The sequence below is a fragment of the Pseudacidovorax sp. NFM-22 genome (assembly GCF_021401245.1).
GTDB lineage: Bacteria > Pseudomonadota > Gammaproteobacteria > Burkholderiales > Burkholderiaceae_C > Xenophilus.
Genome location: NZ_JACBFY010000002.1, coordinates 1 through 54,575, shown reverse-complemented (window position 1 = coordinate 54,575; position 54,575 = coordinate 1). Strand labels below are relative to the sequence as shown.

Below are 54,575 nucleotides of genomic sequence, written 5' to 3'. Positions count from 1 at the left end.
GGCGCCGCGCCGATGACGGCCTCCAGCGGCTGGCCGGCCAGGCTGCGCGCGCCGGCCGCGCCGAAGTAGCGCAGCGCGGCGCGGTTGGCGTCGACCACCATCGCCTGCGCGTCCACGGTGACCACGGCGTCGGCGATGTTGTCCTGGATGCCGCGCTGGCGCTGCAGCTGGCGCCGCCAGTCGGCCAGCAGGGCCGAGCGCTGCGCCTGGCGCGCCAGCCGGGCCTCCAGCAGGGCGTCGCTCAGCCCGAGATGCAGGCAGTCGTCCATGCCGGCCGCGAAGGCCTCGATGGCGCGCGCCTCGTCCGGCGCCTCCAGCAGCGACACGATGGGCAGCCACGGGTCCCCGGCACGCAGGCGGGCACAGGCCCGTTCGGGCTCCCACTCGCCCGGGCCCGGCAGCCACAGCAGCACGTCCGTGGGAACGCCCGAGCCCAGCCAGGCGACGGCCTCGCCCACGCCGGCTACGGGGCGCACGCGGTGGCCGGTGCGCCCGAGCCAGGCGCACAGGGCGGCGCGCGCGGCCCCGTCGGCGCCGACGACGAGGACGTGAAAGGTCGGGGAAGGGTTGGAAGGCATGGAGAAAGGTGTCCGGCTTGTCTCGTGGTTGTGCCGCTGTGCGTGACCGGCAGGTGACACAGGGTCAGGCAAAAGGTAACAAGCCGTTCTGTCCTGAATCTGAACATCCCACCGCGGCGCAGGGGCTCCGCGGGCGCACACCGGTCGCGGCGATGGGCGTTCTTCCCATGCTGCGAGCCCATTTGGGACGTGGAATTGACGCAAATCAAGAAAAGGCAGCCTGCCTTTTCCAGTCGGCAAAAGACACAGAGAAGAAACGATTTGTCACGTATTGTTAGCTCCAATCTGTTTCCACGACCTGTCCGGATCTTCCCGGGCAGCGCCGGACAGCCAAGGAACAGCGATGCGGATCAACCTGCCCATCACCACCCAGGAGCGCCAGTTGCCGGCCAACGGCTTCATGGTTTCGCGCACCGACCTCAAGGGCCGCATCACCTACGTGAACGGCACCTTCGTGGACATCAGCGGCTTCGCCGAATCGGAGCTGCTGGGCCGGGCGCACAACATCATTCGCCACCCCGACATGCCGCCGGAGGTCTTCGCCGACATGTGGGCCACGCTGGCGCAGGGCCTGCCGTGGACCGGCATCGTCAAGAACCGCTGCAAGAACGGCGACTTCTACTGGGTGCGGGCCAACGCCAGCCCCATCTGCGCCGATGGCCGCATCGAGGGCTACATGTCGGTGCGCAACAGGCCCTCGCCCGAGGATGTGCGCGCGGCCGAGCAGCTCTACGAGCGCCTGCGCAAGGGCGGCAGCCGGCTGCGCGTGCGCCAGGGCGAGCCGGTCGGCCCGGTCTGGGCCGATCCCATGGCCGCACTGCGCCGCCTGCCGCTGCGCCGGCGCATGGCCTGGGCCACCGGCACGCTGGCCGTGGCCAGCGCCGCGGTGGGTGCGTGGCTGGCCTGGAGCGGCGTGGCCGGGTCGGCGACCGGCCTGCTCGCCGGCCTGTCCGCCGCCTCGGCCCTGGCTTGGACGGTGCTGGGCCTGATGCTGGAGCGCACCGTGCTCGGCCCGCTGGATGCCGCGGTGCGCACCGCCCGCGCCATCGCCAGCGCCGATCCGCGCCGCTTCGTGCTGCGCCGCGGCGACGAGACGCGGGCGCTGGTCAGCGCCCTCAACCAGATGAGCGCCAACTTCGTCGCCGTGATCGCGGACGTGGGCAGCGGCGTGGCGGGCGTGAGCACCGCCTCGACCGAGATCGCGCAGGGCAACCTGAACCTGTCCTCGCGCACCGAGGAGCAGGCCAGTGCGCTGGAGGAGGCGGCCGCGTCGATGGAGGAGCTCACCAGCACCGTGGGCCAGAACGCCGAGAACGCGCGCCAGGCCAACGAGCTGGCGGTCTCCGCCTCGCAGGTGGCGGCCCGGGGCGGCGGCGTGGTGGCGCAGGTGGTGCAGACCATGGCCTCGATCCACGGCTCGTCCAAGCGGGTGGTGGAGATCATCGACGTGATCGACGGCATCGCCTTCCAGACCAACATCCTGGCCCTCAACGCCGCGGTGGAGGCCGCCCGGGCCGGCGAGCAGGGCCGCGGCTTCGCGGTGGTGGCGGCCGAGGTGCGCCAGCTGGCGCAGCGCTCGGCCCAGGCCGCGCGCGAGATCAAGGCGCTGATCGACGACGCCGTGGCCAAGGTGGACGCCGGCACGCGCCTGGTGGGCGAGGCCGGCAGCACCATGGGCGAGGTGGTCGACAGCGTCAGGCGCGTCACCGACTTCATCGGCGAGATCGCCGCGGCCAGCGCCGAGCAGACGGCCGGCATCCAGCAGATCAACCAGACCGTCATCCAGCTCGACCAGGTGACGCAGCAGAACGCCGCGCTGGTGGAGGAGGTGGCCGCCGCCTCTGCCGCGCTGGAGGAGAAGGCCCAGCACCTGGGCCAGGCGGTGAGCGTGTTCCGCGGCGCCGGTGCGGGCGGCCGGACGGCCCCCGCGGCCCAGGCCAGCGCCTTCGACGACGCCGGCGAGGAGGGCGCCGGCGCCTTCGCCGACGACCTGCCCCCGGCCTCCCGCCTGGCCCATGCCTGAGGCCTCATCCAAGGAGTCGCCATGAAGATCCTGATCGCCGACGACAGCCGCGCCATGCGGCAGGTCATCGCCCACATGCTGCGCGAGGCCGGCTTCCGCGGCCACCACATCGTCGAGGCCGCCGACGGCCAGCAGGCGCTGGCGGCCGCCCATGCCGAGTCGCCCGAACTGATCATCTCGGACTGGAACATGCCCGCGATGACCGGCATCGAGCTGCTCCAGGCCCTGCGCGCCGAGGCGTCGACGACGCCCTTCGGCTTCGTCACCACCGAGGTCAGCGCCGAGATGCAGCAGCAGGCCTTCGATGCCGGGGCGGCCTTCCTCATCGGCAAGCCCTTCAGCGCCGAGGACTTCCGCGTGGCGCTGGTGGACCTGCTCGAATGACGGCGGCCGCCATGATGCTGTCCCTGCCCACGGCGGCCCAGGTGGAGCGCTCGCTCGGCCTGCTGCTGCGGCGCGCCGTGGAGGCGTCGATGCAGCCGGCCGCCACCCGCTGCCGTTTCGCGGCCGCCGGTAGCTACCACGGCGGCGACCGCACGCCGCTGGCCTGGCTGGCGGCCGACCTGCCGCTGGCCGCGCACCTGGCGGCCGCGCTCTCGCTGGTGCCGGCCGACGCCGCCGACGACCGGGTGCGCGCCGGCGCCCTGGACGACACGCTGCGCGAGAACTTCGCCGAGGTGCTCAACGTGGGGGCACGGCTGATCGTGCGCGACGACGCCGGCCGGCTGACCCTGCTGCAGACCGCCTTCGGCGAGCCCGCCGTCGCCGCCCTGCTGCCGCCCGCCACCGCGCGTCTGCGCCGGGCCGTGTTCAAGGTCGAGGTGGACGGCTACGCCGAGGGGCTGCTGGGCCTGTGGGGCGCCGCATGAACGCGCCCCTGCCCGTCGACAGCTGCAGCCTGGCAGCGCAACTCGAGGCGGGCGCCCAGGAGCTGGCGCTGGCCGGCGCCATGCTGGCGCAGGCCATGGGCGACCTGCGCGCCGGCTTCGTGCAGGTGGCCGGCGCGCACGCCGATTCGGACGTCGCGGTCCGCACGGCCCTGCGGCAGGTGATGGTGGCCCTGCAGGCCGAAGACACGCTGGGCCAGCTGCTGCAGGCCGCCCAGCGCCGGCAGTCGCAGCTGGCCGGTGCCCTGCGCCATGCCGCCGCCGACACCGGCTCGGCCGACGCGGCCCGGCGATCGCCGGCCTGGCCGCCCGCGGCCGCCTGGGGCGATGCGCATGGCACCGCCTGCCCGAAGCCTGGCGCCCCCGGCGCGGGCACCCATGAATTCTTCTGACCCGAAAGCGTCCTCATGCGCCTGAACAACTTCAAGACCGGCAGCCGGCTCGCGGCCGCCTTCCTCCTCGTGCTGATCGTCACCGGCCTGGTGGCGGCCCTGGGCGTCTCGCGGCTGCGGATGCTGCGCGAGGCGCTGGACTACCAGGCGAACGTGATCCACGACCGCGAGGTGCTGGCCCAGCAGTGGGCGGCCGACATCCGGCTGAACATGGTGCGGTCGCTGGCCCTGCTGCACAGCCGCGACGGGGCCTATGTGCAGGCCCTCTCGCGCGAGACCCAGGCCACCTCGCAGCGCATCGGCGAGATGGCCAAGAGCGTCGCCGACTCGGCCGTCGACGACGAGGGCCGCCAGCACATCGCCCGCGTGGTGGCCGACCGCGCGGCCTACACCCGGCTGCGCGAGGAACTCTTCGCCGCCCAGTCGGCCGGCCGCGCCATGACGGCCGAGCAGGAACAGGCGCTGGTGGCGTATGCCGACACCTACCTGGCCGCCCTGGAGCGCGTGAGCGAGGACATCCGGGCCGACGGCAGCCGCCATCGCCAGCACACGATCGACACGCTGCGCAGCAGCGAATGGATGATCCTGGTCGGCGGCCTGGCGGCGGTGCTGCTGGGCGGGTTGTGCTCGGTGCTGGTCACGCGTTCGATCACCCGGCCCATCGCCGGCGCCTCCGGCGTGGCCGAATCGGTGGCGGCGGGCGACCTGACGGTGCGCGTGCATGCCGAGGGCCGCGACGAGACGGCCCGCCTGCTGCACAGCCTGGAGGCCATGCGCGGCAAGCTGGCTGCGGTGGTCAGCGAGGTGCGCCGCAATGCCGACGGCCTGGCCTCGGCCAGCCGCGAGATCGCCGCGGGCAGCAGCGACCTGTCGGCCCGCACCGAGCAGCAGGCCTCGGCGCTGGAGGAGACGGCCGCCTCGATGGAGCAGCTCAACACCACCGTGCGCCACAACTCCGAGCATGCGCAGAAGGCCAGCGAGCTGGCCACGCGCGCCTCGCAGGTGGCGGCCGAGGGCGGCGCCGTGGTGGCGCAGGTGGTGGAGACCATGCGCGGCATCGCCGACAGCGCCGGCCGCATCTCCGAGATCATTGGCGTGATCGACGGCATCGCCTTCCAGACCAACATCCTGGCGCTCAATGCCGCCGTGGAGGCCGCGCGCGCGGGCGAGCAGGGCCGCGGCTTCGCGGTGGTGGCCAGCGAGGTGCGGGCGCTCGCGCAGCGCAGTGCCGAGGCCGCCAAGGAGATCAAGTCGCTCATCACCGCCAGCGTGGAGACCGTGGCCCACGGCTCGGACCTGGCCGACCAGGCCGGCAGCACCATGGAGCAGGTGGTGGGCGCGATCCGCGGCGTGGCCCAGGTGGCCGGCGAGATCAGCGCCGCCAGCCGCGAGCAGAGCCTGGGCGTGGCCCAGGTGGGCCAGGCGGTGGTGCAGATGGACCAGGCCACGCAGCAGAACGCCGCGGTGGTGGAGGAGCTGTCGGCCGCCGCCGCCGTGCTCAAGGAGCAGGCCGAGCACCTGGTGCGCAGCGTGGCGGTCTTCCGCCTGGGTGCCGATGCCACGGTGGCCGCGGCGCCGCCCGCGCGCAAGCCCCGCGGCGCGACGGCCGCCGTGACCGCCACCGGCCCGGCCGGGCGCGCCAGGCCGGCACCGCGGCGCCTGTCGGCCCCCGCGCCCGTGCTGGCCGGTGCCGGGGCCGAAGCGGGCTGGGAATCCTTCTGACGCGCGGGGAGGAGCAAGCCATGAACAAGACCGTCATGACCGTGGACGATTCCCCCTCGATCCGCCAGATGGTGGCGATGACGCTGCGCATGGGCGGCTACGCCGTGGTCGAGGCCGCCGACGGGGCCGAGGCGCTGGACAAGCTGGCCGGCGGCGTGCACGTGGACGCCATCGTCACCGATCAGAACATGCCGCATGTGGACGGCCTGACCTTCACCCGTCGCCTGCGTGGCCAGGTGCAGCATGCGCGCACGCCCATCCTGATGCTGACCACCGAGTCCAGCGCCGAGATGAAGGCGGCCGGCCGCGCGGCGGGCCTGACGGGCTGGATGGTCAAGCCCTTCGACCCGAAGACGCTGATCGCGGTGATCGGCAAGGTGCTGGCGTGAGCGGCACTGCAGGAGCGCGGTCATGAAAGTGGACCTCAGCGAATTCGTCGGCATCTTCGTGGAGGAGGCCCGCGAGCACCTGGACGCGATGGAGTCGCTGCTGCTCGCCCTCAGCCCCAACCGGGTGGATGGCGAGATGCTGAACGCGCTGTTCCGGGCGGCGCATTCCATCAAGGGCGGGGCCGCCACCTTCGGCCTCGACGAGGTCGCCGGCCTCGCGCATGTGGCGGAGTCGCTGCTGGACCGGCTGCGCGACCAGCGGCTGGCGCTCAGCGCCGACATCGTCGATGCGCTGCTGGTGGCGACCGACGTGATGCGGGCGCAGATCGGCGCCTTCGAGGGCCAAGCCGCGGTGCCTGCGCCCCAGGTGGAGGCGGCGCGGGCCCAACTGTCGGCGCTGGCCGGTCCGGTGGCGGTGCCCGCTCCAGCGGCCTGGCCGGCCCCCGTGGCCGAGGCACCGCTGGCGACGCCGCCGTCCGCCGCGCTGCCCGCGCCTGTGGTTGGCGCCGGCGAAGCGGACGAAGCCGCCGGGCCCCTGGCCGGCGAGGGCGTGGCCTTCGGCTTCTTCGACGACGTGCCCGAGCCATTGGCCGAGGCCGAGCCGGTGCCGGGTTCAGGTGCAGGGGCTGGTGCTGGTGCTGGTGCTGGTGCTGGTGCTGGTGCTGGTGCTGGTGCGGTTGCCGACGTCTGTGCCGTGCCGCCGGCGTCGCCCGCCGTGGCCGCGTCCGCCGGCCTGCCTGCGCCGTCGACCGGGGCGGGCGCGGCGCATGCGGGCCACGAATCCAGCTCCATCCGCGTGAGCGTCGACAAGGTCGACCAGATCATCAACCTGGTGGGCGAGCTGGTGATCATCCAGTCCATGCTGGCCCAGCATGCGCTGGGCGACACGCCGCAGCAGGTCGAGCGGCTGCGCAGCGGCCTGGACCTGCTGGACCGCAACACCCGCGGCCTGCAGGAGGCCGCCATGGCCATCCGCATGATGCCGATCTCGGCCGTGTTCAGCCGCTTCCCGCGCCTGGCACGCGACCTGGCGCAGCGCCTGGGCAAGGAGGTGGAGATTCGCCTCGAAGGCGAGGGCACCGAGCTGGACAAGGGCCTGATCGAGCGCATCGTCGACCCGCTCACGCACCTGGTGCGCAACAGCCTGGACCATGGTCTGGAACTGCCCGCCGAGCGCGTGGCGTCCGGCAAGCCCGCCGCGGGCGCGATCACGCTGAGCGCCCGCCACGAAGGCGGCAGCATCGTCATCGAGGTGGCCGACGACGGCCGCGGGCTGGACCGCGAGCGCATCCTGGCCAAGGCGCGCGAGCGCGGCATGGCCGTGCCCGAGCAGCCCACCGACGCGCAGGTGTGGGCGCTGATCTTCGAGGCCGGCTTCTCCACCGCGGCCGCGGTCACCGACGTCTCGGGCCGTGGCGTGGGCATGGACGTGGTCCGCCGCAACATCCAGGCCCTGGGCGGCCGGGTGGACATCCACAGCGAGAAGGGCCGCGGCACGCGCATCGCGGTACGGCTGCCGCTCACGCTGGCCATCCTCGACGGCCTGTCGGTGGCCTGCGGCGGCGAGGTCTTCATCGTGCCGCTGGCCTTCATCGTCGAATCGCTGCGGGCCGAGGGCGACGCCGTGCGCAGCGTGGCAGGCGCGGGCCGCGTGCTGCGCATCCGTGGGCGCTACCTGCCGGTGGTGGCGTTGCACGAGGTGCTGGGCCTGCCAGGCGGCACGCCGCCCGGCGCGGACGGCATCTTCATCGTGCTGGAGACCGAGGGCCAGCGCATCGCGCTCTTCGTGGACGCGCTGCTGGGCCAGCACCAGGTCGTCATCAAGAGCCTGGAGGCCAACTACCGCAAGGTGGCGGGCATCTCGGGCGCCACCATCATGGGCGACGGCCGTGTCGCGCTGATCCTCGATGCGGCGGGACTGGGCCGGCAGGCGGCCTCGTCCGTCCGCCTGCCGTCGCCGCTGGAGAGCGCGGACGCTTTCCTTTCCACCGAACCCCTTCCTGCCTGAGGCCCCTCATGCGCGCTGCCGAACCCGCCATTCCCGCCGCCGAACTCGCCGCCCAGATGGCGCAGACCGGCATCCTCACCTTCCGGCTCGACACCGAGCACTACGGCATCGACATCCTCAAGGTGCAGGAGATCCGCAGCTACGAGCCGGTCACCCGCATCCCGCAGGCCGATCCGGCGGTGCGCGGCGTGATCAATCTGCGCGGCGCCATCGTGCCCATCGTGGACCTGCGGCTGCGCTTCGGCCTGCCGCAGGCCGACTGCGACCGCTTCACCGCCGTCATCATCGTCAACGTCGGGGCCAAGGTCATCGGCATGGTGGTGGACGGCGTCTCGGAGGTGGTCACGCTCGCGGCCGAGCAGGTGCAGCCCCGGCCCGATATGGCCGCGGTCGACCTGTCGTGCATCACCGGCCTGGCCACGCTGCAGGACCGCATGGTCATGCTGCTGGACCTGGAGGCGCTGCTGGCCCACGTGGCGCAGTGAGCAATTCCGCCGCCGCCATGCCTGCGCCGACCGTCTCCGCGCGCGAGTTCGACTACGGCCCGGCCGACTTCGAGCGCGTGCGCCGCCTGATCCACGCCCGTGCCGGCATCGCCCTGGCCGAGAGCAAGGAGGCGATGGTCTACAGCCGGCTGTCGCGGCGGCTGCGCAGCTGCGGCATCGGGCGCTTTCGCGACTACCTGGACGCGCTGGAAGGCGATGCCGCCCAGCCCGAGTGGGAGCAGTTCGTCAACGCGCTGACCACCAACCTCACGGCCTTCTTCCGCGAGCCGCACCACTTTCCGGTGCTGATGCGCCACCTGCGCGGCCTGCGGCGGCAGCGGGCGCTGCGCGTGTGGAGCTGCGCCGCCTCCACCGGCGAGGAGCCGTATTCCATCGCCATGGCCGCCGCGCAGGAGTGGGCCAGCCCCAGTCCGCCGCTGGAGATCCTGGCGACCGACCTGGACACCCGCGTGCTGGCGACGGCCGAGGCCGGCGTCTACGACCAGGAGCGGGTGGAGCGCCTGCCGCCCGAGCAGCTGCAGCGTCACTTCCTGCGCGGCACCGGCGCCAACGCGGGCCGGGTGCGCGTGCGGCCCGAGCTGCGGGCCCTGCTGGCCTTCCGGCCGCTGAACCTGCTGGCGCCCGACTGGCCTGCGCTGGCGCCCTTCGACGCCATCTTCTGCCGCAACGTCATGATCTATTTCGACAAGCCCACGCAATACCAGGTGCTGCGCAAGCTCGCCCGCCTGCTGGAGCCCGACGGGCTGCTCTTCGTCGGCCATTCGGAAAGCCTGCTGTTCGCCTCGGACCTGTTCCGGCTGCGGGCCCAGACCGTGTACGAGCGCGTGAAGGCAGGCCCATGAGACGCACAGCCGCCCGACACGCCGCCCGCAACGGAGCCCGCCCATGAGCCTGGACCTGCATCCGGCCGGCAGCGGCACGCTGCACTACGAGACCGTCTTCGGTCGCCGCGGCGTGCGCGTGCTGCCCGGCGAGTTCCATGCCACCGCCGAGGACCTGGTGCTCGTGACCGTGCTCGGCTCCTGCGTCGCGGCCTGCATCCGCGATGCCGAACGCGGCGTGGGCGGCATGAACCACTTCATGCTGCCCGACGCCGGCCCCGCCACCGGCCCGGCCGATTCGGCCCCGGCGCGCTACGGCAGCTATGCCATGGAGGTGCTGATCAACCAGCTGGTGAAGCTGGGCGCCCGCCGGAACCGGCTGGAGGCCAAGGTGTTCGGCGGCGCCAACGTGATCCCCGGCATGAACCAGGTCAACATCGGCCACCGCAACGCCCGCTTCGTGCTCGACTTCCTGGCCACCGAACGCATCCCGGTGCGGGCGCAGGACCTGGCCGACACCTGCCCGCGCAAGGTGGCGTACTTTCCCCGCACGGGCGAAGCCCGCGTCAAGCGGCTCAACGAGGCGCTGCCGGCCAGCGTGGCCTGCCGCGAGCAGTCCTACCAGGCCAGCCTGGCCCGCACGCCGGTGGCCGGTGCCATCGAGCTCTTCGACTGATGCCGGACGAGCGCCTGCGCATCCTGGTGGTGGACGATTCGGCGCTGGTGCGCCAGGTGCTGTGCGCCATCATCGATGCGCAGCCCGACATGCAGGCCGTGGGCACCGCCGGCGACGCCGCCGCGGCCCGGTCGCGCATCGCGGCGCTGGCGCCTGACGCGCTGACGCTGGACATCCAGCTGCCGGGCATGAACGGGCTGGACTTCCTGCGCGAGCTGGCCGGCGGGCCGCCGCTGCCGGTGCTGATCGTGGCCACGCCCACCGAGGCCGAGGTGCAGGTCGCGCGGCAGGCCCGCGCGCTGGGCGCCTGCGGCGTGCTGCCCAAGCCGCGCCTGGGCGTGGCGCAGGGCCTGCGCGACGACGGCGATGCCATCTGCCAGGCCTTGCGCCAGGCGGTGCAGGAGGCGCGGGCCGCGCGCGCGGCCGAGACGGCCCGTGCGCGGCCGGCAGCGGCCACCGCCCGCGCCGACGACGGCCCGGCGGCCGGCGCCGATCGTGGGCCCGGCCCGGCGGCACCGCCCGGGCGCCGGGCGTGGCGGGGCGAGCGGGTGATAGTCGCCGGCGCCTCGACCGGCGGCACCGAGGCCTTGCTGCAGTTCCTGGCCCAGCTGCCGCCGCACTGTCCGCCCGTCCTGGTGGTGCAGCACATGCCGGCCGGTTTCACCCGCAGCTTCGCCGACCGGCTGGACCGCCACCTGCCGCTGCGCGTCGCCGAGGCCCGCGACGGCGAGCCGCTGCGTGCCGGGCAGGCGCTCATCGCGCCGGGCAGCCACCATCTGGCCGTCCGGCGCGGAGAGCAGGGCCGGCTGGAGGCGGCGCTGCTGGCGACGCCGCCGGTCAACCGGCACCGGCCGTCGGTCGACGTGCTCTTCGACAGCGCCGCCCGGCTGCTGGGCCGGCGCGCCTGCGGGGTGCTGATGACCGGCATGGGCCGCGACGGCGCCGCCGGCCTGCTGGCGCTGCGCTGCGCCGGCGCCCTGACCTATGCGCAGGACGAGGCCAGCTGCGTCGTCTTCGGCATGCCCCGCGAGGCCATCGCGCTGGGTGCGGCAGGCCGGGTGCTGCCCCTGGCGCAACTGGGCGAGGCGCTGATGCAGGACCTCGGCGATGCCGGTGCGGCGGCGTAGGGATGCGCCGGGGCCGCCGCGGCGTCCGGCGGGTCCCTGGGGCGGTGCTACATTAGCGCCCGCGCCGCGCGACCCCCGCGAGGCGATGCGGGAGGTGCCGACCGGCCGGGCGAAGCCGGTTCCGGCGGTGCCTTCGAGGCCCCTCATGGGGCTTTTTTCTTTCTGGGCCAACAGCAGCGCATGGATGCTCCGGTGACGTCGTTCGGCGGATGGCGCCATTCCTCGCTCGTGGGAATGACGCCTTCACCCGTTTCCGGCGATGAGGCGGACCGCTGGGTCCGCGGCGAACTGGTGCGCTCGCTCATGCGGGCCGCCCGGGGCAACTACATCCTGGCGGCGGTGCTCACGCCCGTCATCGTGGCCCTGAGCTGGCGCGACCTGCCCTGGTGGGTCGCCTCGCTCTGGGTCTTCCTGGTGGTCTGCGTCTCGCTCGCGCGGGTGCGCTTCGAGCACCTCTACCGGCTGCGCTACGAAGGCCGCGACGCCGATGCGCAGGAGCATTTCGTCCACCGGTACCGGCATCTCTGGGGCGCCAGCGGCGTGGTCTGGGGCATGTCGGCGTACCTGTTCTTCGAGCGCACACCGCTGGTCAACCAGTTCATCTGCTGGTTCATCGTGGCGGGCGCCGCCACCTTCCCCGTGGTCAGCATCGCGCTGCATCCGCCGGTGCTGCGGCGCTACATGGCCTCGCTGTTCATCACCATGCTGCTGTGCATGGGCATCCGGGTGGCGGAGGTGGGCATCGAGGGCCTGCAGTTCGGGCTGCCCTTCGTGCTGCTGCCGGCGCTGCACTGGTGGCTGCTGCTGCACGCGGGTCGGCGCATCTACGAGACGGCGCGCAACAGCTTCGAGCTGCTCTTCCACAACAAGATCCTGATCGCCTCGCTCACCCAGCAGCGGCAGGCGGCCGTCTCGGCGGTGGCGATGAAGAACCGCTTCCTGGCCAGCGCGGCGCACGACATGCGCCAGCCGGTGCTGGCGCTGTCGCTGTACGCCGACTGGCTGCGCAACGAGCCGGAGCTGGTGCACGAGATCGCGCCCAAGATCTCGGGCGCCACGCAGGCGGTGAACGTGCTGTTCGACTCGCTGTTCGACCTGGCGCGCATCGATTCGGGCCAGGTGCGGCTGCACATCGAGCGGGTGGACGTGGTGCAGCTGCTGCGCGACCTGGAGCTGCAGTACCGCCCGGTGGCCGAGGCCAAGGGCCTGCGCTTCCGGGTGCACATGGTCCCCGGCACGGTGCTGACCGACCCGGTGCGGGTGCGGCGCATGCTGGGCAACCTGCTGTCCAACGCCATCAAGTACACGCACGAGGGCGGCATCCTGCTGGCGGCGCGCCAGACCCGCGAGGGGCTGCGGGTGGAGGTGTGGGACACCGGCATCGGCATCCCGCGCGAGCACCTGCGCGACGTCTTCCTGGAGTTCTACAAGGTGGCCGACCACGACGCCGGCACCTCCGACGGCTTTGGCCTCGGCCTGGCCATCGTGGCCCGCCTGTCGCACGCCCTGGGCCATGCGGTGAGCGTGCGCTCCCGCGTCGGTCGCGGCAGCGTCTTCCGCGTGATGCTCACCGACGCCGACGAGGCCCAGGCCCAGGCCCGCATGTCGGACGCCGTGGGCTGACCTACGGAACCGGCTTCGCCGGGCCGCTGGGTGCCCCCCGCAGGGGGGAGGCGGAGCGCCAAGCGCGCAGCCTGGGGGTCAGCGCAAGTTCGACAGCAGGCCGTGGCTGCGCGCGTGGTGCAGCGCCTGCGTGCGGCTCTTCACGCCAAGGCGGCGGAACAGCCGCCACAGGTGCACCTTGACGGTGTGCTCGCTGATCTCCAGCTGGGTGGCGATGTCGCGGTTGGACAGGCCCTGGTCCAGCATGGCGATCAGCTGCGTCTGCCGGCGCGAGAGCTTGCCGGTGGGCGCCGGCGGCTCCAGGTCGCCGTCGTCGGCCGACAGCAGGCCGCGCAGGGCCGCCGTCAGCTCGGCCGAACCGCTGGACTTCTCGATGTAGATGTCCGTACCGGCCTCGATGCAGGCCTCTTCCATGTCGGCGGCGGGCGAGGCGGAGTACACGGCCACGGGGATGTCGGGGTACGACTCCTTGACCGTCAGCACGCCCGAGACGCCGGTGACGTCGGGCAGCTTGAGGTCGAGGCAGAACAGCTTGGGCCGGCCGTGGTGCTCCACGGCGTTGGCCAGCTTGTCCAGGCGGTCGAGTTCGACCACGTTCTCGGAGGGCCGCAGGCGGCGAAGGACCATCACGATGGCCTCGCGCATGAGGGGGTGGTCGTCGATGACGTAGATGCTCATGGTGTGCGTGTCTGGAGAGAGGGCCGGGAGATGGCGTCCGTCGGGGGCGACGTGCCGGGTCAGGACGCTGGGGCGGATTCGGCCGCCGCTTCCGCCAGCACGGCCAGCGCTGCCACGACGGCAGCGCGCGCCGCATTGTCCAGCGGCGCGAGCCGGGAGGCCAGCGCCGCGAGGGCCGGTTCGCCCTCCGCCTGCAACTGCGCGATGGCGCGGCCGGCTTCCTGGGGCGAGGCGAAGCCCTGGCTCTGCAGCAGCACCGTGCCGCGGGCGTCCTGCAGCTTGAAGTAGAACTGGCCGTCGTCGCGCTCGCGGTACTGCTTGAAGCTGGGCCGGGCGGCCTTGGCGGCCTTCGTCGTGCCGCCGGCGGCAGCGCCGAGTTGGCCCAGGTTGCGCAGGCCCACGGCCTCGCGCAGCCGCGAGGTCAGCGCGCGCGAGAGCACGCGGGCCTTCTCGCCGCCCGCGCGAAGCGTGTCCTCGATGCGCTGGGGCTCGGCCATCAGCGCCTCGTAGCGTTCGCGCAGGGGGGCGACCTCCTGGTCGATGCGGTCCACCAGCACCTGCTTGGCGTCGCCCCAGGCGATGCCCTCGGCATAGGCCTTGCGCAGCGCGTCGGTCTCGTCGGCGGTGGCGAAGGCCTGGTAGATCTGGAACAGCGCCGAGCCCTCGGTCTCCTTGGGCTCGCCGGGGGCGCGCGAGTCGGTCACGATGCTGGCGATCAGCTTCTGCAGCTGCGCACGCGAGGAGAAGAGGGGAATGGTGTTGCCGTAGCTCTTGCTCATCTTGCGGCCATCCAGGCCGGGCAGCAGGGCGACGGCGTCGTCGATCTCGGCCTCGGGCAGCGTGAAGTGCTCGCCGTAGAGGTGGTTGAAGCGCTGCGCCATGTCGCGCGCCATCTCGATGTGCTGCACCTGGTCGCGGCCCACCGGCACCTTGTGGGCGTTGAACATCAGGATGTCGGCCGCCATCAGCGCCGGGTACATGAAGAGGCCGATGCTGACGTCCGCATCCGGGTCGGTGCCGGCGGCGGTGTTGCGGTCCACCGCGGCCTTGTAGGCATGGGCGCGGTTGAGCACGCCCTTGCCGGTCACGCAGCTCAGGAACCAGGTCAGCTCCGGAATCTCGGGAATGTCGGACTGGCGGTAGAAGGTCACGCGCTCCGGGTCGAGCCCGCACGCCAGCCACGAGGCCGCGATCTCCAGCGTGGAACGCTGGATGCGCGCCGGCTCGTCGCACTTGATGAGCGCGTGGTAGTCGGCCAGGAAGTAGTAGCTCTGCACGTCCGGGCGCTGGCTGAAGCGCACCGAATGGCGGATCGAGCCCACGTAGTTGCCCAGGTGCGGCGTGCCGGTGGTGGTGATGCCGGTCAGGAAGCGGGTCGGAGCGGAGGCGGAGGACATGGCGGGGCGGACGGCAGCGAAAAGGGGGTCAGCGCAGCAGCGCGGCAATGGGAGAGATCAGCAGGTTCAGGAAGGCATAGCCCAGGCCCATCAGCGGCCGCAGCCACAGCGAGCCGACCACGCCCAGCACCACCAGGCCCATGACGATGAAGAAACCGAAGGGCTCGATGCGTGCTAGCCAGTACTGTGCCCGGCCGCGTGGCAGCACGCCGGCCAGGATGCGGCCGCCGTCGAGCGGCGGCAGCGGGAACAGGTTGAAGGCCCACATGACCAGGTTGGTCAGGATGCCGGCGTTGGCCATGCCGACGAAGAAGCGCTCCTGCACGCCCGCCACGGTGAGGCCGACCAGGAACAGCGTCCAGAGGATGGCCTGGATGAAGTTGGAGGCCGGCCCGGCCAGCGCCACCCAGATCATGTCGCGCTTGGGGTTGCGCAGGTGGCCGAAGTTGACCGGCACCGGCTTGGCATAACCGAAGAGGAAGGCGCCCGAGGTGGCGAAATACAGCAGGATCGGCATGGCGATGGTGCCGATCGGGTCGATGTGCTTGAGCGGGTTGAGCGTGAGCCGCCCCATCATCTGCGCGGTGTTGTCGCCGAAGTGCCGGGCGACGTAGCCATGGGCCGCCTCGTGCACCGTGATCGCGAAGATCACCGGCAGGGCGTAGATGAGGACGGTCTGGATGAGGTTGGAGGCTTCCACCGCGGGATTGTCTCAGACGGATTCACAGGCCCAGCGGCCCCAGCGGGCCGCGGCCCTGCCGGATCAGCGCCGGCTCGCCGCCCGCGTCCATGGGCGTGAGGTCGACCACCGTGGTCGGCTCGGAGGTGCAGGCACCGGCGTCGATCACGGCGCCGACCAGCTTCTCGAAGCGGTCGCGGATCTCCTGCGGGTCGTTCATCGGCTCGGTCTCGCCCGGCGGGATCAGCGTGCTGGCCAGCAGCGGCGCGCCGTGCAGCGCCAGCAGCTCGGCCAGCACGGGATGCTCGGGCACCCGCAGGCCGATGGTCTTGCGCTGCGGATGGCTCACGCGGCGGGGGACTTCCTTGGTCGCCTCCAGAACGAAGGTGTAGGGGCCGGGCGTGCAGGTCTTGAGCAGGCGGTACTGGCGGTTGTCCACGCGGGCGTAATTGGCCAGCTCGCTCAGGTCGCGGCACAGCAGGGTCAGCAGCCGCTTCTCGTCGATCTGGCGGATGCGGCGCAGCTTGTCGACGGCATTCCGGTCGTCCAGCTGGCACGCCAGCGCATAGCTGGAGTCGGTGGGCACCGCGATCACCTCGCCCTTGGCGAGCAGGGCCACCGCCTGCTTGAGCAGGCGCGGTTGCGGGTTGTCGGGGTGGACCTCGAAATACTGGGCCATGGTCTTGTCCTCCTGTCGAAGTTCAGCCCTCGACCGGCTCGATGGGCTGGCGCCGCTCGCGCACCGTCAGCCAGGCGCCGCCGGCGCCGCACACGGCGATCAGGCCGATGCCCGCGAACGACATGCGGTCGGGCAACTGGTCGAACACCAGCCAGCCCCCCAGCATGGCGAAGCCGATCTGGGCGTAGAGAAAGGGGGTGAGGGTGGACGCGTGGGCGCGCTGGTAGGCCAGGATCAGCAGGAAGTGGCCCACCGTGCCCATCAGCCCCATGAGGGCCAGCAGCGCCCAGTCCTGCCAGGCGGGCAGCGCCTGCCAGGCGAAGGGCAGGAACAGGGCCGCGATCAGCGTGCCCACCCAGCCGGTGTAGAAGTGCAGCGTCAGCGGCTTCTCGGTGCGGGCCAGGCGGCTGGTCAGCACCTGGAACCAGGCGTTGCACACCACCAGTCCCACGGGCATCACGACCGCCCAGCCGAAGCCCTCGCCGCCCGGGCGCAGGATCAGCAGCGTGCCCACGAAGCCGCCGGCCACCAGGGCCCAGCGCAGGGCCGACACCCGCTCGCCCAGGAGGGTGGCCGCCATCAGCGTGACGGCCAGCGGCACGACCAGCACGATGGCGGTGAATTCGGCCATGGGCATGTGGCCCAGGCTCAGATAGGCCAGCAGGCTGCTGCCCAGCAGCAACGCCCCGCGCAGCACCTGGAAGCGCGGGTGCTGCGTGCGCAGCAGCGCCGTGCCATGCAGGGGCAGCAGGATGGCGGTGGTGGCCACGGCCTGGAAGGCATAGCGGAACCACACGGCCATGAACACGGGCACGGTGGCCGAGGCGACCTTGGTGGTGGTGTCGAGCACCGCGAAGCACCCGACGGCCAGCAGCAGCAGGGCCATGCCAGCCAGCGTCCGCAGCGTGTCGCTCGCGGGGACGGCACCCCGCGGGGCGCAGGCCGCGCCTGTCACTGCACGCGGTCCGCCAGCAGGGACCAGACGGGCTGCAGGCTGGGCGAGAGAAGGGGCAGGCGCCCCAGGTCGCAATGGCTTTCGTCGGGGCTGTGGAAGTCGCTGCCGCGGGAGGCGGCCAGGCCGAACTCCTTCGCCTTGTCGGCGTATTCGACGTATTCGGCGGGCGTGTGGCTGCCGGTAACCACCTCCACCGCCTGGCCGCCGTGGCCCTTGAACTCGGTGAAGAGGGCGTATTCCTCGTTCGCGGTGAACTTGTAGCGGCCCGGGTGCGCGATGACCGCGACGCCGCCGGCATCGCGGATCCAGCGGATCGCGTCGCCCAGGCTGGCCCAGCGGTGGGGCACGTAGCCGGGCTTGCCCTCGGTCAGGTACTTGCGGAACACCTCGGAGGTGTCGCGGCAGTGGCCCTGCTCGACCAGGAAGCGCGCGAAGTGCGTGCGGGAGATGAGTTCGGGGTTGCCGACGAAGCGCAGCGCGCCTTCATAGGCACCCTTGATGCCGACCCGGGCAAGCTGGTCGGCGATCTCGCGGGCGCGCGGGCCGCGGCCATTGCGGGTGTCGTACAGGCCCTGGCGCACCGCGGCGTCCGCGGCATCGAAGCCCAGGCCCACGATGTGCACCGTCTCGTTGCAGAAGGTGACGGAGATCTCGACACCGGTGAGGAAGCGCAGGCCGTTGGCACGGGCGGCTTCGGCCGCACGCTCCAGGCCGCCCACCTCGTCATGGTCCGTCAGGGCCCAGAGCTGCACGCCATTGGCGGCGGCGCGGGCGGCCAGCGCTTCGGGCGTCAACGTGCCGTCCGAGACCACGGAGTGGCAATGCAGGTCGGCGTTGATGTCGTGGTCGGGCACCCGCTCGATTCTAAGGAGTCGGTCTTTGCCCTGCCGGCGCAGGGGCCGGGGGGCACGAAGGGGCCGGCGGCCCCCTGGGAACAACCCCGGGACTGACTCGGAGTTGTCATATTTCCAGGCAGGACGCAAGGGCAGAATCCGCGACCGTCTGTCATCCCCTACCTACGCATGAACGCCATCAAGGAAGCCCGCCGCTACATCGAACGCCGCCCGCCGGAAGATCCAGCGGCCCGTACGCTGGCGGCCCTGGTCCTGGCGCTGGAGACCGACCGCGGCTTCGACCTGTCCTCGCTCTATGCGTTGGACTACAAGAGCTTCGACCTGGCCATCGAGGTGCTGCGCGACTGGCGCCTGGACCGCTACTACGCGGGCAAGGCGAAGCTGTTCGACCTCTCCATGCAGGTGCACGAGTCGCCGGAGACGCCGGCCGCCCTCGCGGCGTCGTCGTCCGCCGACGCTACTTCTTCTTCCTGAACGCCAGCCAGGCCGCCACGGCGGTGAAGGTGGCCACGATGGCCACCAGGTGCCAGAACCCGTGCGGGTTCTCGGCCAGCGGGATGCCGCCCACATTCATGCCGAACAGGCCGGCCAGGATGTTGATGGGCAGGGCCAGCACCGTCACCACCGTCAGCACGAACAGGCTGCGGTTGTTGTCCTCCTGCACGCTGGCGGCGAGCTCCTCCTGCAGCAGCTTCACCCGCTCCTGCAGGCCGTGCATGTCGCGCAGCACGACCGAGAACTCCTCCGACGCATCGCGCAGCCCCTGCGCATCGGCCTCGGCCATCCAGGCCGGCGGGCGCTGCAGCAGCCGGAACAGCGCCGCCGGCTCGGGCGCCAGCAGGCGCTGAAGCCGCACCAGCACCCGCCGCATCTCGCCCAGGCGCGCGCGCTGGGCGTCGGGACGACGCGCGAGCAGCGCGTCCTCGATGGCGTCGATGCGGCCGGTGACGGTGCGCACCACGCCCACCAGCACATCCGCCTGCGTGCGCATCAGCCGCTCCAGCAGTTCGGTGGTCGAGCGGGGCGCCTCGCCGGTGCGCACGGCCAGGCGTAGGTCGTCCACCGAGCGCAGCGGCCGCGTGCGGGCCGTCACCACCAGGCGCGGACCGACGCCGATCCACAGCGTGGCGATGTCCGAAGGCTCGAAGCCGAAGTCGAAATGCAGGTCGTTGATGACGGCCACCAGGGCGTCGTCGTCGCGCTCGATGCGGGTCGAATGGGTGCCCTCGCGCAGCGCCTCGTAGAAGCTGTCGGGCAGGCCGGCATGGCGCTCCAGCCAGCGCTGGGCCTGCGCATGGCTGAGGTTGAAGTGCAGCCAGGCATAGGGCGGGGCACCGTCCGGCTCGGCCCGGGCCACGGCGCCGGCATGGGGGCCGGTGTCGCTGCGCGTGCCGGCGACCTCCTGCAGCCACAGCGCGGCCTCGTCCAGGTCCAGCGGGCGCGGCGGCGACGACGCCTCGCCGTCGAAGAGGTAGCCGCAGATCAATCCGGCGGCGTCCGCGCCGTGGGCAGTGGCGGCGAGCGGAGCAGGGGGCGGCAGGGGCGAGGGCACGGCGCGGGAGCGAAAGTAGGTCTGGGATGATGTGACGTCGGCATGTCAATCCGATGACGGCGCGGTCCCCGGGTGTCATGGTTGCGTCATGGGGCCGCACGAGCATGTGCGGCGTTCTTGTGTCCCACTTTGCGGTGCATCGCCATGCCTTCTTCCGACTTCACGCCCACCGACCATGACGTGCTGATGCGCCGCATCGCCGAGGATCTGATCGACGGCTACGACGAGGAGATCGAGCTGGAGCTGGAGGACCGCGTGATCGGCCCCGACGGCAAGCTGCAGCACGAGGAAGGCGGCCTGCCGCGCCGCACCTACTTCGAGGCGCTCTTTCGCCTGCAGGGCGAGCTGGTCAAGCTGCAGGACTGGGTGCAGCACACCGGCCAGAAGGTGGTGATCCTGTTCGAGGGCCGCGACGCGGCGGGCAAAGGGGGCGTGATCAAGCGCATCACCCAGCGCCTGAACCCGCGGGTGGCCCGCGTGGCGGCACTGCCGGCGCCCAATGACCGCGAGCGCACGCAGTGGTACTTCCAGCGCTATGTGTCGCACCTGCCGGCGGCCGGCGAGATGGTGCTGTTCGACCGCAGCTGGTACAACCGCGCCGGCGTCGAGAAGGTGATGGGCTTCTGCACCGACGACGAGCTGGAGGAGTTTTTCCGCACCGTCCCCGAGTTCGAGAAGATGCTGGTGCGCTCGGGCATCCGGCTGATCAAGTACTGGTTCTCCATCACCGACGAGGAGCAGCATCTGCGCTTCCTGGGCCGCATCCACGATCCGCTCAAGCAGTGGAAGCTCAGCCCCATGGACCTGGAAAGCCGCCGCCGCTGGGAGGACTACACCAAGGCCAAGGAGGCGATGCTGGAGCGCACCCACATCCCCGAGGCGCCGTGGTGGGTGGTTCAGGCGGTGGACAAGAAGAAGGCGCGCCTGAACTGCATCACCCACCTGCTGGGGCAGATGCCTTACCGCGAGGTGGAGCATCCGCCCATCGCACTGCCGGACCGCGAGCGGCACCCCGACTACTTCCGCCAGCCCGTGCCCCAGAGCATGATCGTTCCAGAGGTCTATTAGCCCTGCCCAGGCCCCGCGGTGCCTCTGCGATGGCCGGCGCGGCGCAGGGCAGTCCGCTGATTGACGGGCGGCGGCGGGTGGCGAAGCATTCAGCGCTTTGCTTCTCCAAGGCTGCGCCATGCCCCGTCGTCCTCCTTCTCTCGGCCGCACTTTCGCGAAGGCTTATCAACGGCAGTTGAAGGCGGTCACGGGCGCGCTCACTCGCGCGGGGCAGGGCGTGGCCACGCGCGTGCGCGACGCGGCGGCGGAGAGCAGTCGGCCGCCGCCGGGGCCGGGTGACTGGCTGGCCGGGATCGCCTTCGCGGCCGGCGGGGCCTGCCGCTATCACCTGTTCGTGCCGCCGCCCGTGCCCGGGCGGCCGGTGCGCGGGCTGCCGCTGGTGGTGATGCTGCACGGCTGCCGGCAGTCGGCGCGGGACTTCGCCATCGGCTCGCGCATGAACGCGCTGGCGCGGCGCGAGGGCTTCCTGGTGCTCTATCCGCAGCAGTCGGCGCTGGCCAATCCCGAAGGCTGCTGGAACTGGTTTGCCGAACAGCGGGCCGATGCCGAGGTGGGCCTGGTGCTGGCCGCCATCGACCAGGCCTGCCTGCTCTACGGTGCCGACGCCTCGCGCATCGCCGTGGCAGGGCTGTCGGCCGGGGCGGGGCTGGCGGCGCGGCTTGCCATGCGCGCGCCCGAGCGGCTGCAGGCCGTGATGATGCATTCGGGCGTGGCGCCGGGTGCCGCGACCTCCGCGCGCCAGGCGCTGGGCGCCATGGCGGGCCGGCGCGCGCCCGTGCTCGATCTGGCGGCGGACGGCGCCGCCATGCTGCCGCGGTTGCTGGTGGTGCAGGGCGGACGCGACACGGTGGTGCGTCCTGCGGCCGGCCGCCTGGCCGCCGAGGTCTGGGCGCAGGCCGTCGGCGCCGAGGCCACCGAGCCCGTGATCCAGCAACGCGGCAAACGCCTTCCCATGCAGGTGACGGACTACCGCCGCGGCCGGGTGCTGGAGGTGCGGCTGGTGGAGATCGAGGCGCTGGGTCACGCCTGGAGCGGCGGCAGCGCCCGGGGCAGCTATGCCGATCCGGCGGGGCCGGACGCGGGCCGGCTGTTCTGGGACTTCGCGCGCCGCGCCTTCGCGGCATGTACGCCACCCGGCGTATAGCCCGCCCGGGGCCCGGCAAGGAGACTCCATCCCGTTCCTTCCATCCCTTGCCAACCGAAACCCCAGGAGAAGAGCAGCCATGCAACGTCGCTTCACCCTCAAGGCGCTGACCGCCAGCGTCGCCCTCGCCAGCCTCGGCGCCGCGCCCGCCTTTGCCCAGCAGGACACCATCAAGGTCGGCGTGCTGCACTCGCTGTCCGGCACCATGGCCATCTCCGAGACCGTGCTCAAGGACACGGTGCTGATGGCCATCGACGAGATCAACGCCAAAGGCGGCGTGCTGGGCAAGAAGCTCGAGCCCGTCGTGGTGGACCCGGCCTCCAACTGGCCCCTGTTCGCCGAGAAGACCAAGCAGCTGCTGGGCCAGGACAAGGTCGCCGTGATCTTCGGCTGCTGGACCTCGGTGTCGCGCAAGTCGGTGCTGCCGGTCGTCGAAGAGATGAACGGCCTGCTGTTCTACCCCGTGCAGTACGAGGGTGAAGAGCTGTCCAAGAACGTGTTCTACACCGGCGCCGCGCCCAACCAGCAGGCCATTCCCGCCGTCGACTACCTGATGAGCAAGGAAGGCGGCGCCGCCAAGCGCTGGGTGCTGCTCGGCACCGACTACGTGTACCCCCGCACCACCAACAAGATCCTGCGCGCCTACCTCAAGAGCAAGGGCGTGAAGGACAGCGACATCGACGAGAAGTACACCCCCTTCGGCCACAGCGACTACCAGACCATCGTCGCCGACATCAAGAAGTTCAGCCAGGGCGGCAAGACGGCCGTGGTGTCCACCATCAACGGCGACTCCAACGTGCCCTTCTACAAGGAACTGGGCAACGCCGGCCTGAAGGCCAAGGACGTGCCGGTGGTCGCCTTCTCGGTGGGCGAAGAAGAGCTGCGCGGCGTCGACACCAAGCCGCTGGTGGGCCACCTGGCCGCCTGGAACTACTTCATGAGCATCAAGAGCCCGGCCAACACCGAGTTCATCAAGAAGTGGTCCGCCTACGCCAAGGCCAAGAACATCCCCGGCCACAAGGACAAGCCGCTGACCAACGACCCGATGGAGGCCACCTACATCGGCATCAACATGTGGAAGCAGGCCGTCGAGAAGGCCAAGTCCACCGACGTCGACAAGGTCATCGCCGCCATGGCCGGCCAGACCTTCAACGCGCCCTCGGGCATCGTGAGCAAGATGGACGAGAAGAACCACCACCTGCACAAGTCGGTGTTCATCGGCGAGATCCAGGCCGATGGCCAGTTCAAGGTGGTGTGGAAGACCAAGGAGCCGGTCAAGGCCAAGCCCTGGAGCCCGTACATCGAAGGCAACGACAAGAAGAAGGACGAACCCGACGGCAAATCGAAGGTTTGACGACCACCCCGTTTCTTGCTCACTTCGTGTAGCCGAATCCCCCTCAAGGGGCGCACCCGGCGGCCCGGCAAAGCCGGTTCCGCGGGTGCGTGCGAACGGGCTTCGCTTCGCTTGCCCTGGGTTGACGGGCGCACAGGCTCGATCTTGCTTGTCGGGATCGGGCCTTTCTTGTTTATGTCGAGGACGACGTGAAAACACCTCTCCGCTTGTTCATGCAGATGGCATGTCTTGCCCTGCTGGTATTGGCTGGGCCGACTCGGGCGCTGACGGCCGACGAGGCCCTGGCCATGGCCTCGGGCGATGCCGAAAGCCGCATCGCCGCCATCAACAAGGCCGTCGCCGTGGCCGACGAGAAGACCAAGGCTTTCCTGCAGGCCCTGGTGGATGAGGCGGTGAAGTTCACCGACAAGCAGGCCTACGTCATGAAGGACGACAAGGGCTTCGACCCGGTCACCGGCGCCGAGGTGAAGGTGCCGGCCGAGGCCGAGGACGTGGTCAACAACAACCTGATGCGCGGCGCGCTCGATGCCGCGCAGGCCGCGCTGCAGCTCACCAGCCCCGACGAAGCCGTGCGGCTCGAAGCCGCCGACGCCCTCTTCAAGGAGCCCGACGAATCGCGCGTTCCGCTGGTCGAGAAGGCCCTGGCCGCCGAGCAGAGCGCCAAGGTCAAGGCCAAGCTGATGCTGGTGCGCGACGCCTCCATGCTGTCGAGCGCAGACGCCGCCAAGCGCCTGGCCGCTGCCAAGGCGTTGGGCGACAACAAGAACCCCGACACCAAGCTGCTGCTCAACCAGCGCCTGGCCGACGAGACCGACCCGCAGGTCAAGGCCGCCATCCAGGCCAGCATCGCGTCCATCGATGGCGCGCTGGTGTGGGGCGACCGGCTGGGCGTGGTGTTCAGCGGCATCAGCCTGGGCTCGGTGCTGCTGCTGGCAGCCCTGGGCCTGGCCATCACCTACGGCCTGATGGGCGTGATCAACATGGCCCATGGCGAGCTGATGATGATCGGCGCCTATGCCACCTATGTGATGCAGGGCGTGTTCCAGCGCTTCCTGCCGGAATCGATGTTCGGCTGGTACCTGGTGGCGGCCATCCCGGTCTCGTTCATGGCCTCGGCCCTGGTGGGCGCGGTGCTGGAGCGGGGCGTGATCCGCTTCCTGTACGGCCGGCCGCTGGAGACGCTGCTGGCCACCTGGGGCATCAGCCTGATGCTGCAGCAGCTGGTGCGCACGATCTTCGGCGCGCAGAACGTGGGTGTGGAGAACCCCGGCTGGATGAGCGGCGGGCTGGAAGTCCTCTCCAACCTCGTGCTGCCCTGGAACCGCATCGGCATCATCATCTTCGCCGGGCTCGTGCTCGCGTCCATGGCCTGGCTGATCAGCCGCACGCGCCTGGGTCTCTTCGTGCGCGGCGTGACGCAGAACCGGCCCATCGCCTCGTGCATGGGCGTGAACACGGCGCGGGTGGACACCTACGCCTTCGCGCTGGGCTCGGGCATCGCCGGCCTGGCGGGCTGCGCGCTCAGCCAGATCGGCAATGTGGGGCCCGACCTGGGCCAGAGCTACATCGTCGACAGCTTCATGGTGGTGGTGATGGGCGGCGTGGGCCAGCTGGCCGGCACCGTCTACGCGGCCCTGGGCCTGGGCGTGCTCAACAAGTTCATCGAAGGCTGGGCGGGCGCGGTGCTGGCCAAGATCGCCATCCTGGTCTTCATCATCGTGTTCATCCAGAAGCGGCCGCAGGGCATCTTCGCGATCAAGGGCCGCAGTGCCGAGGCCTGATGCCATGACGACATCCGTTCAACTTCCCTCCAAAGCCCCGCTGCTCAGCGGCAAAGGCTGGACCGCCTTCTTCATCGCGCTGATCGTGGCGTGCGGCCTGGCGCCGGTGCTCAACCTGTGGGTGCCCGACGGCAGTGCCTTCCACCTCAGCGACTATGCGGTGGCGCTGCTTGGCAAGATCATGTGCTACGCCATCTGCGCGCTGGCCATGGACCTGATCTGGGGCTACACCGGCATCCTGTCGCTGGGCCACGGCCTGTTCTTCGCGCTGGGCGGCTACATGATGGGCATGTACCTCATGCGGCAGATCGGCCGCGACGGCAACTACAAGAGCGACCTGCCGGACTTCATGGTCTTCCTCGACTGGAAGACGCTCCCCTGGCACTGGACCTTCAGCGACAGCTTCGTTTTCCAGATGCTGATGGTGGTGGTGGTGCCGGGCCTGCTGGCGCTGGTCTTCGGCTACTTCGCCTTCCGCTCGCGCATCAAGGGCGTGTACTTCTCGATCATCACGCAGGCCATGACCTTCGCGGCCATGCTGCTGTTCTTCCGCAACGAGACCGGCTTCGGCGGCAACAACGGCTTCACCGACTTCAAGCGCATCCTGGGCATTCCGATCGCCACGCAGGAGATGCGCATGACGATCTTCGCCCTCACCGGCGCGGTGCTGCTGGGCTTCTTCCTGTTCGCCAAGTGGCTGATCGGCAGCAAGTACGGCCGCGTGCTGCAGGCCATCCGCGATGCCGAGTCGCGCACCATGTTCTGCGGCTACAACCCGCTGCCCTACAAGCTCAGCATCTGGGTCATCTCGGCCATGATGTGCGGCGTGGCCGGCGCGCTGTACGTGCCGCAGGTGGGCATCATCAACCCGGGCGAGATGAGCGCCGCCAACTCCATCGAGATCGCCATCTGGACGGCCGTCGGCGGACGCGCGACGCTCATCGGACCCATCGTCGGCGCCTTCCTGGTCAACGGTGCCAAGAGCTGGCTGACGGTGGTGGCGCCGGAATACTGGCTGTACTTTCTGGGCGCGCTCTTCATCGCGGTCACGCTGTTCCTGCCCGACGGCATCGTGGGGCTGGTGCGCCGGCTGATGAACCGCGGCAAGGCCGAGGTCGCCGCCGAGCCCGTGGCCCCCACCGGCCGCGAGGAAGCCCAGCGCGCGCTGGCCAGGGAGGAGGGCGTGGAGCCCGCCGCCCTGCCCACCGTGCATGTCGAACCCAAGGGAGCCCAGGCATGACGCCCGACCTGATGGAAGCCGGCGCCGAGCGCCATGCCCGCGCCCAGGGCCTGCCTGCGGGCGCATCCACCGAATCCGGTGGCCGCACCGCCGGCTACGGCCGGCCCGCGGTGTCCGGCGAGGTGGACGTGGCCCACGGCCGCATCCTGTACCTGGAAGACGTGAGCGTGAGCTTCGACGGCTTCAAGGCCATCAACAAGCTGAGCCTGGACATCGCGCCTGGCGAGCTGCGCTGCATCATCGGGCCCAACGGTGCGGGCAAGACCACGATGATGGACATCATCACCGGCAAGACGCGGCCCGACGAAGGCACCGTGTACTTCGGCAGCACCATCGACCTGCTGCGCCACCGCGAGGCCGAGATCGCGCAGCTGGGCATCGGCCGCAAGTTCCAGAAGCCGACGGTGTTCGAGCACCTGACCGTGTTCGAGAACCTGGAGCTGGCGCTCAAGACCGACAAGCGCGTGAAGCCGTCGATGTTCTTCAAGCTCGACTCGGCCCAGGCCGACCGGCTGGCCGAGATCCTGCAGACCATCCACCTGGCCGACAGCGTCAACCGCATGGCCGGCACGCTGAGCCATGGCCAGAAGCAGTGGCTGGAGATCGGCATGCTGCTCATGCAGGACCCGAAGCTGCTGCTGCTCGACGAGCCCGTGGCGGGCATGACCGACGAGGAGACGGCGCGCACCGCCGAGCTCTTCCTCACGCTCAAGGGCAAGCATTCGCTGATGGTGGTGGAGCACGACATGAGCTTCATCCGCACCATCTCCGAGATCGTCACCGTGCTGTGCGACGGCTCGGTGCTGGCGCAGGGCACGCTCGACGAAGTCCAGTCGGACGAGCGGGTGATCGAGGTTTATCTAGGACGTTGAGCCATGCTGAAGGTCAAGAACATCCACCAGTACTACGGCGGCTCGCACATCCTGCGGGACCTGAGCTTCGAGGCGCCGCTGGGCCAGGTCACCGTGCTGCTGGGCCGCAACGGCGTGGGCAAGACCACGCTGCTGAAGTCGCTCATGGGCCTGGTGCCGATCAAGAGCGGCAGCATCGAGTTCGACGGCCAGCCGGTGCACAAGAAGACGCCCTACGAGCGCGCCCGCGCCGGCATGGGTTTCGTGCCGCAGGGCCGCGAGATCTTCGCGCGGCTGACGGTCGAAGAGAACCTGCGCATGGGCCTGGCCTACCGCAGTGCATCGACGCCCATCGCGCCCGAGCTCTACGAGCTGTTCCCGGTGCTCAAGCAGATGCTGCACCGGCGCGGCGGCGACCTGTCGGGTGGCCAGCAGCAGCAGTTGGCCATCGCCCGCGCGCTGGCCCCGGGGCCGAAGATGCTGATCCTGGACGAGCCCACCGAAGGCATCCAGCCCAGCATCATCAAGGACATCGGCCGCGCCATCCGCCGCCTGGCCGACGAGGGCTGGAAGGGCCAGAAGATGGCCATCGTGCTGTGCGAGCAGTACTACGACTTCGCCGAGGAGCTGGCCGACCACTACCTGGTGATGGAGCGCGGCGAGGTCATCGCACGTGGGCTGGGCAAGGACATGGCGGCGGACGGCGTCCGCCAGCTCGTGGCCATTTGAGGCCGGGCGTCAGCCCGCGAACTCTTCCGTGTCCACTTCCTGCGTGGCCTGTGCCGGGTAGCGCGGACCGCTCACGGTGCGCTGGTTGATGAGCTCGCCGGCGCGGGCGATCACGTCGGCGGGCGGTCGGAGGTCGGCCGCGGCCAGGTCCTCGTGCAGATGGTCCAGGCTGGTGGTGCCGGGGATGGGGAGGATGTCCTCGCCCTGCGCCAGCAGCCAGGCCAGTGCCAGTTGGGCGGGCGTGCAGCCGGCTTCTTGCGCCAGGGCCTCGAAGCCGGAGAGCAGCGAGAGGTTGCGCGGATAGTGCTCGGCCGAGAAGCGCGGCATGGGCCGGCGGATGTCCTTGGCGTCCAGCGCGGCCACGTCCGTGAGGCGGCCCGTCAGGTAGGCCCGGGCCAGCGGGCTGAAGGCCACGAAGGCGGTGCCCAGTTCGCGGCAGGCGGCCAGCACGGCGATCTCGGGGTTGCGCGTCCAGAGCGAATACTCGGTCTGCACGGCGGCGATGGGATGCACGGCGGCGGCCTTGCGCAGCGTGCCGGCCGAGACTTCCGACAGACCCAGCGCGCGCACCTTGCCCTCTTCGATCAGGCGCGACATCTCGCCCACCGAATCCTCGATGGGCACCTTCTTGTCCCAGCGGTGAAGGTAGTAGAGGTCGATGACGTCGGTGTTCAGGCGGCGCAGGCTGTCCTCGCAGTTGCGGCGCAGCGTGGCGGGGCGGCCGTCGATCACGCGGCGCATCACGCCGTCCTCGCCCTTCACGCCCGCCATGCCGCCCTTGCTGCAGAGCGTGAACTGCTGGCGGTGCTTCTTCAGCACGCGGCCCACCAGTTCCTCGTTGGCGCCGAAGCCGTAGAGCGCGGCGGTGTCGAACAGGGTCACGCCGGCATCCAGCGCGGCCAGCAGCACGCGCTCGCCCTGCTCGGGCGAGGGCGGCACGCCATAGGCGTGACTCAGGTTCATGCAGCCCAGGCCGATGGCCGAGACCTCAAAGTTCGCGATACGTCGTGTGTGCATGGGCAGAGCTTAGTCGGGGTTGGAAGGTTGAAAGCGGTGCACGGATTCTTTGCCAGGCCAGGTGCTGCCAGGCCGCCGTGCCGTAGCCGGCCACGAGGTCGTGACCGAGGGCCCGCCAGGCGGGGTCGGTCGCGTCGAGGCCCAGGTCTTCGATGAAGGGTGCCTGCACGATGAAGCACTGGCGGCGGTAGGGGAGCAGGAAGCCGCCCGGCTGCGTCGCGAGCACCGGCGCTGCCTCGTCATGGCGCGCGAACCAGAGGTGCAGCAGCAGGCCCGTGCGCGGCGCGTGCCAGAAGTCGCCCATGTCATCGCCCGGCGCGGCCAGGCCGCCGAGCACGCGGCGGGCATGGTCCCAGTGCAGGAAGCCGAGTTCGCGCGCCGCGGCCTGCAGATGGTCGCCCAGGGTGCGGTCATCGCCGCGGCCCTCGCGGCGGGCGCCATTCAGGCGCACGCGGGCACGCACCTTGAGCTCCTCCGCCGGAACCTTGGCGCGCTCCATCGGGACCTCGTCGCGGACAGGCTTCTGCCCAAGCGGCTGCTCGCTCATGGCGCGGGCGCCGCAGACGGTGTCGGGGTGACGGCGCTGCGTGCCACGGCATCGAGCTGCGCCTGCAGCGCGTCCGGGCCGCACAGGTCCAGACCGACGCCGGCCCAGGCCTTGGCGCACACCGCACCCACGGTCTGCGCGGCTTCGGCATGCAGTTGCCGGCCGGCGGGCCGAAGCAGCAGGGCGCCAGCCTCGCGTGCAACGAGGCCGGTCTTCTCCAGGGGCATCAGTTGCCGGACGAGCGCCGAGGGCGCGATGTGCAGGGCCTGTGCGAGCTGCAGCGTGGGCAGACGTCCATGCGATGCCTGCGTCAGCGCATCGAGCAGCAGGAAGTCCTTCGTGTCGAGGCCGTGCCACATGCCCAGCCGTTCATCCAGGCGCTGCTGCTGGCGCACATGGGCGCGGGCGAGCGCCAGGCCGAGCCGCATGGCCTGGGCGTCGGTCAGCCGGCTCATGCGCCACCTCCTTGTCGTGCGCCGCCGTCGGCCGCGGGTGACAGCAACTCGGCCTCCCACAGCGCCAGCAGCGTCCCCAGTTCTGCGTCGTAGTCGAAGGCGGGATCGTCGCGCTCCTTCACGCGGTCGACGACCTCGAAGCGGAAGGCTTCGGCGCCGTGCGTGTTCCAGGCCGATTGCAGGGCCCGGTCGCGATGGGCGCCACGCATGAGTTCGAAGCGCAGGCGGTTGAAGATGCCGTCCAGATGGCGGCTGCTGCCCACGCGCAGCAGCCCGGCGGCGTCGCAGCGCAGGACATAGATGCCCATGGCGGGAAAGGCCTGCTTGTACTGGCGCGTCAACTCGCGACGGGCCTGCAGGGAAAGGGAAGGGGTCATGGCAGTGCTCCAGGTCCTCGTCGGCGAGCCGGTCCCGCATGGGGCTCGAACGAAGACCGCGGTCTGTCCACGGAAGAAGAGAAACGAGTCGGGAGGGTGAGAGCCTCTTGTGCGGGCAGGCGCCCCTCAGCACCTGCCCGCAATTTTACCCGGGTTATTTTGGCCGGATCAAGCGATCCGAACCCCGGGCCGTGCCTCAGCCGGCGAGCTGCTGCTCCAGCTGGTGCAGCACCTGGTAGCAGGGCAGCACCTGGGCCACGCTGCTGTTGGGCTCGCGGCCTTCGCGGATCGCGGCGAAGAACTCGCGGTCCTGCAGCTCGATGCCGTTCATCGACACGTCGACCTTGCTCACGTCCACCGGCTCTTCGGCGCCCTTGCTGTGCGACTGCACCAGGTCGTCGTAGCGCGCGATGTAGGTCGCGGTGTCGCCGATGTAGCGGAAGAAGGTGCCCAGCGGGCCGTCGTTGTTGAACGAGAGCGACAGCGTGCAGATGGCGCCATTGGCGGCCTGCAGCTGGATGCTCATGTCCATGGCGATGCCCAGGTCCTTGTGGATCGGGCCCTGCACGGCATTGGCCTTCACGATCGGGCTGCCGGCCTGGTAGGCGAACAGGTCCACGGTGTGGGCGGCGTGGTGCCACAGCAGGTGGTCGGTCCAGCTGCGCGGCTGGCCCAGCGCATTCATGTTGGTGCGGCGGAAGAAGTAGGTCTGCACATCCATCTGCTGGATGTTGAATTCGCCGGCCTGGATCTTCTTGTGCACGTACTGGTGGCTGGGGTTGAAGCGGCGGGTGTGGCCCACCATGGCCACCTTGCCGACCTGCTTCTGCAGCGCCAGCACTTCCTCGCCCTCCTTGAGCACGTCGCACAGGGGAATCTCCACCTGCACATGCTTGCCGGCCTGCAGGCAGGCCTTGGTCTGGGCGGCATGCATCTGCGTGGGCGTGCACAGGATGACGGCGTCCAGCTCCTGGATGGCCAGGCTGTCGGCCAGATCGGTGGTGACGTGCTTGATGCCGTACTTGTCGGCCACTTCCTGGGTCTTGCCCAGATCGCGGCTGATGAGGGAGATCACCTCGACGTCGGGGATGTTCTTGATGCCGTCCAGGTGCTTGATGCCGAAGGCGCCGGCGCCGGCGAGTGCGACTTTGATGGTCATGTCGGTGTTGGCTTTCTGTGGATGGTTGGTCAGGCCTGGTCTTCCAGGATGAGATGGCCCACGGCGGTGTTGGAGGCCGGCACGTGGAAGAAGCGGTGCGCCAGCCTGGGCGCCGGGCCGCCGGCGATGTCGCCCATGGCGCCGCGGGCGATCAGCCACATCACCAGCTCGATGCCCTCGCTGCCGGCTTCGCGCACGTACTCGATGTGCGGCACCTTGGCCAGTTCGGCGGGTTCGGCGATCAGGCGGTCCAGGAACTTGTTGTCCCATTCCGAGTTGATCAGGCCGGCCCGTGCGCCCTGCAGCTGGTGGCTCATGCCGCCGGTGCCCCAGATGTGCACGTTGAGGTCCTCGTCGAAGCTCTCGACGGCCTTGCGGATGGCACGGCCCAGGTTGAAGCAGCGCTGGCCGCTCGGCACCGGGTACTGCACCACGTTGACCGCGAAGGGGATCACCGGGCAGGGCCAGGCGCCGTTCTTCGGGTCCTGCTCGCCGCACATCAGCGACAGGGGCACCGTCAGGCCATGGTCCACATCCATCTTGTTGACGATGGTGAGGTCGAAGTCCTGCTGGATCACGCTCTGCGCGATGTGGCTGGCCAGCTCGGGGTGGCCCACCACCTTGGGCACCGGGCGCGGGCCCCAGCCCTCGTCGGCCGGCTGGTACTCGGCCGCCGTGCCGATGGCGAAGGTGGGAATCATGTCCAGGCTGAAGGCCGTGGCATGGTCGTTGAAGACCAGGATGACGACGTCGGGCTTGTTGTCCTTCATCCATTGCTTGGAGAAGTCGTAGCCCGCGAACAGCGGCTTCCAGTAGTCTTCCTTCGTCTTGCCCAGGTCCAGTGCCGCGCCGATGGCAGGCACGTGCGAGGTGTAGACGGATGCGGTGATGCGGGCCATGTCAGTTCGCCTTGGTGGGGTGGTGGGCGCCCTGCGGCTGGCGATGGGCTTGCGCATCGCCGTCCTCGCCCACGTAGCGGTTGCCGTCCACGCGGCGGCCGCCGTTGATCATCATGTTGCGGTATTCCTCTTCGGTCATGCCGGTCATCGAGCCCGCCATCTGCTGGAAGCTCTTGCCATCGGTGGCGCCGATCTTGGCGAGGAAGTAGATGTTGCCGCCGGTTCGCATGCACCAGTTGAGGTCGCGGGCCAGCACGGCCTGCTTCTGCTCCTCGGTCATCGGCCATTCGTCGAGGTAGGCACGTTCGTCGGCCTTGAAGCGCTCGCGGTTCTCGGCCTTCATCAGGCTCATGCAGAACTGGTTGAGCCAGTAGCCTTTGCGGCTCTGCTCGGCGTCGAAGATGATCGTGCCGGGCACGTCCAGGTAGGGTTTGTCGAGGGCCATGTCAGACCTCCTCCGGCCAATAGAGCTTCATGGGGTTGTCGACCAGGAGCTTCTTCTGCAGTGCCGGCGTCGTCGCGATGTGCGGGATGAAGTCCACCAGCAGGCCGTCGTCGGGCATGTGGTCCTTCAGGTTGGGGTGCGGCCAGTCGGTGCCCCACAGCACGCGGTCGGGGAACTGCTCGACGATGCGGCGGGCGAAGGGCACCACGTCGCGGTAGGCGCTCTGCTCGCCGTCCAGCGCCTTGGGGCCGGCCACCGACAGGCGCTCGGGGCAGCTCACCTTGCTCCACACATTGCTGTGCTCGCGCATGAATTTCTCGAACAGCGCGAACTCGGGGCCATCCACCGGCTTGGTCACGTCGGGGCGGCCCATGTGGTCCACCACCACCGTGGTCGGCAGCGCGGTGAAGAAGTCCCACAGCTCGGGCAGGTCCACCGCCTCGAAGTAGATGACCACGTGCCAGCCCAGCTTGGCGATGCGGCCGGCGATCTCCATCAGCTCGTCCTTGGGCGTGAAGTCCACCAGGCGCTTGACGAAGTTGAAGCGCACGCCGCGCACGCCGGCGGCATGCAGGGCCTGCAGCTCCTCGTCCGTCACGCTGCGCTTGACCGTGGCCACGCCGCGCGCCTTGCCATCCGACGACTGCAGCGCATCGACCAGCGCGCGGTTGTCCGCGCCGTGGCAGGTGGCCTGCACGATCACGTTGCGCGCAAAGCCCAGGTGGTCGCGCAGCGCGAAGAGCTGCGCCTTGCTGGCGTCGCAGGGCGTGTACTTGCGCTCGGGCGCGTAGGGAAACTCCGCGCCGGGGCCGAAGACGTGGCAGTGCGCATCGACGCTGCCGGCCGGCACCTGGAACTTCGGCTTGCTGGGACCGGTGTACCAGTCCAGCCAGCCGGCGGTTTTCTCGAAGGGGCCTGTGGTGGGTTTGCTCATGAGCGTTGCTCCTGGGGAGTGAGGGGGCCGACCGGGGTCAGTCGGGCTTGATGCCGGCTTCGCGCACCAGCTTCTCGTAGCGCACGCGCTCCGAGTGGATGAGCTGGGCGAACTGCTCGATGCTGCCGGGCAGCACCTCGCCGCCGACCTGGGCCATGCGCTCGCGCACGGCCGGCGTCTGCAGCGCCTTCTGCACCTCGGCATGCAGCTGGGTGACGATGGGCCGCGGCGTGGCCGCCGGGGCCACGATGCCGTACCACACCGAGGCCTCGAAACCCGGGAAGCCGGATTCGGCGATGGTGGGCACGTCGGGGAAGACGGCGCTGCGGTTGGGGCTCAGGGCGGCCAGCACCTTGAGCTTGCCGCTCTTCACGTGCGGCTGAGCCTCCAGCGCATTGATGGCCACCAGCGGCAGTTGGCCGCCGATCACGTCCGTGAGCGCCTGGGCGCCGCCGCGGTAGGGCACATGCTGCAGGCGAATGCCGGCGGCGCGCTCGAAGAACTCCACCGCCATGTGCGGCGTCGAGCCGTTGCCCGGCGACGCGAAGGAGAGGCCATCGGGCTTGGCCTTGGCCGCCGCGATCAGCTGCTGGATGGTGCTGAAGGGCGCGCTGGCATTGGCGGCGATCACCACCGGCACGCGGCCGATCAGCGACACCGGCACCAGGTCGCGCTCGGCATCGAAGGGCATGGGCTGGTACAGCGCCATGTTGGCCGCCAGCGCATTGGCCGCCACCATCAGCGTGTAGCCGTCGGCGGGCGCGTCGATGGTGGCCTTGACCGCGATGTTGGTGCCGGCACCGGGCCGGTTGTCGATCACGAAGGGCTGGCCCAGGCTGGCCGCCAGGGCCTGGCCCACGCTGCGGGCGACCGCGTCCACGGCGCCCCCGGCCGAGTAGCCGACCAGCACGCGCACGGGCTTGGTCGGGTAGCCCGTCTGCGCAGTGGCCAGCGTGGGCGCGAGCCAGGCGGAGGCAGCGGCCAGCGGGCCGGTGGCGATCAGCTGGCGGCGGGAAAGGGTCATGGTCGTCTCCGTGTTCTTCTCTGCGGGCAGCGGATGCCGGCGGGCGCCGGCAACGCGCTCAGTCGATGTACTTGAGGCCCGCGGCCGCCAGCGGCTCGCGCATCTTGTACATGTCCAGGCCCAGCACGCCGCTGGCCAGCTTGGCGCGCTTCTCGCCCTCGAAGGACTCGCGCTTGCGGGCGGCTTCGAGCGTCTTGGCGGCGATGGCGCGCGGCACGCAGACCACGCCGTCGTCGTCGGCCACGATCACGTCGCCGGGCGTCACCAGCATGCCGGCGCACACCACGGGGATGTTGACCGAGCCGATGGTGGCCTTGATGCAGCCCTTGCTGCTGATGCACTTGCTCCACACGGGGAAGTTCATCTCCTGCAGCGTCTTGACGTCGCGCACGCCGGCGTCGATCACCAGGGCGCGGGCGCCGCGGGCCTGGAAGCTGGTGGCCAGCAGGTCGCCGAAGTAGCCGTCGGTGCATTCGGCGGTGATGGCGGCCACCACGATGTCGCCGGGCTGGATCTGCTCGGCCGCGACGTGCAGCATCCAGTTGTCGCCGGGGTGCAGCAGCACGGTGACAGCCGTGCCGGACACCTGCTGGCCCGGATAGATCGGGCGCATGTAGGGCTTGAGCAGGCCCACGCGGCCCATGGCCTCGTGGACGGTGGCCGAGCCCAGGGCGGCCAGGCCGTCCGCGGTCTCGCGGTCGGTGCGCTGGATGTTGCGGTAAACGACGCCTAGTTCATACATGTTGGTATCTCCGGAAGGGTTACAGGCTCTTCGCCTTCAGGGCGGCATCCAGGCGCGGGAAGACCCGGCGCGCGTTGCCTTCGAAGACCTGGAAGCGCTCGTCGTCCGTCAGGTTGGCGGTGGCGCTCACATAGCGCTTGGTGTCGTCGTAGTAGTGGCCGGTCTGCGGGTCGATGCCGCGCACGGCGCCGATCATTTCCGAGGCGAACAGGATGTTCTTGACCGGGATCACCTTGGTCAGCAGGTCGATGCCCGGCTGGTGGTAGACGCAGGTGTCGAAGAAGATGTTGTTGAGCAGGTGCTCTTCGAGCAGCGGCTTCTTCATCTCCTGCGCCAGGCCGCGGAAGCGGCCCCAGTGGTAGGGCACCGCGCCGCCGCCGTGGGGAATCACGAACTTCAGCGTCGGGAAGTCCTTGAACAGGTCGCCCTGGATGCACTGCATCACGGCCGTGGTGTCGGCGTTGAGGTAGTGCGCGCCGGTGGTGTGGAAGCAGGCGTTGCAGCTGGTGCTCACGTGCACCATGGCCGGGATGTCGTACTCCACCATCTTTTCGTAGATGGGGTACCAGTGGCGGTCGGTCAGCGGCGGGCTGGTCCAGTGGCCGCCCGAGGGGTCGGGGTTCAGGTTGATGCCGACGAAGCCGTATTCCTTGACGCACTTCTCCAGCTCGGGGATGCAGGTCTTGGGGTCCACGCCCGGCGACTGGGGCAGCATGGCCGCGCCGATGAAGTTGTCCGGAAAGAGCTCGCTCACGCGGTAGCACAGCTCGTTGCAGATGGCGGCCCAGGTGCTGGAGACCTCGAAGTCGCCGATGTGGTGGGCCATGAAGCTGGCGCGCGGGCTGAAGATGGTCAGGTCGCTGCCGCGTTCCTTCATCAGGCGCAGCTGGTTCTGCTCGATGGATTCGCGCAGTTCGTCGTCGCTGATCTTCAGGTCGGCCGGGTTGGGCTTGGCCGACGGGTCCTTGATGCCGGCGATCTGGGCATTGCGCCAGTTCTCGAGGGCCTTGGGGGCGGTGGTGTAGTGGCCGTGGCAGTCGATGATCAGCGGCTGACCGTTGGATTTCGGCATGGCGTCTCCTGGGAGGGGGCGGGGCGGGCCGGTGACAACCGGCCGCGGGTCTGGAAGGCAGCGCCCATTCTGTGCCGTGGCCCGGTCCGCCTCCAGGGGGCAGATCGACTAGCAGCTAGAACAAACTGCTATAGCATGCGTGTCGATATGCGTCTGACGTCATGGATCTGAAACAGCTGGAGTACTTCGTCCGGGTCGTGGAGCTGGGCAGCTTCACCCGCGCCGCGCTGGCGCTCGACATCGCCCAGCCCGCCCTCAGCCGCCAGGTGCGCACGCTGGAGGTGGAGCTGCGCCAGAACCTGCTGGTGCGCAACGGCCGCGGCGTGACGCCGACCGAAGCCGGCGCGCTGCTGCTGGAGCACGGCCGCGGCATCCTGCACCAGGTGCAGCGGGCGCAGGAGGAGCTGGCGCGGGTGCGCGGCGGCCTGGCGGGCCGGGTGGCGCTGGGCCTGCCGCCCACGGTGGCGCGCGCGCTGGCCGTGCCGCTGACCCGGCGCTTCCGTCGCGAGCTGCCCGAGGCGCGGCTGTCGATCAGCGAGGGCCTGTCGATCTCCATGCACGAAGCCCTGTCCGCCGGTCGGCTGGACATCGCCGTGCTCTACGAAGCCAAGCCCATCGCCGGCCTGGACATCTCGCCGCTGATGACCGAGGAACTGATGCTGGTGCAGGCCCGCCCGCCCGGCCTGGCCGAAGACCCGCCGCCGCCGCCCATCCCGCTGGCCGAGGTGGCGAAGCTGCCGCTCATCATCCCCAGCCGGCCCAATGCGGTGCGCATGCATGTGGAGTCGGAGATGGCGGCGCTGGGCTGCGAGCCGCAGATCGCGCTGGAGATCGACGGCGTGCCCGCCATCCTGGACCTGGTGGCCGACGGCGCCGGCTGCGCCATCCTGGCGCGGCGGGCCGTGCAGACCTCGATCCGGCCTTCCGCCTTCAGCGTGCGGCCCATCGGCCCGCCGCGGCTGAAAGTCCAGGCGCACGTGGCGCTGAGTGCGCAGCGGCCGGTCACGCGCACGCAGGCGGCGGCGCTGGAGTTGCTCAAGGCGGTGGCAGCGGAAACGGGGGGCTGACCCGCGCGGCGCGGCCCAGTCCTGAACGAGAAGGGCGCCGCGACGCCCCATGCCAGTCAATTCATCCGTTCGCCCTGAGCTTGTCGAAGGGCTTGCACCCGGCTTCGACAAGCTCAGCCCGAACGGGCTTTGGTGGATTGATTCAGCCCGAACGGGTTTGGGTGAACTGATTCAGCCTGAACGGATTTTGGTGAACTGATCTGCAATGGCTACAACAGCGCTCTTCATCGTGCGTGAATGCCCCGCTCAGCCGCTCAGCCGCTCAGCCGCTCAGTCCCCCAGCCGCGCCCGGTGCCGCGCGATCTGCGCCGTCACCTGAACCGGCGCCGTGCCGCCCAGCGTGTTGCGGGCTTCCAGCGAGCCACGCAGGCTCAGCACGCCGAACACGTCGTCCTGGATCGCCGGGTTGAACTGCTGCAGCGTGGCCAGCGGCAGCTGCGACAGGTCCACGCCCTGGGCGATGGCGGTCTTGACGGCATGAGCGACCGTCTCATGCGCGTCGCGGAAGGGCAGGCCCTTCTTGACCAGGTAGTCGGCCAGGTCGGTGGCGGTGGCGTAGCCGCGCAGGGCGGCGGCCTCCATGGCCTCGCGGCGCACCGTGATGCCGCCCACCATCTCGGCAAAGATGCGCAGCGTGTCCTTGAGCGTGTCGACGGTGTCGAACAGCGGCTCCTTGTCTTCCTGGTTGTCCTTGTTGTAGGCCAGGGGCTGGCCCTTCATCAGGGTGATCAGGCCCATCAGGTGGCCGACCACGCGGCCGGTCTTGCCGCGTGCCAGCTCGGGCACGTCGGGGTTCTTCTTCTGCGGCATGATCGACGAGCCGGTGGTGAACCGGTCGGCGATCTGGATGAAGCCGAAGTTCTGGCTCATCCACAGGATCAGTTCCTCGCTGAAGCGGCTCACGTGCACCATCGCCAGGCTGGCGAAGGCGGTGAACTCGATGGCGAAGTCGCGGTCGCTCACGGCGTCCAGGCTGTTCTGGCAGACGCCTTCCATGCCCAGGGTGCGGGCCACGCGCTCGCGGTCCAGCGGATAGCTGGTGCCGGCCAGGGCGGCGGCGCCCAGCGGCAGGCGGTTGACGCGGCGGCGCAGGTCGGCCAGGCGCTCGGCGTCGCGGGCGAACATCTCCACGTAGGCCAGCATGTGGTGGCCGAAGCTCACCGGCTGGGCCACCTGCAGGTGGGTGAAGCCGGGCAGGATGGCGTCCACGTTCTCGGCGGCGATCTTCACCAGCGCCTTCTGCAGGTCGGTCAGCAGGCCATCGATCAGGTCGATCTCGCCGCGCAGCCACAGGCGCACGTCGGTGGCGACCTGGTCGTTGCGGCTGCGGCCGGTGTGCAGGCGCTTGCCGGCATCGCCCACCAGCTGGGTCAGGCGGGCCTCGATGTTCAGGTGCACGTCTTCCAGGGCCAGCTTCCACTCGAAGCTGCCGGACTCGATCTCACTGCGGATCTGACCCATCCCACGCTGGATGTCGGCCAAGTCCTGCGAACCGATGATGCCCTGGGCGGCGAGCATCTCTGCATGAGCCAGCGAGCCTTCGATGTCTGCCTGCGCGAGCCGCTTGTCGAAGAACACGCTGGAGGTGTAGCGCTGCACGAGTTCGCTCATGGGCTCGGAGAACAGCGCGGACCACGCTTCGGATTTCTTGTCGAATTGGTTCTGGGTCATGGGTCGGGGCCGCAAGGGGCCTTGGAAGAGCGGCAGGGCAGGAAGGCCGTGGAACAGAGGGGCGGCAGCGGGGGGGCGACGCGCCGTCGTGCGCGAGGCCAGGGCCATAATCGGCGGCCCCTCAGCGTCGCCAGCCATGCGAAACCCCCGGATTTTATCGGCGCGCCCTCCTGCGAGCCCTGCCCGCGCGGCCATGGCGCCGCAATCCGACTTCTGCCGGCCGGAGATGGTGATCCGGGTGGTGCTGGCCGCCGAGCTGCTGGCTGCCGTCGCGGTGGCCTTCGTGGCCGAGTCGGCCACCGACGCGCTGATGCGCTTTGCCACCGCTACGGGCGGCGTGATGCCAGCCATCCTGCTGTGGCTCATCGCGGCCTGCGCGCTGCGCCGCCGCCTGGGGCGTTGGCGCCCCGTTCCGCAGTATCTGGCGGCAGCGGTCGCGGGCGTGCTGGCCGGCCTGTATGGCTGCGCGGTGCTGCAGGGCACGGGCGCGATCACGCAGGCGCCGTGGCTGGCGGGCGCCTGGGCGGGCGGCCTCTTCGGCGCGGCGGCCATGGGGGTGATGAACCTGCGCACCGCGGCGCAGATGCCGGCCGCAGCCACGGCGCGGCTCACCGAACTGCAACAGCGCATCCGTCCGCACTTCCTCTTCAACACGCTCAACAGCGCCATCGCCCTGGTTCGCGACGATCCGGCCCAGGCCGAGGCCATGCTGGAGGATCTGGCCGAACTCTTCCGGCAGGCGCTCGCGGAGCCCGGCGAGTCCGCGTCGCTGGCCGAGGAGATCGACCTGGCCCAGCGCTACCTGGCCATCGAGCAGGTGCGCTTCGGCCCCCGGCTTCGCATCGCCTGGCAGCTGGACAAGGCCGCAGCCGGCGCGCGCCTGCCTCCGCTGCTGCTGCAGCCGCTGGTGGAGAACGCGGTGCGCCATGGCGTCGAGCCGAGCCCGGAGGGCGGCGAGCTGCGCATCCGCACCGAACGCCGCGGCTCCCGCGTGGTCATCGAGGTGGTCAACACGCTGCCGCCGCTGCGCTGGGCCGAGTCGCCCCTGCCGCGCGGCCACGGCATCGCGCTGGACAACGTCCGCAGCCGCCTGCGACTGCTGCACGACCTGCAGGCCAGCCTGAGCGCCGGCCTGGACCGCGACTGCTGGAGGGTGCGCATCGACATTCCCGCCGACCCGACGGACAAGCCGAAAAGAACGCAGCCATGAGCCTGTTACCCGCCGACGCCGCGCCGCTGCGCATCCTGCTGGTGGACGACGAACCCCTGGCACGCGCGCGCCTGCGCACCCTGCTGGCGGACTGCCGCGCGCCGGCCGCGCAAGTCGTGGGCGAAGCCGGTGATGGCCGTGCCGTGCTGCCGCTGCTGCGCGAGACGCCGGTGGACCTGCTGCTGCTGGACATCGCCATGCCCGGCCTCGACGGCATGGCGCTGGCCGACCAGTTGCGCGGCCGCCCCGAGGCGCCCGCCATCGTGTTCGTCACCGCGCACGCCGAACATGCGGTGGGTGCCTTCGAGCTCGACGTCGCCGACTACCTGACCAAGCCGGTGCGCGCAGCCCGCCTGCAGGAGGCGCTGGCCCGTGCCCAGCGCCATCTGCGCCAGCGCCGCGCCGAGCCGCCCGACACCGGGCATCTGCTCATCCAGGACCGCGCGCGTCTCGAACGCGTGCCCCTGTCCGAGGTTCTCTACCTGAAGGCCGAATTGAAATACATCACCGTGCGCACGGCGCAGCGCCAGCTGATCCTGGACGGCTCCCTCAACGACCTGGAAGCGCGGCATGGCGAGCGCTTCCTGCGGGTGCATCGCAGCGCGCTGGTGGCGCGCGGCGCCATCCGCGCCCTGGAACGCCACGATGGCGGGGATGAGCCAGACGGCTGGGCCGTCCGGCTGGCGGGCCTGCCCGAGCTGGTGCCCGTGTCGCGCCGCCAGTTGCAGGCGGTGCGCGACGCGCTGCGGGAGCGTGCGGAATGAGCGCCCCGGTGCCGCCTCCTGGCGCGGGCGCCGACGGGCCGCAGGTCGTCGCCCTGGATCCCTCTGAGCCGCCGCTAGCTGCCGCCGAGGCCGCCACCGACCGGGCCATCCGCGAGGCGGAGGCCGAGCGCGACGGGGGCGTCGTGCCGGAGCCCGGCAGCAGCGATCCACCGCGCCTTCTGCTGCACATGCCGGTGGATGTGCGCAGCGCCTCGCTGGTGATCCTGGGCGTGCTGGCCACCGTCTATACGCTGCGCTGGGCGGCGGCCGTGCTGATTCCGCTGGCGCTGAGCCTGATGCTCGTCTATGCCCTCTCGCCCGTGGTCGACCGGCTGGAGCGCTGGCGGCTGCCCCGCTGGGCCGGCGCCGCGGTGCTGCTGCTGGCCCTGACGGGCGGCACCGCCTGGACCGGCTATTCGCTCGCGGGCAGCGCCGGCCAACTGGTCGACGCGCTGCCGGCGGCGGCCCAGAAGCTGCGCAATGCCATCCGCACCAAGTCGGTCAAGGCCAGCCCGCTGGACACCGTGCAGCAGGCCGCCGAGCACCTCGAGCGCGCCGCCAACGAGGGCTCGCCCCCCACCTTCCGCCGCGGCGTGCAGCGCGTGATCATCGAGCGGCCGCCCTTCAACGTGCGCGACTACCTCTGGAGCGGCACCGTCGGCCTGATGGAAGGCGCGGGCCAGGCCACGCTGGTGCTCTTCCTCACCTATTTCGCGCTGTGTTCGGGCGACACCTTCCGGCGCAAGCTGGTCAAGATGACCGGGCCCAGCCTGCACAAGAAGAAGGTCACGGTGCATGTGCTGGACGACATCACGGGACACATCCAGCGCTACCTGCTGGTACAGATCCTGAGCAGCGCGCTGGTGGGCGTGACGACCGGCCTGGCCTTCTGGGCGCTGGGACTGGAGAACGCGGCGGTGTGGGGCATCATCGCGGGCGTCACCAACCTCATCCCCTACATCGGCTCGGTGCTGGTGATGGGCGCCGCGGGGCTGGTGGCCTTCCTGCAGTTCGGCACCATCGGCATGGCGCTGCTGGTGGCGGGCACCTCGCTGCTGATCCACACGCTGGTGGGCAACCTGCTGGTGCCCTGGCTCACCAGCCGCAGCTCGCGCATGAACCCGGTGGCGGTGTTCGTGGGCGTGATCTTCTGGGCCTGGATCTGGGGCGTGTGGGGGCTGCTGCTGGGCATGCCGATCATGATGGTCATCAAGTCGGTCTGTGACCGGGTGGACGACCTGCGGCCGGTGGGTGAGCTGCTGGGCGATTGAAGGTGTAGCGGGCCCCGGGTGGGCCGTGCACCCGGACGGCGCCGCGCTGCGCCGTACCCAGCCGGCGGCTCAGCGTGCGCCCGAGCCCAGCGCAAAGGGCTGCATCAGCCCGGTCATGGGCTTGGGCAGCGGATGCGCCAGCTCGCCGCGCTTGCTGGTCTTGAGGCCCAGGGACACCAGCGACTCCAGCAGCGTCACGCCCGCCGACACGCCGTCGATCACGGGCACGCCCAGTTCTTCCGACAGCGAGCGGCACAGGTCGGCCATGCCGGCGCAGCCCAGCACCAGCACGTCGCAGCCGTCGTCGGCCAGCGCGCGGCGGCATTCATCGACGATGCGGGCGCGGGCGTTGGAGCGCGGATCTTCCAGCTCCAGCACCGGCAACTCGCAGGCCCGCACGCGGGCGCAGAAGCGGGCCATGCCGTAGGCCTCCGCCAGGTGGTGCGCCTGGCCCATGGTGCGCGCCAGCGTGGTGACCACCGTGAAGCGGCTGCCGATGAAGCTGGCCGCATGCATCGCCGCCTCGGCGATGCCCAGCACCGGGCCGCGCGCCAGCTCGCGGGCGGCCTTCAGGCCCGGGTCGCCGAAGCAGGCGATCAGGTAGCCGTCCACGCCCGCGGCCTCGCCGGCCGCGATCTCGGCCAGCAGGCCGGGCGTGGCCAGGGCCTCGTCGTAGTGGCTCTCGATGGAGACCGGCCCCATCGCCGGGCTGACGGCGATGACCTCGGTGCCGGGCCGCGCCGCGGCGCGGGCGCAGGCACCGATCTTGTCGGTCATGCTCTGGGTGGTGTTGGGGTTGATGACCTTGATGCGCATGGACAGGGCGTTTTCTTCGGGATCAGGAACGGCGGGACAGCACAGCGTAGATGACGAAGCCCAGCCCCATGCCGATGAACCAGGCGTAGTTGGCGGCGCCGCGCCAGGCCGGCACCAGCACGCACAGGATCGGAATCAGGGCCGAGGGCACCATCGTGGCGACGGCCTTCATGTTGTAGCCATGGCTGTACCAGTACGTGCCGGTGGGCTTCATGGTGTAGAGGTCGTCCACCACCACGTGCTGGCGGCGCACCAGGTAGAAGTCGGCGATCAGGATGCCGAACAGCGGGCCGATGAAGGAGCCCAGGATGTCCAGCGTGTAGTGGATCACCTCGGGATTGTTGTAGAGGTTCCAGGGCGTGATGAAGATCGAGCCCACGGCGGCGATCATGCCGCCGGTGCGCCAGCTGATGTGCTGCGGCGCCACGTTGGAGAAGTCGAAGGCTGGCGAGACGAAGTTGGCCACGATGTTGATGCCGATGGTGGCGATCATGAAGGTCAGCGCGCCCAGCACCACGGCGGTGGTGGAGTCGATCTTGCCCACGGTGTGCACCGGGTCGGTGATCAGCTCGCCGAACACCGGCAGCGTGGCGGCGGTGGTGATCACCGTCAGCAGCGAGAAGAACACGAAGTTGACCGGCAGGCCCCAGAAGTTGCCCTTCTTCACCGCGTCGAAGCTCTTGCCGTAACGCGAGAAGTCGCCGAAGTTGAGCATCGGGCCGCTGAAGTAGCTCACCACCAGCGCGATGGCCGACAGCATCACCGGCAGCGCGTCCCAGCCCTCGAACTTGACGCCACCCAGGTTCAGGTCGATGTTCTTCCAGCCCGCCTTCCAGACCAGCCAGCCGCACAGGATGGCCATGACCACGTACACGCCCGGGCCGGCCCAGTCGATGAACTTGCGGATGGCCTCCATGCCGTGCCAGAACACGATGGCCTGCAGCACCCACATCACCATGAAGGCGACCCAGCCCAGCGTCGACAGGCCGGCGAAGCCGTGCTGCGCCACGTCGGCGTAGGGCGCCAGGTTGGGAAAGAGGTGCAGCGCCATCACCATGAAGGCGGCCGAGGCGAGGTAGGTCTGGATGCCGTACCAGGCCACCGCGATCAGCCCGCGGATGATGGCCGGGATGTTGGCGCCCTTGACGCCGAAGGAGGCCCGGCAGATGACCGGGTAGGGCGTGCCGGTGAGCTGGCTGGGCTTGGCCACCAGGTTGCAGAAGAACTGCACGATGACGATGCCGACCAGCAGCGCCACCAGCACCTGCCAGCTCGACAGGCCCAGCGCGAACAGGCTGCCCGCGGTGATGTAGCCGCCGACGCTGTGCACGTCGGACATCCAGAAGGCAAAGATGTTGTATTGCCCCCAGGTCTGTTGCTTGAGCGGCGCCAGGTCCTCGTTGGTGAGGGCCGGGTCGTAGCCGGGCTTGATGAGGGCGTGAGATGCCGCGTTGCCGTGGCCGAGGGGCTCGGCCGCGGCAGCGGCGGCGAGCGGGGTGGTGGTGGCCGTGTTCATGGGGGCTCCTGATCGGGTCGTTGGAGGGAGGCGGCGCCGCATGCGCCACGCGAGGTTGCACAGATTGGGTGCATTATTTGTATACAAAAATTGGATCGCAAGCGGCATGCCAGCTGGAGAGATCGGGAGATTCCCTAGTGGGGCGGGGGGCGGCGGGGCGGCGGGGCGACGGTGGCCGCCCGGTGGCTTGGACGGGGGCGGTTTGCGTCCCCTCTCCCCTTGCGGGAGAGGGGTTGGGGGGAGAGGGGGCGACGGCGCCCGAGGAGCGCCACGCCGCGTGACAGGCTGCAGCCCCCTCTCCCCACCCTCTCCCGCAAGGGGAGAGGGAGCCAAAGCCGGAAGAGCCGGTGGTCGAGCAGGCAGGAAAGGCGTGACGCCAGCCGCCTCAGAAAAGCGAGCGCCGGCTTACCTGCGGAAGCTGGCCCATCGACGGAAGGCCCGCGCCAGCCGGCCCGATGTTGGGACGTCCGGCCCTCAGCCGACGCCGCGCCGCGGTGCGACCGGCACCAGGGCGGCGCGCAGCCGCTGCACGTCCGCATCCGGCGCCGCCTCGGGCTCCAGCGCCCGCTCGACGTTGCCGATGTGCGCCAGCATCAGCGTGCGGGCGCGGGCGGTGTCGCCGTCTTCCAGTGCGGCGACGATGGCGGCGTGCTCGGCGCACGATTCACTGGCCTCGTGCCGCGACTGGTAGAGCGTGGCCGCCAGCGTGGTGCGCGCCGTCAGATCGCGCAGCACGTCGGTCAGCAGGCGGTGGCCCATCTGCTCGGCCAGGCAGACATGGAAGTCGGCCAGCAGGAAGGCGCGGGTGGCGGCATCCGCGCCCTCGATGGCCTGCTGCTCGTCCCGCACATGGGCGCGCAGGGTGCGGATCACCTGGGCCAGCGGCCGGCCCGCGTCGGCCAGGATGCCGGATTCGACGATGCGCCGCGCCGCGAAGGCGTCGCACGCCTCCTCCGCCGAGGGCTGCACCACGAACCAGCCGCGCTTGCTCTGCACCTCCACGAAGCCGCGCGCCTGCAGCTGCATCAGCGCCTCGCGCACCATGGTGCGGCTGACGCCGAACAGGTCGGCCAGGGCCTGCTCGCCCAGGCGCTGGCCGGGTGCCAGCTTCTGCGCCAGGATCGCTTCCACCACGCGGCGGGCGATGGCGGTGGGGCTCACAACGCTGTCGGTATCGGCCATGGGCCGCATTCTCACCGGCCGTCGGCGTGGCCGAGGGCGGCGGCGTCGGGCGTGGCGGGCAGTTCGCCGTCCAGCACCCGGCGGGCGCGCTCGCGGTCGATGTCGCCTTCCCAGGCGGCGATGGCCACCGTGGCCACGCAGTTGCCGACCAGGTTGCCCAGCGCGCGGGCGATGCCCATGAACCAGTCCACCGACAGCACCAGCACCAGCCCGATGGCCGGGATGGCCGGAATCGCGTGCAGCGTGGCCGCCAGCACCACGATGGCCGAGCCCGGCACGCCGTGCGCGCCCTTGGACGTAACCAGCGCGATGGCCAGGATGGTCAGCAGGTCGGCCATGGAGACCGGCGTGTTGGTGGCCTGCGCGATGAACACCGCCGCCAGCGTGATGTAGATCGAGAAGGCGTCCAGGTTGAAGGAATAGCCGGTGGGAATGACCAGGCCCACCGTCGAGTCGCGCACACCCATGTGGCGCAGCTTGGCCATGATCTGCGGCAGCACGCTGTCCGACGAGGTGGTGGCGAACACCACGGCCAGCTCCTCGCGCAGGTAGCGCAGCAGCTTCCAGAGCGAGAAGCCCGACAAGCGCATCACCAGCCCCAGCACCACGAACACGAAGAACAGCACCGCGCCGTAGAACAGCGCCACCAGCATGCCGAGCTGCTTGAGCGAGCCCACGCCGTAGCGGCCGACGGTGAAGGCGATGGCGCCCAGCACGCCCAGCGGCGCCAGCTTGATCAGGATGCCCATGATCTTGAACAGCACCAGCGACAGCGTGTCCACCAGTTGCGCCACCGGCCGGCCCTTGTCGCCCAGGAGCGTGAGCGCGCAGCCGAAGAGCACGGCGAACAGCAGCACCTGCAGCACGTCGCCGGTGGCGAAGGCGCTGACCACGGTGGTGGGGATCAGCTTCATCAGGAAGTCCACCGTGCCGCCGCTGGTGAGCTTGTCGGCGTTGGAGGCGTAGGCGCTCATGGCCGAGGCGTCCAGCGCCTTCGGGTCCACGTTCATGCCCACGCCGGGCTGGAACCACCACGCCAGCAGCAGGCCCAGCGCCAGGGCGACGGTGGTCAGCACCTCGAAGTACACCAGCGCCTTCACACCCACCCGGCCGACGCGCTTGAGGTCGCCCGCGCCAGCGATGCCGTGCACGACCACGCAGAACACCAGCACCGGGATGATCATCTTGATCAGCTTGATGAAGCCGTCGCCCAGCGGCTTGAGCTTGACGGCGAACTCGGGTGCGAGCAGGCCGGCGGCCACACCGAGCACCAGCGCGATGACGACCTGGCCGAAGAGGGAGCGTGCGAAGCGGAACATGGAAAAGCGCCTTCCGTGGGTATGCGGGCAAGCCCGGGCACCAATGCCCGGCATGTCCGCTAATCTTGCATGCAAGAAATGTAGGCAAGCGAAGCATGCCAGCATCAGCGGGTAATCCCGGGTGCGTCACGGGCACAGCCCGGCGACGGTCGGCGCAGGCGATGCGGCATTGCCGAAGAAGGAGACACCCCCCGATGGACCGACTGCAGGCCATGGAAATGTTCGTGCGCGTGGCCGAGAGCGGCAGCTTCTCGCAGGCGGCGCGCGAGTTCCACACCACCCAGCCCACCGTGACCAAGCAGGTCGCCGCCACCGAGCGGCGCCTGGGCGTCCGGCTGCTCAACCGCAACACCCGCGGCGTGAGCCTGACCGAGGCAGGCGCGCTCTATTACGAGAAGTGCAAGGCCATCGTGCGCGCGGTGCAGGCCGCCGACGACATCGCGCGGCAGGCCCGCAGCGAGGCGCAGGGCCTGCTGCGCATCGGCACCTCGGTGGCCTTCGGCCGCCGGGTGGTGGTGCCGCTGGCGCTGGAGTTCATGCGCGCCCATCCGCAGGTGCAGGTGGACCTGAGCTTCGACGACCGCTACGTGGACCTGGTGGTCCAGGGCATCGACGTGGCCATCCGCATGGGCAAGCTGGCCGATTCCACGCTCGGCGCGCGTTACCTGGGCAGCAACCCGTGGGTGATGGCGGCCTCGCCGGCCTACCTGCAGGCGCATGGCACACCCGTTTCGGCGGCGGAGCTGTCCGCACACCAGGCGCTGATCTACAGCAGCGTGGTGGGCGACGACGTGTGGCGCCTGCACGGGCCGAGCGGCGAGGCGCTGACGGTGCCGGTGGCCGGGCGGCTGCGCTCCAACAACCTGTCGGCGGTGCTGGCGGCGGCGCGGGAGGGGCTGGGCATTGCCCTCATGCCGCGCTATGTGGCGGAGGAATCACTGGCGCAGGGCCGGCTGCTGCCGGTGCTGGCCGATCACCAGCTGCAGGAGCAGGAGATCCATGCCGTCTTCCCCTCTCCCCGGCTGGTGCCCGCCAAGGTGGCGGCCTTCACCGCCTTCCTGCAGGGCCGTTTCGGCGAGGGCTGGTGGCGCGGCGGCTGAGGCCCGCGGTGGGAACGCTCAGCTGCGCGGCGCGTTGCCGTCCTCTTCGTTCGAGGCCATGAACAGCCCCCACACCGCCATGAACAGCGCCGCCACCACCGGCCCGATCACGAAGCCGCTGATGCCGAACAGCGCCATGCCGCCGATGGTGGAGATCAGCACGATGTAGTCGGGCATCTGCGTGTCCTTGCCCACCAGGATGGGGCGCAGCAGGTTGTCCACCAGCCCGATCACGAACACGCCCACGAACACCAGCACCAGGCCCTTGACGATGGCGCCCGTGGCCAGGAAGTAGATGGCCACCGGGGCCCAGATCAATGCCGCGCCCACGGCCGGCAGCAGCGACAGGAAGGCCATCACCACGCCCCACAGCAGCGCGCCCTGCACGCCCAGCGCCCAGAAGGCCAGGCCACCGATGGTGCCCTGCACCGCCGCCACCACCACGTTGCCCTTGACGGTGGCGCGGATCACGGTGGTGAACTTGTTGAGCAGGTAGTGGGTGTGCGGCCGCGCCAGCGGCACGGCTTCGCGGATCGTCTGGGACAGGTCGGCCCCGTCGCGCAGCAGGAAGAACAGCAGGTAGAGCATCACGAAGAAGCTCACCAGGAAGTCGAAGGTGTTCTGGCCGATGCTCAGCGCCTGCGACGCCAGCATCTGGCTGCCCTGGGCGGCGCCGGCGCTGAGCTTTTCGAGGATGGCCTCCAGGTTGCCCAGGCCGAAGCGGTCCATCAGGTTCGTGGCCCACGCGGGCAGGGCACCCACGATCTGCTGGAAGTAGTTGACGAAATTGAGCTCGCCGGATCGGATGCGCTGGGTGACCAGCACCACGTCCTGCACCAGCGTCACCGCGATCATCGACAGCGGGATGATCACGATCACCAGCACGATGGCCAGCGTGGCCAATGCGGCCGGGGTGCGCCGCTTGTTGCCGAATTTGCGCAGCAGCCGCTTGTAGAGCGGCGTGAACAGGATGGCCAGCGCCACCCCCCACAGCACGGCCCCGAAGAAGGGCATCAGGATCCAGACGAAGGCGACGGTGACCGCCGCCAGCAGGAACAGGAAGAAGCCGCGCTGCAGCTGAGGGGAATTCATGGTGGCAGCGAATGTAGCCGCCCGCCATGACCGCAAGCTGTCGGAGGGGATGCCGCCGACGTTGGGGCCCGCGTGCGCTTCTTCACGAAGCGCCCAGACTTCTTCACTCCATCGGGATGTTGGCCCGGTGGGCCAGGGCGCGGTAGCGCGAGATCTCGCCTTCCATCTGGCTGCGGAAGGCCGCGGCGTCGATCCACACCGGCTCCATGCCCTGGGCCTTGAGCGTGGCCTGCAGAGCGGGGTCGGCCAGCAGGGCGCGTGTTTCCCTGGCCAGGCGGTCGAGTGCGACGGCGGGGCTGCGGGCCGGTGCGGCCAGGCCGTACCAGGCGTCGAAGGTGGCGTCGGGCAGGCCCAGCTCGGCCAGCGTCTTGACGTCGGGCAGCAGGCTGGAGCGCGTGGCGCCCACGATGCCCAGGGCGCGCAGCTTGCCGGCGCGCACATGCGGTGCCACGGCGGCGACGGTGTCGATGCCCATCTCGATCTCGCCGCCCATCACGGCGATGGTGGCCTGGGCGCTGCCCTTGTACGGCACGTCCTGCAGCTTCGCGCCGCAGGCCAGGGCGAAGAGCTCGCCGGCCAGGTGCGGGCCCGAGCCGCTGCCGAAGGTGGCATAGCGGATCGACTGCGGCTTGGCCTTGGCGGCGCGCACCAGGTCGTCGACGGTGCGCCAAGGCGCGCTGGCCGCCACCACCAGCACCAGCGGCGTGCGCGCCACGATGCCGATGGGCGCCAGGTCGCGTACCGGGTCGTAGGGCAGCTTGGCCCGCAGCGCGGCATTGACGCTGTAGCTGGTGGAGCCCGACAGCAGCAGCGTGTAGCCGTCCGGCGCGGCCTTGGCCACGGCGTCGGTGCCGATGATGGTGGAGGCGCCGGGCTTGTTGTCGATCACCACCGGCTGGCCCAGCCGCTCGGCCAGCTTCTGGCCCAGGGCGCGCGCCACGATGTCGGTGCCGCCGCCGGGCGGGAAGGGCACCACCAGGCGCACGCTGCGCGTGGGCCAGGGCTCCTGCGCAAGGGCGAGGGCGGGCAGGGCGGCGCCGAGCGCGAAGGCGGCACCGGTGCCGAGGAAATGGCGTTTGTTCATGGAAGGTCCTTGCAGGAAGTCTGAAAAACGAAGAGAGAGAAAAACGGAGCCCGAGGCCCAATGCCAGTTGGTGAACGAAAGTCGGTTCGGGGCGAGCCAACCAAAGTCCGTTCGGGCTGGGCCAACCAAAGTCCGTTCGGACTGAGCCGAACAAACGCCGTTCGGGCTGAGCTTGTTGAAGCCTGGCGCAAGCCCTCGCCCCCTCGACGGGCTCAGGGACAGGCCAGGCCGGAATCGGTTCAGCCCATGGCGCGATCCGGCCAGGGCGCTGCGCCCGACTCGCCCAGGTCCCAGTACAGGCCGGCCATCACGGCCAGGCCCTCGCGCACCAGCGGCACCAGCAGGTGTTCGTTGGGGGCATGCTGGGCACAGCCCGCATGGCCGTGCGGCACCCACAGCGTCGGCAGGCCGAGCTGGGTGGCGAAGATGTCGTTGGGCAGCGAGCCGGCCAGGTTGGGCAGCAGGTGCGGTGCGTGGCCGGCGCTGCGGGTGATCGAGCCGACCGCCCAGTCCACCCAGGGGTTGCGCAGGTCGAGCCGGGTCGCGGCGCCGGCGAGCGTCACCTGGACTTCGACGTCCTCGAACCCATGGGCCGCCAGATGCGCCTGCACATGCTCGGCGGTGCGCTCCCAGTCGGTGCCCACCACGAAGCGCAGCTGGCAGTGCGCCGCGGCCTGGTGCGGAATGGCGTTGATCGGCCGCTGCGGGTTGCCGGCTTCCAGCGCCAGCACCTCGAAGGTGTTCCAGGCCACCAGCCGCTCGGCGGGCAGGAGGCCGGGCTCGCCCCAGCCGACGTCCAGCGGCGGGTCGTCCGGCTCGGCGCCGATGGGAATGTCGGCCAGGGCGCGGCGCACCGCCTCGTCCACTGGCGGCGGACGCAGCGCCTCCACCAAGAGGCGTCCGCGCGCATCGGCCAGCGTGCCCACCGCATGGGCGATGCGCGTGGCCGGATTGGCCAGCACGCCACCCCAGTTGCCCGAGTGGTAGCCGCGCGTGCGGCCGCTGCGGATGCGCAGCGTGAAGTTGACGGCCCCGCGCGAGCCGAGGAAGAGCGTGGGCTGGCGCGTGCCCACCCGCGGCCCGTCGCTGGCGATGAACAGGTCGGCGGCCAGCGCGGCGCGTTCGGCCTCGCACACGGCGGCCAGGCCGGGCGAGGCGGCTTCCTCACCCGTCTCGAACAGCCAGGTCATGTTGAAGCCCAGCCGGCCGGCGCGGGACTGCAGCACGGCCTCCAGCGCGGCCAGCGCGATGCTGTGCTGGCCCTTGTTGTCGGAGGTGCCGCGGCCGTACCAGCGCTCGCCCTCGGCCACCAGCGTCCAGGGTGCGAGGCCCTCGCACCATTGCGCGTCCTGGCCGCTCACCACGTCGCCATGGCCATAGCTCAACAGGGTGGGCAGGGCCGGGTCCTCGATGCGGCGCGCGATGAGGAAGGGGCCGCCCCTGGGGTTGGGATTGGGGCAGAGCCGGCAGTCGAAGCCCAGGGCTTCGAGGCTGGGGCGCAGCTCGTCCGTCAGGTAGGCGGCGAGGGCCGGCGGCACGGTGCCGCCGTCGCTTTCGGTACGCAGCGCGACACGCCGGCGCAGGTCGGCGAAGAGGCGGCCACTGTCGAGGGCCGACTGGGCCAGGGTGAGGGCATCGTTTCGGTGCATGGGTGATCCTGTGCCGGCGATGCATGCAAGGGGAAGGCCGGAAACCCGTTGCCTGCCCTATCGTTTTGTCGCGGCCGTATTGCCTGGCAGGCAATGGTGGCGGCGGCAGAATCGGGCGCCATGGCCCGTGCTCCCCAACTGCTCAGCATCCCGATGCGCCACTTCCTGGCGGTGGCGCAGACCGGCTCGGTCAACCAGGCGGCCGCGCGCCTGCATGTGGCGCCCTCGGCCGTGAGCCGCCAGATCGCCCGGCTGGAGGACGAGATGGGCACGCCGCTCTTCGAGCGCCGCACACGCGGCATGACGCCCACCGCCGCCGGCGAGCGCCTGGCCGCCTACCTGCGCCATGCGGTGGCCGACGGCCTGCAGGCGCTGGAGCAGGCCAGCGCCCTGGGCCGCGTGCAGGCGCAGCGCGTGTGCGTGGCCTGCACCGAAGGCTTCGCGCCGCAGTTCATGCCGGGCGCGATGCAGGCCTTCCGCGACGCACATGGCGAGGCGCGGCTGGAGCTGCGCGTCGGCTCGCCCGACGAGGTGGCGCGCTGGCTGCTGCGCGGCGAGGCGGACCTGGGCCTCAAGTACAGCGTGGCGCCCGAATCGGAACTGCATGTGGAATACGAGGCGCCCGCGCCCGTCTATGCCGTGATGGCGCCCGAGCATCCGCTGGCCCGTCACACGGCGGTGGAGGTGGCGCAGGTGGTGGCCTTTCCGCTCTACCTGGGCAGCCGCGGCATGACCACGCGCCAGCTCTTCGACCAGGCCTGCAGCCTGCAGGGGCTGCGCTATGTGGCGGCCTTCGAGAGCAATTTCTCGTCGGTGCTGCTGCCCTTGCTGCGCATGCCAGGCATCGTGCTGTCGGGCCATCTGACGGTGGCGCACCTGATCGCCGACGGCACCGTGGTGGCCCGGCCCTTCGCCGAGGCACCCTTGCAGCAGCGGCGGCTGCGGCTGCTGTCGTTGCCGGGCCGCACGCCCCCCGAGCCGGTGCGTGCCTTTGCCACCCACCTGGCGCAGGCCATCCAGGCGCTCGGGCGGCGCAAGCTGGGGCGGGCGCGGCGGGCGGCGTCGGCGCGAGTTTCGATCTCATCCAACCGTTCGGGCTGAGCGCGTAGAGGCCCCGGGGCCGGCGCTTCGACAGGCTCAGCGCGAACGGGTGTGGGGGCATCAGGCCCGCGCGGGCCGCCCTGGCATCAGGCTCACTTCCGCACCCCCTTACCAGGATCACTCCCGTACCAGGATCGCCCCCAAACCGTTCGGGCTGAGCTTGTCGAAGCCTCGCGCGAACGCCCTGTGCCTCAGGCAAGCCCCCCAAACCGTTCAGGCTGAGCTTGTCGAAGCCCGGCGCGAACACCGCGGGCCGCAATCACGCCGCCAACCTGCAAGGCTATGCTCGCCGCTCCTCCTGCCGCCCTCTTGCTCATGGCCCTGCACGTCTGGCTCGTCTACACCCTCGCGGCCCTCGGCCTGTCGCTTTCGCCCGGTCCCAACAGCCTGCTGGCGCTGACACACGGCGCGCTGCATGGCCGGCGCCGCACGCTCTACACGCTCTTCGGCGGCAGCCTGGGCTTCCTGCTGGTCATCGCGCTGTCGATGTTCGGCATCGGCGCGCTGCTGAAGGCCTCGCTGGTGTGGCTCACGGTGCTCAAGTGGGTGGGCGGCGCCTACCTGGTATGGCTGGGCGTGCAGGTGTGGCGCGCGCCGCCCATCCAGGTGGCGCGGTCGGCGGGCGCGGCGCAGGCGCGGGGCGCCACGCTGTTCCGCCAGGGCTTCCTGGCGGCGGCGACCAATCCCAAGGGGATCCTGTTCTTCGCCGCCTTCCTGCCGCAGTTCGTGGACCCGGCCCGCAACGTGGCCGTGCAGTTCGCGGTGATGGCGGGCACCTTCCTGGTGATCGAGTTCCTGACCGAGCTGGTGCTGGCCAGCCTGGCCCAGCGCATCACCGCCTGGCTGGCGCGTGTGGGCCGCGGCTTCAACCGGGCCTGCGGCGCGCTGTTCGCGGCCATCGGCATCCTGCTGCCGTTGCGGGGGTGATCCGCGGCTCCCGGTGGGAGCGTTCAGCCGGGGTGCGCGTCATGCGTTGGGCCGTTGATCGGCCGTGTGGTCGGCGTCGACAGATCGAGGCCGGCCGCACGCCGGTGCGTGTGCCTGCCCGATGTGCGTGGGATCGGCGTCGGCCGACTTCAAATACCGCTGCACGGTCCGCGGATGCACGCCCATGCGCTGCGCGACCTGTTCCAGGGGCTCGTGCTGCAGCTCGAGCAGCAGCGCGTCGAGCTGATCGTCGGAGAGGGCGCGAGGCCGGCCGACGTGGCTGCCGCGGCTCTTGGCGGAGGCCATGCCGGCCTTGGTGCGTTCGCTGATGAGGGAGCGCTCGAACTCGGCGAGGGCACCCATCATGTGAAAGACGAGCATGCCGCCCGGGGTGCCGGTGTCGATGCACTCGGACAGCGAGG

The 54,575-nt window shown here is 70.4% G+C and carries 55 protein-coding genes (1 of these 55 running past the window's edge); 27 read left to right on the top strand and 28 right to left on the bottom strand.

Features of this window, described 5'->3' with window-relative positions:
- A protein-coding gene (locus tag L0984_RS05945; RefSeq protein WP_234192841.1) for a sensor histidine kinase crosses the window boundary here: on the bottom strand, window positions 1-578 show its 5' portion. It extends 886 nt beyond the left edge of the window; 578 of the gene's 1,464 nt are visible here — the first part of the coding sequence; the start codon lies at window positions 576-578; its stop codon lies beyond the left edge, outside the window.
- 343 nt (window positions 579-921) lie between these two features.
- On the opposite strand from L0984_RS05945, the gene L0984_RS29885 reads away from it, so the two are divergent.
- The 12 genes from L0984_RS29885 (at window position 922) to L0984_RS05880 (ending at window position 12,752) form a co-directional block, all read left to right on the top strand.
- Window positions 922-2,601 (top strand): methyl-accepting chemotaxis protein, encoded by a 1,680-nt coding sequence (locus tag L0984_RS29885; RefSeq protein ID WP_305079907.1) that lies wholly within the window; start codon window positions 922-924, stop codon window positions 2,599-2,601.
- A 21-nt stretch (window positions 2,602-2,622) separates the two neighbouring features.
- Window positions 2,623-2,985 carry a response regulator gene (locus tag L0984_RS05930; RefSeq protein WP_114802711.1) on the top strand — a complete coding sequence of 121 codons (363 nt, stop codon included), beginning with the start codon at window positions 2,623-2,625 and terminating at the stop codon, window positions 2,983-2,985.
- Complete coding sequence (locus L0984_RS05925) at window positions 2,982-3,470, top strand: hypothetical protein (protein ID WP_234192840.1); 489 nt, start codon at window positions 2,982-2,984, stop codon at window positions 3,468-3,470. Before L0984_RS05930 ends, L0984_RS05925 begins: the two co-directional genes overlap by 4 nt.
- On the top strand, window positions 3,467-3,880 hold the full coding sequence (locus L0984_RS05920; protein WP_234192839.1) for a hypothetical protein: 414 nt from the start codon (window positions 3,467-3,469) through the stop codon (window positions 3,878-3,880). The genes L0984_RS05925 and L0984_RS05920 overlap by 4 nt, the downstream gene beginning before the upstream one ends.
- A 15-nt stretch (window positions 3,881-3,895) precedes the next feature.
- Window positions 3,896-5,602: a methyl-accepting chemotaxis protein gene (locus L0984_RS05915; protein ID WP_234192838.1), complete on the top strand. Its 1,707-nt coding sequence runs from the start codon at window positions 3,896-3,898 to the stop codon at window positions 5,600-5,602.
- A gap of 20 nt (window positions 5,603-5,622) precedes the next feature.
- Window positions 5,623-5,991, top strand: coding sequence for a response regulator (locus L0984_RS05910; protein ID WP_234192837.1), 369 nt, complete (start codon window positions 5,623-5,625; stop codon window positions 5,989-5,991).
- Between the two features lie 22 nt (window positions 5,992-6,013).
- Entirely contained in the window at window positions 6,014-7,999 is a 1,986-nt protein-coding gene (locus L0984_RS05905) for a chemotaxis protein CheA (protein WP_234192836.1), read from the top strand.
- Between the two features lie 8 nt (window positions 8,000-8,007).
- On the top strand, window positions 8,008-8,484 hold the full coding sequence (locus L0984_RS05900) for a chemotaxis protein CheW (RefSeq protein WP_017758060.1): 477 nt from the start codon (window positions 8,008-8,010) through the stop codon (window positions 8,482-8,484).
- A 17-nt stretch (window positions 8,485-8,501) separates the two neighbouring features.
- Window positions 8,502-9,347: a CheR family methyltransferase gene (locus L0984_RS05895; RefSeq protein WP_234192835.1), complete on the top strand. Its 846-nt coding sequence runs from the start codon at window positions 8,502-8,504 to the stop codon at window positions 9,345-9,347.
- A 43-nt stretch (window positions 9,348-9,390) separates the two neighbouring features.
- On the top strand, window positions 9,391-10,002 hold the full coding sequence (gene cheD / locus L0984_RS05890; protein ID WP_017758062.1) for a chemoreceptor glutamine deamidase CheD: 612 nt from the start codon (window positions 9,391-9,393) through the stop codon (window positions 10,000-10,002).
- Window positions 10,002-11,129 (top strand): chemotaxis-specific protein-glutamate methyltransferase CheB, encoded by a 1,128-nt coding sequence (gene cheB, locus L0984_RS05885; RefSeq protein ID WP_234192834.1) that lies wholly within the window; start codon window positions 10,002-10,004, stop codon window positions 11,127-11,129. Before cheD ends, cheB begins: the two co-directional genes overlap by 1 nt.
- Before the next feature lie 234 nt (window positions 11,130-11,363).
- Complete coding sequence (locus tag L0984_RS05880) at window positions 11,364-12,752, top strand: sensor histidine kinase (RefSeq protein ID WP_234192833.1); 1,389 nt, start codon at window positions 11,364-11,366, stop codon at window positions 12,750-12,752.
- Window positions 12,753-12,830: 78 nt separating this feature from the next.
- Here L0984_RS05880 and L0984_RS05875 read toward each other — a convergent pair whose 3' ends face one another.
- The 6 genes from L0984_RS05875 to L0984_RS05850 form a co-directional block, all read right to left on the bottom strand.
- Window positions 12,831-13,430 carry a response regulator transcription factor gene (locus L0984_RS05875; RefSeq protein WP_234192832.1) on the bottom strand — a complete coding sequence of 200 codons (600 nt, stop codon included), beginning with the start codon at window positions 13,428-13,430 and terminating at the stop codon, window positions 12,831-12,833.
- A gap of 59 nt (window positions 13,431-13,489) precedes the next feature.
- Entirely contained in the window at window positions 13,490-14,827 is a 1,338-nt protein-coding gene (locus L0984_RS05870) for a tryptophan--tRNA ligase (protein WP_234192831.1), read from the bottom strand.
- A 28-nt stretch (window positions 14,828-14,855) separates the two neighbouring features.
- Entirely contained in the window at window positions 14,856-15,527 is a 672-nt protein-coding gene (locus L0984_RS05865; RefSeq protein ID WP_234192830.1) for a site-2 protease family protein, read from the bottom strand.
- A 22-nt stretch (window positions 15,528-15,549) separates the two neighbouring features.
- Window positions 15,550-16,185 carry an L-threonylcarbamoyladenylate synthase gene (locus L0984_RS05860; protein WP_234192829.1) on the bottom strand — a complete coding sequence of 212 codons (636 nt, stop codon included), beginning with the start codon at window positions 16,183-16,185 and terminating at the stop codon, window positions 15,550-15,552.
- Window positions 16,186-16,207: 22 nt separating this feature from the next.
- Complete coding sequence (locus tag L0984_RS05855; RefSeq protein ID WP_081682305.1) at window positions 16,208-17,071, bottom strand: DMT family transporter; 864 nt, start codon at window positions 17,069-17,071, stop codon at window positions 16,208-16,210.
- A 65-nt stretch (window positions 17,072-17,136) separates the two neighbouring features.
- Window positions 17,137-17,994, bottom strand: a complete 858-nt coding sequence (locus L0984_RS05850; protein WP_234192828.1) for a 3',5'-nucleoside bisphosphate phosphatase — start codon at window positions 17,992-17,994, stop codon at window positions 17,137-17,139.
- 168 nt (window positions 17,995-18,162) lie between these two features.
- Between L0984_RS05850 and L0984_RS05845 the strand changes: the two genes are divergently transcribed.
- Complete coding sequence (locus L0984_RS05845; protein ID WP_234192827.1) at window positions 18,163-18,468, top strand: hypothetical protein; 306 nt, start codon at window positions 18,163-18,165, stop codon at window positions 18,466-18,468.
- On the opposite strand, the gene L0984_RS05840 is transcribed toward L0984_RS05845, so the two are convergent.
- Window positions 18,452-19,546: a transporter gene (locus L0984_RS05840; RefSeq protein ID WP_234192826.1), complete on the bottom strand. Its 1,095-nt coding sequence runs from the start codon at window positions 19,544-19,546 to the stop codon at window positions 18,452-18,454. The genes L0984_RS05845 and L0984_RS05840 overlap by 17 nt on opposite strands.
- Before the next feature lie 144 nt (window positions 19,547-19,690).
- Here L0984_RS05840 and ppk2 point away from each other — a divergent pair, with 144 nt between their 5' ends.
- From ppk2 to urtE, 7 genes are all read left to right on the top strand, one after another.
- The gene (gene ppk2 / locus L0984_RS05835; protein ID WP_234192825.1) at window positions 19,691-20,614 is read left to right on the top strand and encodes a polyphosphate kinase 2; all 924 of its coding nucleotides are present in this window, start codon (window positions 19,691-19,693) and stop codon (window positions 20,612-20,614) included.
- 118 nt (window positions 20,615-20,732) lie between these two features.
- A complete protein-coding gene (locus L0984_RS05830; protein ID WP_234192824.1) occupies window positions 20,733-21,758 on the top strand; it encodes an extracellular catalytic domain type 1 short-chain-length polyhydroxyalkanoate depolymerase in 1,026 nt (341 codons plus the stop codon).
- Window positions 21,759-21,837: 79 nt separating this feature from the next.
- Window positions 21,838-23,112 (top strand): urea ABC transporter substrate-binding protein, encoded by a 1,275-nt coding sequence (gene urtA, locus L0984_RS05825; protein ID WP_234192823.1) that lies wholly within the window; start codon window positions 21,838-21,840, stop codon window positions 23,110-23,112.
- 212 nt (window positions 23,113-23,324) lie between these two features.
- Entirely contained in the window at window positions 23,325-24,893 is a 1,569-nt protein-coding gene (urtB, locus tag L0984_RS05820) for an urea ABC transporter permease subunit UrtB (RefSeq protein WP_234192822.1), read from the top strand.
- A gap of 4 nt (window positions 24,894-24,897) precedes the next feature.
- Window positions 24,898-26,133 carry an urea ABC transporter permease subunit UrtC gene (gene urtC / locus L0984_RS05815; RefSeq protein WP_234192821.1) on the top strand — a complete coding sequence of 412 codons (1,236 nt, stop codon included), beginning with the start codon at window positions 24,898-24,900 and terminating at the stop codon, window positions 26,131-26,133.
- Entirely contained in the window at window positions 26,130-27,005 is an 876-nt protein-coding gene (urtD, locus tag L0984_RS05810) for an urea ABC transporter ATP-binding protein UrtD (protein WP_234192820.1), read from the top strand. Before urtC ends, urtD begins: the two co-directional genes overlap by 4 nt.
- A 3-nt stretch (window positions 27,006-27,008) precedes the next feature.
- Complete coding sequence (urtE, locus tag L0984_RS05805) at window positions 27,009-27,713, top strand: urea ABC transporter ATP-binding subunit UrtE (protein ID WP_234192819.1); 705 nt, start codon at window positions 27,009-27,011, stop codon at window positions 27,711-27,713.
- A 9-nt stretch (window positions 27,714-27,722) separates the two neighbouring features.
- Here the strand turns inward: urtE and L0984_RS05800 are convergent, their stop codons facing one another.
- From L0984_RS05800 to L0984_RS05750, 11 genes are all read right to left on the bottom strand, one after another.
- Complete coding sequence (locus L0984_RS05800; protein ID WP_234192818.1) at window positions 27,723-28,730, bottom strand: aldo/keto reductase; 1,008 nt, start codon at window positions 28,728-28,730, stop codon at window positions 27,723-27,725.
- Window positions 28,702-29,277: a hypothetical protein gene (locus L0984_RS05795; protein WP_234192817.1), complete on the bottom strand. Its 576-nt coding sequence runs from the start codon at window positions 29,275-29,277 to the stop codon at window positions 28,702-28,704. Before L0984_RS05795 ends, L0984_RS05800 begins: the two co-directional genes overlap by 29 nt.
- Entirely contained in the window at window positions 29,274-29,732 is a 459-nt protein-coding gene (locus L0984_RS05790) for a MarR family winged helix-turn-helix transcriptional regulator (protein WP_234192816.1), read from the bottom strand. Before L0984_RS05790 ends, L0984_RS05795 begins: the two co-directional genes overlap by 4 nt.
- Window positions 29,729-30,109, bottom strand: coding sequence for a GIY-YIG nuclease family protein (locus L0984_RS05785; RefSeq protein ID WP_234192815.1), 381 nt, complete (start codon window positions 30,107-30,109; stop codon window positions 29,729-29,731). Before L0984_RS05785 ends, L0984_RS05790 begins: the two co-directional genes overlap by 4 nt.
- Before the next feature lie 196 nt (window positions 30,110-30,305).
- Complete coding sequence (locus L0984_RS05780; RefSeq protein ID WP_234192814.1) at window positions 30,306-31,268, bottom strand: Gfo/Idh/MocA family oxidoreductase; 963 nt, start codon at window positions 31,266-31,268, stop codon at window positions 30,306-30,308.
- 29 nt (window positions 31,269-31,297) lie between these two features.
- Window positions 31,298-32,167: a class III extradiol dioxygenase subunit beta gene (locus L0984_RS05775; protein ID WP_234192813.1), complete on the bottom strand. Its 870-nt coding sequence runs from the start codon at window positions 32,165-32,167 to the stop codon at window positions 31,298-31,300.
- A 1-nt stretch (window position 32,168) separates the two neighbouring features.
- Window positions 32,169-32,612, bottom strand: coding sequence for a protocatechuate 4,5-dioxygenase subunit alpha (gene ligA / locus L0984_RS05770; RefSeq protein WP_017761586.1), 444 nt, complete (start codon window positions 32,610-32,612; stop codon window positions 32,169-32,171).
- A 1-nt stretch (window position 32,613) separates the two neighbouring features.
- Window positions 32,614-33,546 carry an amidohydrolase family protein gene (locus L0984_RS05765; protein ID WP_234192812.1) on the bottom strand — a complete coding sequence of 311 codons (933 nt, stop codon included), beginning with the start codon at window positions 33,544-33,546 and terminating at the stop codon, window positions 32,614-32,616.
- Between the two features lie 37 nt (window positions 33,547-33,583).
- Window positions 33,584-34,570, bottom strand: coding sequence for a Bug family tripartite tricarboxylate transporter substrate binding protein (locus L0984_RS05760; protein WP_234192811.1), 987 nt, complete (start codon window positions 34,568-34,570; stop codon window positions 33,584-33,586).
- 58 nt (window positions 34,571-34,628) lie between these two features.
- Window positions 34,629-35,312, bottom strand: coding sequence for a 4-carboxy-4-hydroxy-2-oxoadipate aldolase/oxaloacetate decarboxylase (gene ligK / locus L0984_RS05755; protein WP_114802689.1), 684 nt, complete (start codon window positions 35,310-35,312; stop codon window positions 34,629-34,631).
- A 19-nt stretch (window positions 35,313-35,331) separates the two neighbouring features.
- Entirely contained in the window at window positions 35,332-36,360 is a 1,029-nt protein-coding gene (locus L0984_RS05750) for an amidohydrolase family protein (protein WP_058640584.1), read from the bottom strand.
- Between the two features lie 185 nt (window positions 36,361-36,545).
- Between L0984_RS05750 and L0984_RS05745 the strand changes: the two genes are divergently transcribed.
- The gene (locus tag L0984_RS05745; protein WP_234192810.1) at window positions 36,546-37,451 is read left to right on the top strand and encodes a LysR substrate-binding domain-containing protein; all 906 of its coding nucleotides are present in this window, start codon (window positions 36,546-36,548) and stop codon (window positions 37,449-37,451) included.
- A 270-nt stretch (window positions 37,452-37,721) separates the two neighbouring features.
- On the opposite strand, the gene argH is transcribed toward L0984_RS05745, so the two are convergent.
- Window positions 37,722-39,122, bottom strand: coding sequence for an argininosuccinate lyase (gene argH, locus L0984_RS05740; protein ID WP_234192809.1), 1,401 nt, complete (start codon window positions 39,120-39,122; stop codon window positions 37,722-37,724).
- A gap of 136 nt (window positions 39,123-39,258) precedes the next feature.
- Here argH and L0984_RS05735 point away from each other — a divergent pair, with 136 nt between their 5' ends.
- Genes L0984_RS05735 through L0984_RS05725 form a run of 3 tightly spaced genes read left to right on the top strand, consistent with a single transcriptional unit; the run spans window position 39,259 to window position 42,367 of the window.
- A complete protein-coding gene (locus tag L0984_RS05735) occupies window positions 39,259-40,332 on the top strand; it encodes a sensor histidine kinase (protein ID WP_370645898.1) in 1,074 nt (357 codons plus the stop codon).
- Window positions 40,329-41,096 carry a LytR/AlgR family response regulator transcription factor gene (locus L0984_RS05730; protein WP_234192807.1) on the top strand — a complete coding sequence of 256 codons (768 nt, stop codon included), beginning with the start codon at window positions 40,329-40,331 and terminating at the stop codon, window positions 41,094-41,096. The genes L0984_RS05735 and L0984_RS05730 overlap by 4 nt, the downstream gene beginning before the upstream one ends.
- On the top strand, window positions 41,093-42,367 hold the full coding sequence (locus L0984_RS05725) for an AI-2E family transporter (protein WP_234192806.1): 1,275 nt from the start codon (window positions 41,093-41,095) through the stop codon (window positions 42,365-42,367). Before L0984_RS05730 ends, L0984_RS05725 begins: the two co-directional genes overlap by 4 nt.
- A gap of 69 nt (window positions 42,368-42,436) precedes the next feature.
- On the opposite strand, the gene L0984_RS05720 is transcribed toward L0984_RS05725, so the two are convergent.
- From L0984_RS05720 to L0984_RS05705, 4 genes are all read right to left on the bottom strand, one after another.
- Complete coding sequence (locus L0984_RS05720; protein ID WP_234192805.1) at window positions 42,437-43,183, bottom strand: aspartate/glutamate racemase family protein; 747 nt, start codon at window positions 43,181-43,183, stop codon at window positions 42,437-42,439.
- A gap of 22 nt (window positions 43,184-43,205) precedes the next feature.
- Window positions 43,206-44,699 carry an NCS1 family nucleobase:cation symporter-1 gene (locus L0984_RS05715; protein ID WP_234192804.1) on the bottom strand — a complete coding sequence of 498 codons (1,494 nt, stop codon included), beginning with the start codon at window positions 44,697-44,699 and terminating at the stop codon, window positions 43,206-43,208.
- Window positions 44,700-45,173: 474 nt separating this feature from the next.
- Window positions 45,174-45,881, bottom strand: a complete 708-nt coding sequence (locus L0984_RS05710; protein ID WP_234192803.1) for a GntR family transcriptional regulator — start codon at window positions 45,879-45,881, stop codon at window positions 45,174-45,176.
- A gap of 11 nt (window positions 45,882-45,892) precedes the next feature.
- Window positions 45,893-47,200: a C4-dicarboxylate transporter DctA gene (locus L0984_RS05705; RefSeq protein ID WP_234192802.1), complete on the bottom strand. Its 1,308-nt coding sequence runs from the start codon at window positions 47,198-47,200 to the stop codon at window positions 45,893-45,895.
- Between the two features lie 194 nt (window positions 47,201-47,394).
- On the opposite strand from L0984_RS05705, the gene L0984_RS05700 reads away from it, so the two are divergent.
- Window positions 47,395-48,300 carry a LysR family transcriptional regulator gene (locus L0984_RS05700; protein WP_234192801.1) on the top strand — a complete coding sequence of 302 codons (906 nt, stop codon included), beginning with the start codon at window positions 47,395-47,397 and terminating at the stop codon, window positions 48,298-48,300.
- A gap of 18 nt (window positions 48,301-48,318) precedes the next feature.
- On the opposite strand, the gene L0984_RS05695 is transcribed toward L0984_RS05700, so the two are convergent.
- The 3 genes from L0984_RS05695 to L0984_RS05685 form a co-directional block, all read right to left on the bottom strand.
- On the bottom strand, window positions 48,319-49,392 hold the full coding sequence (locus tag L0984_RS05695) for an AI-2E family transporter (protein WP_234192800.1): 1,074 nt from the start codon (window positions 49,390-49,392) through the stop codon (window positions 48,319-48,321).
- A 103-nt stretch (window positions 49,393-49,495) separates the two neighbouring features.
- Window positions 49,496-50,476, bottom strand: coding sequence for a Bug family tripartite tricarboxylate transporter substrate binding protein (locus L0984_RS05690; RefSeq protein WP_234192799.1), 981 nt, complete (start codon window positions 50,474-50,476; stop codon window positions 49,496-49,498).
- A 239-nt stretch (window positions 50,477-50,715) separates the two neighbouring features.
- Complete coding sequence (locus tag L0984_RS05685; protein ID WP_234192798.1) at window positions 50,716-52,125, bottom strand: M20 family metallopeptidase; 1,410 nt, start codon at window positions 52,123-52,125, stop codon at window positions 50,716-50,718.
- A 120-nt stretch (window positions 52,126-52,245) separates the two neighbouring features.
- On the opposite strand from L0984_RS05685, the gene L0984_RS05680 reads away from it, so the two are divergent.
- Together L0984_RS05680 and L0984_RS05675 are read left to right on the top strand one after the other, a co-directional pair.
- Window positions 52,246-53,226, top strand: a complete 981-nt coding sequence (locus L0984_RS05680) for a LysR family transcriptional regulator (RefSeq protein ID WP_234192797.1) — start codon at window positions 52,246-52,248, stop codon at window positions 53,224-53,226.
- A 315-nt stretch (window positions 53,227-53,541) separates the two neighbouring features.
- Entirely contained in the window at window positions 53,542-54,153 is a 612-nt protein-coding gene (locus L0984_RS05675) for a LysE family translocator (protein WP_234192796.1), read from the top strand.
- 39 nt (window positions 54,154-54,192) lie between these two features.
- Here the strand turns inward: L0984_RS05675 and L0984_RS05670 are convergent.
- A partial coding sequence (locus tag L0984_RS05670; protein ID WP_234192795.1) for a recombinase family protein occupies window positions 54,193-54,575 on the bottom strand: 383 nt, incomplete at its 5' end.

Excerpts from the sequence above, each read along its gene's own strand:
- L0984_RS05795 (WP_234192817.1), bottom strand. The coding sequence starts at position 29,277 with ATGAGCGAGCAGCCGCTTGGGCAGAAGCCTGTCCGCGACGAGGTCCCG.
- L0984_RS05845 (WP_234192827.1), top strand. The coding sequence starts at position 18,163 with ATGAACGCCATCAAGGAAGCCCGCCGCTACATCGAACGCCGCCCGCCG.
- L0984_RS05700 (WP_234192801.1), top strand. The coding sequence starts at position 47,395 with ATGGACCGACTGCAGGCCATGGAAATGTTCGTGCGCGTGGCCGAGAGC.
- L0984_RS05780 (WP_234192814.1), bottom strand. The coding sequence starts at position 31,268 with ATGACCATCAAAGTCGCACTCGCCGGCGCCGGCGCCTTCGGCATCAAG.
- L0984_RS05880 (WP_234192833.1), top strand. The coding sequence starts at position 11,364 with ATGACGCCTTCACCCGTTTCCGGCGATGAGGCGGACCGCTGGGTCCGC.
- L0984_RS05720 (WP_234192805.1), bottom strand. The coding sequence starts at position 43,183 with ATGCGCATCAAGGTCATCAACCCCAACACCACCCAGAGCATGACCGAC.
- L0984_RS05790 (WP_234192816.1), bottom strand. The coding sequence starts at position 29,732 with ATGAGCCGGCTGACCGACGCCCAGGCCATGCGGCTCGGCCTGGCGCTC.
- urtA (WP_234192823.1), top strand. The coding sequence starts at position 21,838 with ATGCAACGTCGCTTCACCCTCAAGGCGCTGACCGCCAGCGTCGCCCTC.
- L0984_RS05725 (WP_234192806.1), top strand. The coding sequence starts at position 41,093 with ATGAGCGCCCCGGTGCCGCCTCCTGGCGCGGGCGCCGACGGGCCGCAG.
- L0984_RS05735 (WP_370645898.1), top strand. The coding sequence starts at position 39,259 with ATGCGAAACCCCCGGATTTTATCGGCGCGCCCTCCTGCGAGCCCTGCC.
- argH (WP_234192809.1), bottom strand. The coding sequence starts at position 39,122 with ATGACCCAGAACCAATTCGACAAGAAATCCGAAGCGTGGTCCGCGCTG.
- L0984_RS05695 (WP_234192800.1), bottom strand. The coding sequence starts at position 49,392 with ATGAATTCCCCTCAGCTGCAGCGCGGCTTCTTCCTGTTCCTGCTGGCG.
- L0984_RS05875 (WP_234192832.1), bottom strand. The coding sequence starts at position 13,430 with ATGAGCATCTACGTCATCGACGACCACCCCCTCATGCGCGAGGCCATC.
- L0984_RS05690 (WP_234192799.1), bottom strand. The coding sequence starts at position 50,476 with ATGAACAAACGCCATTTCCTCGGCACCGGTGCCGCCTTCGCGCTCGGC.
- L0984_RS05685 (WP_234192798.1), bottom strand. The coding sequence starts at position 52,125 with ATGCACCGAAACGATGCCCTCACCCTGGCCCAGTCGGCCCTCGACAGT.
- ppk2 (WP_234192825.1), top strand. The coding sequence starts at position 19,691 with ATGCCTTCTTCCGACTTCACGCCCACCGACCATGACGTGCTGATGCGC.
- L0984_RS05705 (WP_234192802.1), bottom strand. The coding sequence starts at position 47,200 with ATGTTCCGCTTCGCACGCTCCCTCTTCGGCCAGGTCGTCATCGCGCTG.
- L0984_RS05910 (WP_234192837.1), top strand. The coding sequence starts at position 5,623 with ATGAACAAGACCGTCATGACCGTGGACGATTCCCCCTCGATCCGCCAG.
- L0984_RS05775 (WP_234192813.1), bottom strand. The coding sequence starts at position 32,167 with ATGGCCCGCATCACCGCATCCGTCTACACCTCGCACGTGCCTGCCATC.
- urtD (WP_234192820.1), top strand. The coding sequence starts at position 26,130 with ATGACGCCCGACCTGATGGAAGCCGGCGCCGAGCGCCATGCCCGCGCC.
- L0984_RS05800 (WP_234192818.1), bottom strand. The coding sequence starts at position 28,730 with ATGCACACACGACGTATCGCGAACTTTGAGGTCTCGGCCATCGGCCTG.
- L0984_RS05675 (WP_234192796.1), top strand. The coding sequence starts at position 53,542 with ATGGCCCTGCACGTCTGGCTCGTCTACACCCTCGCGGCCCTCGGCCTG.
- cheB (WP_234192834.1), top strand. The coding sequence starts at position 10,002 with ATGCCGGACGAGCGCCTGCGCATCCTGGTGGTGGACGATTCGGCGCTG.
- L0984_RS29885 (WP_305079907.1), top strand. The coding sequence starts at position 922 with ATGCGGATCAACCTGCCCATCACCACCCAGGAGCGCCAGTTGCCGGCC.
- L0984_RS05930 (WP_114802711.1), top strand. The coding sequence starts at position 2,623 with ATGAAGATCCTGATCGCCGACGACAGCCGCGCCATGCGGCAGGTCATC.
- L0984_RS05830 (WP_234192824.1), top strand. The coding sequence starts at position 20,733 with ATGCCCCGTCGTCCTCCTTCTCTCGGCCGCACTTTCGCGAAGGCTTAT.
- L0984_RS05900 (WP_017758060.1), top strand. The coding sequence starts at position 8,008 with ATGCGCGCTGCCGAACCCGCCATTCCCGCCGCCGAACTCGCCGCCCAG.
- L0984_RS05760 (WP_234192811.1), bottom strand. The coding sequence starts at position 34,570 with ATGACCCTTTCCCGCCGCCAGCTGATCGCCACCGGCCCGCTGGCCGCT.
- L0984_RS05715 (WP_234192804.1), bottom strand. The coding sequence starts at position 44,699 with ATGAACACGGCCACCACCACCCCGCTCGCCGCCGCTGCCGCGGCCGAG.
- urtE (WP_234192819.1), top strand. The coding sequence starts at position 27,009 with ATGCTGAAGGTCAAGAACATCCACCAGTACTACGGCGGCTCGCACATC.
- L0984_RS05785 (WP_234192815.1), bottom strand. The coding sequence starts at position 30,109 with ATGACCCCTTCCCTTTCCCTGCAGGCCCGTCGCGAGTTGACGCGCCAG.
- L0984_RS05920 (WP_234192839.1), top strand. The coding sequence starts at position 3,467 with ATGAACGCGCCCCTGCCCGTCGACAGCTGCAGCCTGGCAGCGCAACTC.
- urtB (WP_234192822.1), top strand. The coding sequence starts at position 23,325 with ATGCAGATGGCATGTCTTGCCCTGCTGGTATTGGCTGGGCCGACTCGG.
- L0984_RS05710 (WP_234192803.1), bottom strand. The coding sequence starts at position 45,881 with ATGGCCGATACCGACAGCGTTGTGAGCCCCACCGCCATCGCCCGCCGC.
- L0984_RS05680 (WP_234192797.1), top strand. The coding sequence starts at position 52,246 with ATGGCCCGTGCTCCCCAACTGCTCAGCATCCCGATGCGCCACTTCCTG.
- L0984_RS05860 (WP_234192829.1), bottom strand. The coding sequence starts at position 16,185 with ATGGCCCAGTATTTCGAGGTCCACCCCGACAACCCGCAACCGCGCCTG.
- L0984_RS05870 (WP_234192831.1), bottom strand. The coding sequence starts at position 14,827 with ATGTCCTCCGCCTCCGCTCCGACCCGCTTCCTGACCGGCATCACCACC.
- ligA (WP_017761586.1), bottom strand. The coding sequence starts at position 32,612 with ATGGCCCTCGACAAACCCTACCTGGACGTGCCCGGCACGATCATCTTC.
- L0984_RS05745 (WP_234192810.1), top strand. The coding sequence starts at position 36,546 with ATGGATCTGAAACAGCTGGAGTACTTCGTCCGGGTCGTGGAGCTGGGC.
- L0984_RS05765 (WP_234192812.1), bottom strand. The coding sequence starts at position 33,546 with ATGAGCAAACCCACCACAGGCCCCTTCGAGAAAACCGCCGGCTGGCTG.
- cheD (WP_017758062.1), top strand. The coding sequence starts at position 9,391 with ATGAGCCTGGACCTGCATCCGGCCGGCAGCGGCACGCTGCACTACGAG.
- L0984_RS05730 (WP_234192807.1), top strand. The coding sequence starts at position 40,329 with ATGAGCCTGTTACCCGCCGACGCCGCGCCGCTGCGCATCCTGCTGGTG.
- L0984_RS05915 (WP_234192838.1), top strand. The coding sequence starts at position 3,896 with ATGCGCCTGAACAACTTCAAGACCGGCAGCCGGCTCGCGGCCGCCTTC.
- L0984_RS05905 (WP_234192836.1), top strand. The coding sequence starts at position 6,014 with ATGAAAGTGGACCTCAGCGAATTCGTCGGCATCTTCGTGGAGGAGGCC.
- ligK (WP_114802689.1), bottom strand. The coding sequence starts at position 35,312 with ATGTATGAACTAGGCGTCGTTTACCGCAACATCCAGCGCACCGACCGC.
- L0984_RS05895 (WP_234192835.1), top strand. The coding sequence starts at position 8,502 with ATGCCTGCGCCGACCGTCTCCGCGCGCGAGTTCGACTACGGCCCGGCC.
- L0984_RS05855 (WP_081682305.1), bottom strand. The coding sequence starts at position 17,071 with ATGGCCCTGCTGCTGCTGGCCGTCGGGTGCTTCGCGGTGCTCGACACC.
- urtC (WP_234192821.1), top strand. The coding sequence starts at position 24,898 with ATGACGACATCCGTTCAACTTCCCTCCAAAGCCCCGCTGCTCAGCGGC.
- L0984_RS05925 (WP_234192840.1), top strand. The coding sequence starts at position 2,982 with ATGACGGCGGCCGCCATGATGCTGTCCCTGCCCACGGCGGCCCAGGTG.